The organism is Flavobacterium amnicola, assembly GCF_004122165.1.
Taxonomy (GTDB): Bacteria; Bacteroidota; Bacteroidia; order Flavobacteriales; family Flavobacteriaceae; genus Flavobacterium; species Flavobacterium amnicola.
In genome coordinates this window covers 461,372-519,042 of record NZ_SBKO01000002.1, presented here as the reverse complement: position 1 = coordinate 519,042, position 57,671 = coordinate 461,372, and the positions used below count along the sequence as shown (strand labels likewise).

The window sequence follows — 57,671 nt, the reverse complement described above, 5'->3', positions numbered from 1 at the left end:
GTGCGGAAGGGAAACAGCATTTGAATGGCTTTGATTTTAATTCGAGAGCTCCTTTTAAAAGTGTGTTGTTTGCTCCATATGATTTGGATACTACAACCGGTACTTTGAGTATTCCTGATTTTAAACCGGCAGAGCATTTGGCTTTTCCAGCAGGGGCAACACATGTGAGCATCCAAAATGCGGTGATGGTGCTTGATTTTGAAACCGAGGCCACGGAAATTACCTACAGTCCTGTGGTGAATTTACCTTTGAATTTGGTTACCAGCCAAGTGAGTGTGGCACCTGCTTCGCTACCGACAGGTACTGGGCAAACCTTTTATGTAGCGATGTTGTCGTTTTACCAAGAAATTAATGGGATGCAGTATTCGCTTAAAAACGAAGAGTTTAATGTATTGACGATCCTTGAGATTTTGTAATTCTTTACACCAGCTTGTTATTTGCCCCTCTTTTGGAGGGGCATTTTTTTTGTGTCTCACTAATTTTAGTGATTGTGAGAGTGGTTTTTTATGGTTAAGTTTGGGAAAATTACCTTATTAAATTTCCATGAGTAAAACTACTGTAAAAGCCGATATTAATTTTGAACAAGAACTGTGGAAAGCCGCTAACGAATTACGTGGCGCAGTAGCTGAAAATCAATACAAAGACTATGTGTTGCCGATGATATTCTTAAAGCACATGTCCGAGCGATATGAAATGCGTAAAGAAGAATTAACGGCTTTAGTACACAATAAAAACTCCAATTATTTTACGACTGATGAAGCGGAAATCAACTATGTGTTGGAAGATGCGGATGAATATTTATCTAAAAATGTCTATATCATTCCTAAGGAAGCCACTTGGGAATACTTAAAAGCTAATGCTGAGCAAGACAACATCAAAGTCATTGTAGATGATGCTTTTGATGTGTTAGATGCTACTTTAGCAAAATTTAGACCCGATTTAAAAGGGATTTTACCTCGTATTTTTGTAAAAAGTCAATTAACAGCTCGCCAAGTGGGTGGACTAATTAATTTACTTTCTAATCCTAAGCTATCGCAAAAGGAAAATCCTGAAAGTGATGTACTAGGGCGTGTGTATGAATACTACATTGGCAAGTTTGCTTTGGCAGAAGGTTCTGGTGCAGGGCAGTTTTTTACGCCGGGCAGTATTGTGCGTTTGATGGTTGAAATGATTGAGCCGTATGAAGGTAAAATCTTTGATGCCGCTTGTGGTAGTGGCGGTATGTTTGTACAATCCTTGAAGTTTTTAGAAAGCCATGGGGGCGACAAACGTAACATTGCTATTTACGGACAAGAGCGCTATGATGGCACGCTACGTTTGTGTAAAATGAACTTGGCGTTACGCGATTTATCCTTTGATGTACGCTTGGGCGACTCTTTATTGAACGACCAGTTCCCAGATTTAAAAGCTGATTACATTATTGTTAACCCGCCTTTTAACGTGAGCCAATGGCACCCAGAAGACTTACCTGAAAACGACCCACGCTTGTTTGGACCCAAAGAAGAGTTTACCACCGATGGTAATGCCAACTTTATGTGGATGCAAACCTTTTGGAGCCATTTGAGTAACAAAGGAACCGCGAGTGTGGTTATGGCAAATGGAGCGATGACTTCCAATAACAAAGGCGAGAAAAACGTACGTGAGTTTATGGTAAACAACAGTATGATTGATTGTATTGTACGTTTACCCGATAAATTGTTTTTAACGACAGGCATACCTGCTTGTATTTTTATATTAAGTAAAAACCGAGACGGCAATGACGGCCAACACCGCGAACGTAAAAACGAAATCCTCTTTATAGACACCAGCAAAATGGGAACTATGGAAAGCCGAAAACTACGTGTGTTTACCGATGCCGATATTGACAAAGTAGCCCAAACTTACCATGCTTGGCGTAATAATCCAAGCGAATTGTCAGATCGAGCGGAGTCGAGAACATACGAAAACATAGACGGCTACTGCTACGCTGCCACTTTAGAAGAAGTACAAAAACAAGACTACAAACTAACTCCTGGTATTTATGTAGGCACCGAAGAAGTAGCAGATGATGGTATTTTGTTTGAAGATAAAATGGCCAATTTACAAGCTACTTTACAAGAGCAGTTTGCTAAGGGGAATGAATTGCAACAAAAGATTTTGGAGAATTTTGAGAAATTATAGAGAAAATAGAAAAATAAAAAAGCTCGGTATAACCGAGCTTATTTCTTCAGGGAGAATTGGACTGATAACTCCTAACGGATATTGTTCCCAGACGCTATCTCCCGTCTTTTATTTTTATTTCAAATAAGAAAATACATATTTATTCCACAAAACTACATAATATATTTATAATAGATGAACATTTTAACAAAATATTTTTTCAATCGCTGTTTTGAATTACTTCACAAAAAAGCATTTGATACTTATAGAGTAAGTCTACATAATCCTTATACAATCTTTAGAGAGCTAGATATAAGCATAGAAAAATTTAATAAAAAACGTATCAAACATTATGATCCAACAGTTACATCAATAGCTGAGGAAGCAAAATTATTAATTGATGTTGACTATATTGATGAGATTTTAGTTTTTAATACTTTTTCAAAAAAACATATTAATGAGATACTAAATGAAAAATGTATAAAATGTAAAATAGAATATAACAAGACAATTTCATTGATGTGTAAATCTATATTAGCAGAAAATAACAGATTTACAAAACGATTATTTACTAGAATTAGTGAACTTTTGGAAGAAAACTTAATTAATAATTCATATAAAATTGATAAGTATGCTTCTTGGTTAATAACTCAACTTCATTACAGAGGATATTCTAGAAAATTCATCAATAACAGGTTTAGAAAATGTCATGAATTAATTCTAAAAGGAACTGATATTGATAAAGCATTTGAAAAATTATGTCATAATTTTTCTATTGATGTTGAGCAATACAAAACAATTTTTAAACTTAAATCAGAATCAATTGATAATTTTAAATTTGCTTCACAACTAATTGAAAAGATTGATAAACTTCCAGAAGAGTTTTCTGAAGATCATAGAATTAATGCTCGTTTTAAAGAAATTGACGAAAATGAATTATATGCAGAGATAGAAGTGTCAGCATATGATTTTTGGTCAGCTTTAAAATTCGCATATGAGATTATTAGTGAATCAATTGAAATTAATATATTACACAAAACTGAGAATAGAATAATTCTAGAGAATCAAGCTCTAATTTATCATGTTAATTCAAAATCTTTTAGAATGGAATCTCTTGAGAATCCATTAGATGGACACTATGAATATAATGAAGAGGAGTTTAATAGATTTATTGAAAATTATAAAAATATTCAATCGAGTGTTGCTAAAGAAAAAATAAGATCCGCAATTCGTTTCTATAAATTAGGGAATGACTCATTGGAGATTGAACATAAAATTTTAAATTATTGGATAGGTTTTGAACAATTATTTGCATCCGTCGATAGTAGTGATGATTCTATTAACAGAATGAAGAATTTTTTTGTTCATTTAAGTTGTTGTTACTACATACAAAGAAGAACAAATTATCTTTTAATGCTTGCTGAATTAAAAAAATACAGAAATATAGAAGATACAATAACAGTTAAAGACTTAAAAAAGGAGTTAATAACAAATCTGTCTTTTGAGGATGAGGATCCTTTATTAGAAAAAAGAATAAAAAAATATATAAATGATTTTAATACAAATCATGGTATAAAAGATAATATTAAATTACATAAGAAAAGACTTGAATTACATTTAACAAGGATTTATAAAGTAAGAAATGAATTAATTCATGAGGGTAAAGTTAGTGGAGATTTAAAATTATTAGCAAGTCATCTAAAACATTATTTGTTGTTTTCTATTGAGCAAATAACAAATGAGTTGAATGAAAATTCATTTTTAGAACACATGGATGATGTATTTATTTATTATGAAAACCTATACTTAAGAATTATTGAATGTAAAAATCTAGATGAAATTTACGCAATAAAAGAGTTCAAAGGTTATATGGAATAGTCAAACTTAAAAATATAAAGATTTAAATAATTTTAAATAAATGCCAAACAACTGGAAAACATATAAACTCTCAGATTTCATTGATATAAATCCTTTAGTAAAATTAAAGGCTAATCAATCTTATTCTTTTGTTGAAATGAAAGATTTAGATGCGAATTTGAAAACGGTTAGACCTTCAGATTTTAAAACACTGAAAGGTGGAGCTAAGTTTCAAAATAATGATACATTATTTGCAAGGATTACTCCATGCTTAGAGAATGGGAAGATTTGTCAAGTTAGAGATTTAGAAAATAATGTTGGTTTTGGTTCAACTGAATTTTTAGTTTTTAGAGGGAAAGAGAACATTTCAGATTCAGATTTTGTTTATTATTTATCAAGAGAACCTTTTGTAAGACAATTTGCAGAATCAAATATGATTGGAACTTCAGGTAGACAGCGTGTAGCTAAAGAAGCTTTTCAAAATATTGAATTAGAACTTCCACCAATCCAAGAACAAAAATCCATTGCCTCAATCCTTTCCGCCATCGACGACAAAATCGAAAACAACCTAGCCATCAACAAAACCTTAGAAGAAATGGCAATGGCGTTATACAAACACTGGTTTGTAGATTTTGGTCCGTTTCAAGACGGTGAATTTGTAGAAAGCGAGTTTGGGAGAATTCCTAAGGGGTGGGAGGTGAAGAGTGTTTATGATATTGCGAATTATATCAATGGAGCTGCTTTTAAACCAAGTGAGCTTGTAGATGAAGGAAAATATGTAATAAAGATTTCAGAATTAAATGGTGGAATAACAAAAAACACTGGTAAGTCTAATAAAGAAGTTAAACCTGAACAAGTAATAAATAATGGTTCAGTATTATTTTCATGGTCAGCGACACTTGATATTTTTCTTTGGGATAAAGGAGAAGCATTATTAAATCAACATATTTTTAATGTATTACCTAATGGTAGTTTATCAATTGAAATTCTTTATTTTTTATTGAAAAATATTATTGCTCATTTCAAATCTATTGCCGCTGATAGAGCAACAACAATGGGACATATAAAAATTAGTCATTTAAAAGAAACTTTTTTAGCTATACCAAATAAAAATCATAAACAAGAATTTCAAAAAATAATTGAGCCAATTTTTAATCAAATTTTAGAAAATCTAACCGAAAACCAAACCTTAACCCAATTGCGCGATACTTTATTGCCTAAGTTAATTAGTGGTGCCGTTCGGTTGAAGGAGTTTAGAGAGTAATATGAGATTGCTTTGCTTCACTGCGTAGCACTCGCAATGACGAAATTAATACAAAACAATAAGATTGCCACGCTTCACTGCGTTGCACTCGCAATGACTATGACAACAGAAGCCAAAATAGAACAAGCTACCATCGATTGGTTAACCGATTTAGGGTATAGCCACATACACGGCACTACGTTTACGTTTCCAGAAAACGAAGTGGTGGATAAAGCTACGTTGTTAGCATTTATTCAACAACAGCATCCACATTTGCCTGCGGAGTTGTATCCACTGATTGTGGCGGAGTTTGTGAACAATAAAGGCGCTGATTTGCTGTACCGCAACCGCGATTTTCATTTGAAACTTACCAAAGGCTTAGATTACGAATACCAAGACGCAAACGGAAACGAAAAAGCTGTTCACGTCTATCCAATAGATTTTCAAAATCCTGAAAACAATACGTTTTGGGTAGTGAATCAATTGAGTATTAAAGGCAAAAACAAACGCCGTCCCGATGTGATTGTATATGTCAATGGTTTGCCTTTAATTGTTTTTGAATTGAAAAACTGGTTTGATGAAAATACCAATTTGCAAGAAGCATTCAATCAAATCCAACACTACACCAAAGATATTCCACTCTTATTTGAATACAACGTAGCTACCATAGTAAGCGACGGTAACGAAGCCCAACACGGTATGTTCAACGCTGCTAACGAATGGTATGCGGCTTGGAAAAGTATTAACGGCACTACCATAGTAGAAGACGATTTTCAGATGCATACGTTGTTATTCGGTTTGTTTCCAAAAGATCGTTTACTGAATTACATTAAAAACTTTGTCTTCTTTGAAGACCATAACGGCACGTTGATTAAAAAAGGGGCAAAATACCATCAATTCTTTGGGGTAAACTTTGCAGTAGAAGCTGCTAAAAAAGCCATTCGTCCTTATGGCGATGGGCGCATTGGGGTCATTTGGCATACGCAAGGAAGCGGGAAAAGTATTTCGATGGCAATTTACGCAGGTATTTTACGAAGCTTACCCGAATTGAAAAATCCAACCATCGTAGTTCAAGTAGATAGAAGTGATTTGGATTTTCAATTGTATGAAAATTTTGTGTTAGCCAAAGACTTAGTTGGCGATGTACAACATGCCGATTCTACCGATGATTTAAGACGATTATTATCTGCAGGAAGTGGAGGCGTTATTTTTACCACAATTGAAAAATTCCGTTTGAAATCTGGCAACGAGAATACTTTAGGAGAAATTGAACATCCTATTTTATCGGAAAGAGAAAACATCATTGTAATGGCTGATGAAGCCCACCGAACGCAATATGGTTTGTTAGATGGTTTTGCCTCTAATTTACGAAAAGCCTTACCTAATGCTTCGTTTATAGGTTTTACTGGAACGCCAGTAGATAGTAAAGATGCCGATACGCAAGAAGTATTTGGAGAAACCATTCACGTGTACGACATCAAACAAGCGGTAGATGATAAAGCAACGGTTCCAATTTATTATGAACCGCGTTTAGCAAAATTGCATTTAGCGAATGAAAATTTGGATTCTGAGGTTGATTTATTAACAATGGAACAAGAAGATAGTTCTAATTTAAAATGGGCAGCTTTGGAAGATGCCGCTGGTTCTCAAGAACGAGTTGAAAAGATTGCCAAAGATATTTTAAAGCATTATACCAATCGCACCGAAACCCTACCAGGAAAAGCAATGATTGTGTGTATGAGCCGAAGAAATAGTGTTAAGATGTATGATGCTTTATCACAGTTAGAAGGCTGTCCTGAAATTGCAGTAGTGATGACAGGAAATATTTCTAAAGATCCAATAGAATGGAATCCTCACATTAGAACACAAGAGGCAACTGAAGGTTTAAAGAAGCGTTTTAGAAATCCGAAAGACCCATTGCAAATTGTAATTGTACGTGATATGTGGTTAACAGGATTTGATGCGCCTTGTGTGCATACCATGTATGTAGATAAGATTATGAAAGGACATAATTTGATGCAAGCTATTACTAGAACCAATCGTGTATTTAAAGATAAACCTTCGGGAGTTATTGTAGATTACATAGGTATTGGCGACCAATTGCGAAAAGCAACCGATAAATATACGGGTGGTGGCGGAAAAGGACAACCAACCATAGATATGGTACAAGCTTTAAATATGTTTTTTGGACAAATTGAAACCTGTAAAGCTATGTTGTCTGAAGAAATAGATTACAGTCAATGGAAAGCATTACGTGAAAGTGATAAAATGTTATTGGTTAAAAAAGCTTTAAGTAGTGTGATAAAATATGATGAAATAGCTAATCAATTCATGTTAGAAGAAAAGAAATTGACTGGTTTATTATCGATTGTTAAATCGCAACCCGAAATACAAGACTTTGCTATTGATATTTTGTTTATACAGCATGTTTCTAAAGCAGTAAGAAATGCAAAAACACCAAAAGGAAATGGTAGAGCCACACAAAACGAAATCAAGGAATTGATTAGTAGAAGTATTGAATCGGATGATATTATTGATGTATTTGCCATGGCAGGTATTGAAAAAGCCGATATTTCTATTTTAGATGAGCAATTCTTGTTAGGCGTTAAAAAAGATAAAGACAGCATTGCGATTAAGATTGAACTTTTAAAGAATATTTTGAAAGACGAAATTAGAATGCGTTTGCCTCAGAATATTAAGAAATACACATCGTTAAAAGAAGAATTAGAAAAAGTAATTGACCGTTACCATTCCAATGCAATTGATTCATACACCACAATAGCTGAATTAGTAGAACGTGCCAAAGAAATACAAGACGAAGACAAACGTAAATCGGAATTAGGATTAACAGATGAAGAGCTTGCATTTTATGATATTTTATCTGCTAAAAAAGATATTATTAATGAAGCTGGTCCTATACAAGATATAGTTCATAATGTAGTGAAAGCTGTAAAAAACAACCTTCAAATTGACTGGACTAATAAAGAAGATGCTAAAGCTGCAATTAGACTAGCTGTTAAAAAAGAGTTACGAGGTAAAGTAAGTATTTTAGAATTGAATGCTATCCTTCAAGAAATCATGGAACAAGCTGAAGGACAGTTTAAAGAATGGAGGGCGTAGTTAATTATTATGTTTGAAAGTAGAAAAATAATTGAGTTTCAAAATTTCTTGAAACAAGATACTTTTAATCGATATGAATCTTGGAAACATTGTTACCAAGCATTTGAAGATGTTTCAAATGACAATGATTATTTAGCATTGCATCTTGGCTTTTATTTGGCAAGTTGGGGCATGTATCGAGGTTCAACGGGTTTACTTCAAAAGGATTATAAAATCCATGTTGGTGCAATTGAAATCATCAAAACGTATCATAAAGACTTACGATGTAAAGTTGATTTTGAAGTTTCAAAAGATAGTATAGATAAAATAATTAAACTTAAAAATGATTTGTTTCATCATTACAATCAGTTTAATTATCAAACTAAAAGAAACACTTTTGAAAAAAAACCGCCCACAGATACTTTGTTGTCTAAAATAATATTGGGAACTTTAGGATGTAGTCCTGCTTTTGATCGATATTTTAATGATGGTGTAAAATTAAAAAATATTAGTGCAACAAAATTTGAATACAGGTCATTAGAATTTTTATTTGATTTTATTCAAACTAATGAATCGAAAATTAAAGAATTACAAAGTTATTATTTAAAAGAAATGGATATATATTATCCAACTTTTAAAATAGTAGATATGTTTTTTTGGAATGAGGGATTTAAAAAATAAAAAATATAATACGCGTTACGTTTTAGCTTTTTTCTTCCCGTGGTTGTCGTAGTGTTCGTTGCGGTGGCAGGTGTTGGGTTGCTTCATGAGATTGCTTCGTCGTTCCTCCTCGCAATGACGTTGGCTTCGAGAGCCTCAGCCATCATCGAGGGCAATTCGGACTTCGGCTTCGAGGGCCTCAGCCATCATCGAGGGCAATTCGGCTTCGAGAACCTCACTGACCAGCCTCAGTCTCCGTGCTCAGTGTGACACTTTAGTCACCAGTCATAAGTATGCTTGGTGAGATTGCTTCGCTTCGCTCGCAATGACGTTGGCTTCAGACTTCGGACTTCGGGAGCCTCAGCCACCGACCTCAGTCTCCGTGCTCCCTGTGAGTGCTCAGGCAACAACTAACCGGTGGCTGAGGCTCTCGAAGCCACCGTAACATAGGAAAACTTTCACCTACCGTCATTGCGAGGTACGAAGCAATCTTATCCTAAGATTATTTATCGTCAGTTTGGTGAGATTGCTTCGTCGTTCCTCTTCGCAATGACGTTGGCTTCGGACTTCGGACTTCGAGTGCCTCAGTCCTCGTGCTAAGTGTGACACCTCAGGCAACAACTAACCGGTGGCTGAGGTTCTCGAAGCCACCGTAACAAAGCAAAACTTTCACTTACCGTCATTGCGAGGTACGAAGCAATCTCATCCTAAGATTATTTATCGTCAGTTTGTTGAGATTGTTTCGTCGTACCTCCTCGCAATGACAGAATGAATGGAGCCTGCAATGACGGGTGTAGGGATTAACTTCGTTGATCCCAGAGGGAGTGAACCTGCAAAAGAAACCCTACGGCTTAGACTTCGAGAACCTCAGTCACCAGTCTCTGTGGTGGTGGTGCTTGTTCTTCGGTGGCTGAGGTTCTCGAAGCCACCAGTCTGAAAACAAAAAACCCGAAACTTTCGTTTCGGGTTTCTTTTGCATTTGAGATTAAGAGGAGGAAGCCCAGTGGGCTTCAGGTATTTTTTTGAGGGATTAACTACGTTGATCCCAGAAGGGGTGAACCTGCAAAAGAAACCCTGCGGCTTAGACTTCGAGAACCTCAGTCACCAGTCTCTGTGGTGGTGCTTGTTCTTCGGTGGCTGAGGCTCTCGAAGCCACCAGTCTGAAAACAAAAAACCCGAAACTTTCGTTTCGGGTTTCTTTTGCGGAGAAAGAGGGATTCGAACCCCCGGACCTGTTACAGTCAACAGTTTTCAAGACTGCCGCATTCGACCACTCTGCCATTTCTCCAGTGAGTGATGCTATCATTTCTGATTGCGAGTGCAAATATAGCACTGTTTTTCGTTTCTGCAAATGTTTTGAAAAGAAATAATAGAAATATTTTTTAACTATTTCATTTCGTTGAATTTACAAAGCGTATTTTTTATTAGTAGTTGACGTATTCTACTATTTCTAGGCCGTAACCTATCATTCCCACACGTTTTCCGACTTCCGTATTCGATACCAAACGGATCTTAGAAATGTCTAAATCGTGTAAGATTTGCGCGCCAATACCGTAGTCTTTGCTATCAATCACAATTTTTGGGGCTTTCATTTCGCCTTGTTGCTGTAATTCTTTCAATTCGGATATACGATTCAACAAACTCACCGATTGCATGTCTTGGTTCACGAAAATCACCGCGCCTTGCCCTTGTTCGTTAATCACTTTGAACATATCGTCCAACTGTTTGTCGGCATTGTTGGTTAAGGTGCCTAAAAGGTCGTTGTTTACTTGAGAAGAATTGATTCGGGTTAAAACCGGTTCTCCCGAGTTCCAAGTTCCTTTGGTTAAGGCAATATGGATTTGTTTGTTCGTTGTTTGCTCGTACGCACGCATACGGAAGGTACCAAAACGGGTTTCGATGTCGAAATCCTCCTTTTTGACAATCAAACTGTCGTGTTGCATACGGTAGGCAACCAATGCTTCAATAGAAACCAATTTCAAGTCGAACTTTTTAGCCACTTCCGCCAATTGCGGTAAGCGCGCCATGGTGCCATCTTCGTTCATGATTTCCACAATCACTCCAGCCGATTTAAAGCCTGCTAAACGAGCAAAATCAATTGCAGCTTCGGTATGACCCGTACGGCGTAAAACACCGCCTTGTTTGGCTATTAAAGGGAAAATATGTCCCGGACGTGCTAAATCGAAGGGTTTGGTATCAGGATTGACTAAGGCTTGAATGGTCTTGGCTCTATCGGAAGCAGAAATCCCGGTTGTTACGCCGTGACCTTTCAAATCGACTGAAACGGTAAAAGCCGTTTCCATATGGTCGGTATTGTTGGAAACCATGGCACGTAAGCTCAATTCTTTACAGCGACTTTCGGTCAGTGGGGTACAAATTAAACCTCTTCCGTGAGTAGCCATAAAATTGACCATCTCTGGTGTTATCTTTTCGGCAGCCGCTAGGAAATCGCCTTCGTTTTCTCGGTCTTCATCATCCACCACGATGATGACTTTGCCTTGACGAATGTCCTCAATGGCTTCTTCTATGGTGTTTAAAGTAATGGTGTCAGTTGACATTTTGTTGTGTTTTGTTGCGTTGTATAAATTCTAGTATTTTTCGGAATGGTTCCGTAATAAAGTCAAAGTTCACATCTCCATTATCATTGATCGCTTTTTTCGTCAAGTAAATTGCTAAAGGCGTTAGTATAATGGAAGATAATAAGGCTCCTATAAGTGGGGTTACTCCCGATTCTTGCGCGAATTTCTTACCAAAGGTATTCACAAAATGGAAAAAAATAAAGATAAGCATGGCAAAAACAATCGGTAATCCCAAACCTCCTTTTCTAATAATGGCTCCCAAAGGGGCGCCTATAAAAAACATGAGTAAACAACCGTAAGCAATTACGAACTTTTCATAAATGGAATACTCAAAACTATTGAGCTCTTTTTGTCGCGCTTGAAATCCGACCTCACTAATGTCAAAGTTTTGCTTGATACTCGTGGCGTCACTTAGTGCTACCTCTAATACTCTTTGCTGACTATCTAAGGATAAAATGCTTATTAAATCGGGTGCTTTGGGTTTCTTAATTTTTGTAGTATCTACATTGTAGTCACTTGTCAAACCGTATCTGTTGTAGGTATAATCAGAAAAGTATTTGACGTCTTTTTTATAGGTTTTGGATAAGGAGTCTAACGAATAACGCAAGTCGCTAATCTTTAACATGGTATTGGTATTCTTGATTTCATCATCTAAACCATCATTCATGTTTAGTTTAGACAAATCGATATTGATGTTGTACTTTTTAAAGAATACTTTAGCAAACGGTAACTTTTGACGCGCTCTGTAATCTTTCGGGGAAATGTCTTCGTAGTAGTAGCCATCGATTAAAACCAATTGCAATAAATTAGAATCTTCCGAACTGATTAATTCTCCTCTTTTGGATTTGATGACCGTTTTGGCTCCTTCACCCAGATTTGATTTTTTATGAATGGTGACACCGGTTAAATGTTCTCCATTTTCACCCGATTTTTTATCTACTTTAATGTTGATATTTCCGATATCGCTAAACTGCCCTTCGGCGATGGCCATAGCAGGCTTCACTTGGGCTAAATTTTTACGGAAGTTGATGAATTTATATTCGGCAAAAGGAATTACGTTATTGGCAAAGAAAAAAGTACAAATACTCAATCCGAAGATAAAGATGATTAGCATTTTTAGTGTTCGTTGAAAGGAAACACCTGCCGATTTCATGGCTGCAAACTCATAATTTTCGGCCAAATCACCGAAAGTCATAATAGAAGAGAGTAGCACGGTTAACGGAAGTACCATCGGCACTAATTTTGGTGAAGCAAAGGCTAAGAACTTAAAAATCATAAAGATATCCAGGTCTTTTCCGGCCAATTCCGAAATAAATAACCAAACGGTTTGTAATATGAATATAAAAAACAAGATTACAAATACCGAGGTAAATGTAATCAAGTACGTTTTTAATAAATATCTATCGAGGATTTTCATTTGCTGGTTAATCCAGGTTGTTTATATAGTAATTAGGGTATTTTGATTTGACAAAAGTAAAGTGATTTTTTGGTAATGCCGCATTTGTTTTCAAAGAATTAACAGTCAAAGTCACTCTTGTTCCGTTTTTATTCACCGTAATCGTGTTGTGAATCATGTTGGTAGCGGTATTGATTCCTACCAGAATTTGTTTTCTATCGTCTTTAGAACTAATCGGGGTTAGCTTTACGTATTGAATCTTTTTTCCGGCTACGTTTTGCGTAATATCCCAAGCATATTTAAATCCTTTGTTGAAGAAGGTTAGCATTTTGGCAGGAGTGTCGGCATCGTCTTCCCCTCCAATTTTAGCAATTGAGATTTCCTCGTCTTCTTTGGAAATGGTATATACTTTAGCGCCGTCGCACATTTTCGTTACACCTAAGAAATTTAAAATGTATTGATTTCCGTTTAGGGTAACATTTCCTTTATTGGTCTGATTGATGTTTTCTTTCGTGTTTTGCAACGCGTATTTAAAATCAATTTGGATGTTTTTATAGCTTTTTACTTTGGCCGTTACTTTATCTAATAAGCCTTTCGCTTTTTCGGCATTTTGGGCTTGGGTTGACATGGTCAACACAACCAACATTAAACTTATAATCTTCTTCATTTTAACTGTTGTTTTTTTCGTTCATAAAAAATTGTTCCAAAGAGACTAAGTCGGGAATATTTACCGAACGTGCTTTACTTCCTTCAAAAGGGCCCACAATTCCTGCGGCTTCCAATTGATCAATTAATCTACCAGCTCTGTTGTATCCCAATTTCAATTTACGTTGAATTAAGGAGGCAGAACCTTGTTGTGCCGTAACAATTACTTCGGCTGCTTCTCTAAACAAAGTATCTCTTTCGGAGATGTCTATATCAAGACTTATGCCACTATCTTCTCCAATGAACTCAGGAAGTAAATAGGCAGTAGGGTAGGCCTTCTGTGAGCCAATAAAATCGGTGATTTTTTCTACTTCTGGCGTATCGACAAAAGCACATTGTACACGAACCAAATCATTTCCGTTTGAAAATAGCATGTCACCACGTCCAATCAACTGATCGGCACCTCCTGAATCTAAAATGGTTCTTGAATCTATTTTGGAAGTTACTCTGAAGGCAATACGTGCTGGGAAATTGGCTTTAATCATCCCTGTAATAACGTTTACCGAAGGTCGTTGCGTGGCAATGATCAAGTGAATTCCAATGGCACGAGCCAGCTGCGCTAAACGGGCAATAGGGGTTTCCACTTCTTTACCAGCGGTCATAATTAAATCGGCGAACTCATCGACTACCAAAACGATATACGGTAAAAAACGGTGTCCGTTTTCCGGATTTAGTTTGCGTTGTTTGAATTTTTCGTTGTATTCTTTGATGTTACGCACCATCGCATCTTTCAGTAAAGAATAACGATTGTCCATTTCCACACAAAGGGAATTCAATGTGGTAATTACTTTTGAATTATCGGTTATAATGGCATCTTCCGTATCGGGAAGTTTCGCCAAATAATGTCTTTCTATTTTGTTGAAAAGTGTTAGCTCTACTTTCTTAGGATCGACCAATACAAATTTGACTTCGGCTGGGTGTTTTTTGTACAGTAATGATGTCAAAACGGCATTTAATCCCACCGATTTTCCTTGTCCCGTGGCACCTGCCATCAATAAGTGTGGCATTTTGGCCAAATCGACTACGAATGTTTCGTTGGAAATTGTTTTTCCTAAAGCAATCGGCAATTCCATTTCCGCTTCTTGGAATTTTGCGGAAGCAATAACCCCTTTCATCGGCACCATGGTTGGGTTCTTGTTCGGAACTTCAATACCAATGGTTCCTTTACCTGGCATTGGTGCAATGATACGAATTCCTAATGCCGAAAGTGATAAAGCAATATCGTCTTCCAAACTTTTAATTTTGGAAATACGCACACCCGCTTCCGGAACGATTTCGTATAGTGTTACCGAAGGTCCAACCGTAGCTTTAATTTGAGCAATGTCGATTTTATAGTTGCGAAGGGTTTCTACAATTCGGTTTTTATTTTCTTCTAATTCCGCTTGATTGATAGTAATTCCGCCAGAACCATAATCTTTTAATAAATCGATGGTTGGGAATTTATAGTTGGATAATTCTAACGTAGGGTCAAACTCTCCGAAATGCGATACCAATTTGGCAGCAAGATTTTCTTCAATAATATCTTCTTCTTCTACTTTTTCAATGACCAATTCATCCGAAGCATGAGGCACTTCTTCAACGGGTTTGGTGACGTTTAACGATAATTCGGAAGCTGTTCCAATTGTAGGTTTTAACGCTTCTTTATTGATTTCGAACTGAGAAGGAGTTGTTTTTAAGGTCATTTCTCCTAATTCTACTTCGTTTTCTTCAAAATCGTTGCGATTTGGAGTAGTGAGTAAAGAATCAGGATTTTCTTCAACGATGTCGGTATCATCATTTACGGCAAATTCTTCCAAATTGTAAGCCGTTGCAGTGGTTATAGGTGTTTTTAAATCGTCGTTAATTTCTTTTTTGGTCGATTCAAAAGCACTTTTAATCTTATCAGGAGATACCTTGATCTTGAAAATAAGATAAATGACTACTCCGAAAATCAAGGCTAATAAAGTCCCTGTTTTTCCGATATAATCTTGGGAAAATAAATTCATTTCATAACCGATAATCCCGCCGAGTTCAGGAAGTGACTGACTGAAAAAACCGAATAAGATTGAAAGAATGATAATGGCAAAGATGTCCCAAAACCAAGTTTTCTTCAGTTTTGAAACCGCCATGTCTAACACTAGATAGGCTCCTGTTAAGAAAAGCAAGCGCACAAATAGGAAAGAAGCGACTCCGAAACCTTTGTAAATAAAGAAATCGGATAGAAAGGCACCAAATTTTCCTAACCAGTTTTGTACTTCCGAATTTCGATTGGTAAAATCGTTGATTTCACTTTGATCTACTTTTCCGTTAACAAAATACGAGGCAAAGGAAACGGCCAATGCTATAGCTAGCAAAACCAATAATATTCCTAAGGTAATTTTATGTTGGCGACTAGGCGTAAAACGGTTTAAAACACTTGTTTCCTCTGGTTCTAAAGCACTAGTTTCTTTCTTTTTCGATTTGGCCATTACTGCTTGATACTTTTTAAACAAAAATAGGGATTCTAATGAATTAAACTAATCTTGGAATGTAAATTATGGCTCCGATAATCATGGCGGTAAGTGCTGCGAATAAAACGGCACCTGCGGCGATATCTTTTATAAAACCGATGCGGTGGTGAAAATCAGGATGAACAAAATCGGCTATTTTTTCTACAGCCGTATTCAATCCTTCTATGCTAAGCACCAAACCGAAGGCCAATACTTGAAACATCCATTCTTCTCTGGAGATGTTAAAATAAAATCCGGCAAAGGTCATGATGACAACCAAAGAGGATTGTACCATTACGCTGTGTTCGGTAGTGATTAGTTTTAAAGCCCCTTTTACTGCAAATCCAATACTTTTTAATCGTCCAGTAAAAAGGGTTTCGTCTTTTTGAAATTTCATTTATAAAGCAGCTAAAGCAGATTCGTAATTGGGTTCGTTGGCTATTTCAGGAACTTGTTCTGTATATTTTACAATACCATTTTCGTCTAAAACAATGACAACTCTTGAGTGTAATCCTGCTAAAACAGAATCGGTCATTTCTAAACCATAGTTTTTACCGAAACTTCCGTCTTTAAAATCAGATAAGTTTTCTACATTTTCTAAGCCTTCTGCGCCACAAAAACGTTTTTGAGCAAAAGGTAAATCACGTGAAATACACAATACTTTAGTGTTGGCTAATGTACTTGCGGTTTCGTTAAATTTTCGAACAGAAGTCGCGCATGTACCGGTATCGATACTAGGGAAAATATTTAAAACCAACTTGGTTCCTTTGTAATCTTCTAAAGAAGTAGAAGATAAGTCGGTTTTGATAAGTTGGAAGTTGGGAGCTTGTGAGCCTACTTTAGGTAATTCTCCTGATGTATTTACTGCGTTTCCGCCTAATGTGATTGTTGCCATTTGATTTGATTTTTATGAAGCTCAAAAGTAATTAAATTTTGTCACTTTCAAAAGTTGAAAATTTAACATTGTTTTTACGTCTAGTATATTATTATATCGTAATATTGCAATATATAAATATAACAATAATGGGAGCTTCAAAATCAGATTTTTTTACCGAGCAACAAAATGAGTTGGCCATCCTTTTTAAAGCGCTGTCTAATCCAGCACGAGTAGCCATCATTGAATATTTGCTTAAAGTAGATACTTGTATTTGTGGGGATATTGTAAAAGAATTGCCTTTGGCGCAGCCTACCATTTCGCAGCATTTAAAGGAATTAAAAAATGCAGGAATTATAAAAGGGAATGTTGATGGAACAACTATTTGTTATTGTATTAATCCGGAAGCTTTACAAAAGTTTGAAGACTATTTCTTTCAAATGCGAAAACAACTGCAGAATAAATGTTGTTAAAATAAAATTAATTTAAAGAGTATGAGATTGCTTCACAGGCTCGCAATAATCATGAAATCACAATATAAAATTAAAACATATGAAACTATCAGAATTTAAAAGACAGTTAGCGCTAGTTAGTGAGTTTGCCATTCAATTGCCAACTGGCGAATTTGTGCCCAACCATTTTCATATTACTGAAATGGGAATTATCAATAAAAAATACACCGATTGTGGGAACACTTTCAGAGAAGAGAATTATTTTACCTTTCAGTTGTGGTATTCTCAAGATACTTGGCACAGACTCACTTCAGAAAAAGTGTTGAAAATCATAGCAGGAATTGAGAAAAACACCAATGTGGACGATTTTGATATTCTAGTGGAGTATCAAGACGAAAACACCATCGGGAAGTTTGGATTGGAATTTACGGGTGAGCATTTCCGATTAACTTCGACCAAAACAACTTGTTTGGCTCAGGATAATTGTGGAATTCCGACGGAAAAAATTAAGAAAAACATTCAAGAATTAGCCTCTTGTTGTACGCCAAATTCCGGTTGTTGTTAATATGGAAAATGCTAAAAAAGAACATTGGGAAACGGTATTTACGACCAAACAAGAAACAGAAGTAAGTTGGTATCAAAAGCAGCCCAAAACGTCCATCGATTTAATTCAGGCGTGTAAAGTTTCTAAAGATGCTAAAATTATCGATATCGGAGGTGGCGATAGCTATTTGATTGATAGTTTACTTGATTTGGGTTATACCAATTTGTATCTATTGGATATTTCAGAAGCAGCCATTACAAGAGCTAAACAGCGATTGGGCGAAAAAGCGAAATTAGTAACTTTTATAGTTTCGGATAGTTTGCGTTTTCAATCGGATGTAAAATTTGACATTTGGCATGATCGGGCATCTTTTCATTTTTTTACGGAAGCCGGAGATATTCAGCAATATAAATCAAATGTGATTGCCAATACCCATCCAGAGGCACATCTTATTATGGGGGCCTTTTCAGAAGAAGGTCCGCAGAAATGTAGTGGTTTACCTATTACACAATATTCGGTTGAAAAAATGGAAGCGGTTTTTGCTTCTGATTTCGAATTACAAAATTGTTTTACAGAAGATCATGTGACACCTTTTGAGACCGTTCAGAATTTTATTTTTTGCACTTATAAAAGAAAATAATAATGATAAATATTTTAGTCCTTTGTACAGGAAACAGTTGCCGTAGTCAAATAGCACACGGTTATTTAGAGCATTTTACTGAGGGAAGAAAAGTAAAGGTTTATTCGGCTGGAGTTGAAACCCATGGAGTGAATCCGAAGGCGATTGCTACTATGCAAGAAGACGGAATTGATATTTCGCATCACACTTCCAATAATGTAGACGAATATGCTGCTATTCCGTTTGATTATATTCTTACGGTTTGTGATAATGCCAAAGAAAGGTGTCCGTTTTTTCCCTCTTCGGCAAAACGTTTGCATTACAATTTTCCTGATCCTGCCAAGTTTGTGGGGGATGAAGAAGCCACCCATTTAGAATTTAAAAGGGTGAGAGAATTAATTAAAAAGTATTGTCAATCGTTCGTAGAAGAAATTAGATAGGTTTTAAAATTTGTAGGAATTATTTTCGTAACTTTAATATATCAATCTAAAAATCAATGTCTATGAAATTAGCAACTACAATTATTAGGGTTTTGTTGGGTGCACTTTTACTATTTGCATCCTTGATGTTCTTTTTGAAATTGGCTCCAGAGCCAGAAGTGACCGGAGATTTTAAAGCGTTTAATGTTGGTCTTGTTGCTTCCAAATACATCATTCCTTTGGCAAAGGGAGTTGAATTATTGTGCGGGATTTCTTTTATTACAAATAAATTTGTGGCGTTAGCGAATTTGGTGATTTTACCGGTGTCGTTAAACATCTTTTTGATCAATTTCTTTTTGTCACCAGAAAGTTTACCAATTGCCATTTTTATCTGTTTTGCGAATCTGTTTTTAATTTATAGATATTGGGATCATTACAAAGGACTAATTGAGCCTTAAATATAAAAATCCCGTTCTGATTTATTGGAACGGGATTTTTTTGATTATTCTTTAATGATTTTGATAGTTTTGGTTTGGTTTTCTTTTTTCAATGTGATTAAATAAATTCCCTTTGAAAAGTTGGTCATATCTATTGTTTGATGGTTTTGAATGCCATCAGACTTTAGTTCTGCTATTTTTTGACCTACGATATTCGATATCGTTGCTTTTTCAAAAGCGATGTTTTCAATGTTTAAAGTTGAAGTTACAGGGTTAGGATAAAAACGGATGTCCTCCAATTGATTCTCTGGATTCGACAAGGTAGCATTTACGATAAAAGTATAAGGAGTTAGATAACTTGAAGCGGATGGAGCTGTTGTCGTTAACCTTAAAAAATATGTTCCTGCCGCTAATGCTCTTGTGAAATTAATACTACCGCCACTACTATTTTGAGCTGTCCCAATAATTGTTCCAGCACTGTTTAGGATAGCGACAGAGCCTGATCCAAAACCTGATACCACAACGTTTGCATTCATGTTATCGGTAATTGAGATCTTGTAAAAATCTGTATCATCTGCCGATGTGCTTTCTTGAACGGTATCAAAGCCAGTATATTGCGTATTAATAGCAATTTGATAGGCTAGTTCTTTAAAATTCGGTTCATCTAAACCTTGCATGATTAAATTATAATAGCCTGGAAGTTCGGTATGGTTTTCTATTAAATCATATCCTGAATTGAAATAAAACATTTTGGCAGGATAAGTCAAGCTCGGATAATAATTATTCAATTTAGACGAAGGTTCCGGAACAATTCCATCGGTGGTAATGTTGCTTCCCCAAAAATCGGTTATCCTTCCTGCTATATTAGAAAAGTCGATTAAATTATCGAGAGGTCTTTGATTTAGTCCAGTGATATTTGTGGTCGATTCAATAATTCCATTACAATTGATGTCTACATTATAAAAATCTGGGCTTGAAGAATTATCATTCATACTAGTGCTGGTGATGACTTCTTTTCCGCCAAACAGATAATGGCTTCCTTCCCCGCTATAATAATAGGTCATTTTAAGGTCGCGAATAGCTTCCGATCGCACATCTACCGGCGTAAATATTCCGATGGGATTATCACTCGAATTACTGCCTCCGTTTGGTGTGCCTGCAGTTAGAAATTTAGCGACATGATGACTTCCATCGGCTTGCCAATTGGCAGGGTTCTGAATGTATTCTCTAGAGCACAATCCACCCATGCTATGTCCGACTAATATTACTTTGTCTTTACCTGTGATTTGTAAAACGCGTTCCACTGCTTTTTTTAGCGCTGCTCCTTGTTTGGCAACGGCAGCTTGATTGCTCAGTACATCTGTTCCGAAAGCACCATTCACTTTTACATTAAAATTGACATAATAGTAATCGCCATTTCCTATAGAAGGTTCAAAAGCGGCAATATCGGCATTTGGGGTAGGGTAGAAATTTTTATTAGCTAAAGTATGGTTGTTATCGGCATTGAGACAAAAATCGAAGCGACCTCCAAAAGTAAAACCAAATTGTGTGTCAAAAAAATTAGTAGAGGTATTCCAAGTTTCAGAATCAGACATCAGTCCGTGGATAAAAATAATAGGGTAGGGTATTTTACTTTGAAAAACCAATCTGGATTCAGGATCAGTCGCTTTAGGAGTTTTCAGAGGTATTATCGAATCTCCTTTATGGTAAACAAATTCAAATTCTTTGGGCCGTGGTTTGTATTCAAACTTTTCTTCTTGGGCAAAGGTAATAGCAATAAAAAACACACTAAAAAATAGTGTATAAAGTGTAATTTTATTCATAAGCTAGTTAAATTGTTTGTACTGCAATTTAATCTTTTTTACAAATAAATAGTGTTTTTCTTACTTTTTTAACAAAAATATCATTAAAATGATAAATGCATACCATAAAAAATCCCTCGATGAAGAGGGATTTGTATTATTTATCAATAGAACCGAGGACTCGTTTCATAAAGTCATTGAGGGCCGTTTTTTTGTCTTTGCCTTCTTTTATTTGTTTTTGAACTTCTAAAGCGCCATACATATTGGAAATTAATTCTCCTATGACATCCAATTCTTCGTCTTTCAAAGATTCTAATTCGGTTAAATGTTCTAAAACGGCAATGGTTTCGACGATATAATCTTGATCATTTTCCTCGATGAATTGCGTCAAATGTTTAATAACAGGTAGTTTCATTTTTTAGATTTTTAGATTTTTAGACTTCTTAGATACTTAGATTTTTTCAAAATTAGATATTTAGAATATTATTCGTCTGAAATTCAAAAGGTCTAACCTTCTAAGAAGTCTAAGTTGTCAAACGATCTGTTTAAAGGATTTCGCTAACCAAATCTGTTAACACTTCAGCCTTATTCGTTTGTGTTTCATTCACTAACTTTCCGCCAACAAAAGTTGCAAACGTTGGTAAGTTTGAAACATTAGCTAATTTTCTCGATTCTGGAGCATTTTCAGCATCTACAATAACGAAGGTAATAGTTTCATTTTCAGTAGCCAGTTTTTTGAATTTAGGCTTCATGATTCGGCAGTTACCACACCAAGAAGCTGAAAATTGTACTACTACTTTTTCGTTGCTGTTTACTACGTTTTGTAGGGTATCGTCGTTTAGTTCTACTAACATATTTGATTTTTTAAATTATAATGGCAATAACAATTGTCAATTTCAATAAAGAAATTTTATAATCGCTATTGCCATTTGTATTGAAATTCTATTTCTTAGTTCTGAGCTAAATATGCTGCTGTACTTAATCGATCAGCGTTCATTGCTTCTTTACCTTCTTCCCAGTTAGCAGGACAAACCTCACCTTTAGTCTGAACGTGAGTGTAAGCGTCAATTAAACGTAAATATTCGTTTACATTTCTACCTAATGGCATATCGTTAACACTTTCGTGGAAAATTTTACCTGTTTCGTCAATCAAGTAGGTTGCACGGAACGTTACGTTAGATCCTTCAAATAAAATATCATTTGAAGCTTCGTCGTATACTTCTTCTACATCTAAAATATCTAAAGCTCTAGATAAATTACGAGTCGTATCCGCTAATAAAGGATATGTCACACCTTCAATACCACCATTATTTTTTGGCGTATTTAACCAAGCGAAGTGTACCTCGTTAGTATCGCAAGAAGCACCAATAACGATAGTGTTTCTTTGTTCGAATTCAGGAAGTGCTGTTTGAAAAGCGTGTAATTCAGTAGGACAAACAAAAGTAAAATCTTTTGGATACCAGAATAAAACTACTTTTTTGTTGTTTTTGGTTGCTTCTTCAAGAATGTTGATTCTTAAATTGTCTCCCATTTCTGAAATGGCGTCTACGGTAATGTTTGGGAATTTTTTTCCAACTAATGACATAATCTATAGGGTTAAAATGTTATTTTTTTGATGCTGCAAAAATAGTATCAAAAGTGTCTTAATAAAAAGCTTTTAATTATAATTTTCTATAGGATTATAGAAATTATCTCTTGTGACGATTAAGCCTTAAAATCATTGAAAAAAGACAATTGTATAATAGTTAATATCTATTTTAAAACTAAAATTCATAGAGAATATTGAGTAAATTAGTATTTCAATTGAAAGAATATTAAAATCAATCAAATATGGAAAACTACGGAAACGAAAACAACATGAATGAAAGTAAATGTCCTTTTCATAACGGACAAATGAAACAAACCGCCGGAGCTGGTACTTCGAACAAAGATTGGTGGCCCAATCGATTGAACTTGGGGATTTTACGTCAACACTCTTCTTTATCCGATCCCATGGATAAAGGGTTTAATTATGCTTCAGCATTCAAAAAATTAGATTTAAGTGCTATTAAAAAAGACATTTTTGAAGTGATGACGACTTCGCAAGATTGGTGGCCAGCCGATTATGGACATTACGGACCTTTATTTATTCGTATGGCTTGGCACAGTGCGGGAACCTATCGAATATCTGATGGTCGTGGTGGTGCTAGTACAGGAAATCAACGGTTTGCTCCAGTAAATAGTTGGCCGGATAATGGAAATTTAGACAAAGCCCGTTTTTTACTTTGGCCCATCAAACAAAAATATGGAAATAAAATTTCATGGGCCGATTTAATGATTTTAGCAGGAAATTGTGCCTTAGAATCTATGGGATTCAAAACATTCGGATTTGCAGGTGGTCGTGAAGATATTTGGGAGCCAGAGCAAGATATCAACTGGGGAAATGAGACGGAATGGTTGGGCGATAAACGTTATAAAGGCGAACGTGAATTAGATAAACCATTGGCAGCGGTACAAATGGGATTAATTTATGTCAATCCGCAAGGACCTAATGGGAATCCTGATCCGCTAGCTTCCGCTAAAGACATCAGAGAGACTTTTGCTCGTATGGCGATGAATGATGAAGAAACTGTTGCTTTGGTTGCAGGTGGACATACGTTTGGAAAAGCGCATGGTGCTGGTGATGATGCTTTAGTGGGTGTAGAACCAGAAGGCTCAAGTATTGAAGAAATGGGGATGGGTTGGAAAAGCAGTTTTGGTAGCGGAAAAGCAGGTGATGCGATTACCAGTGGAATTGAAGGTGCTTGGAAACCGAATCCGACGACTTGGGACAACGGTTATTTTGAAACCTTGTTCAAATACGATTGGAAATTATCTAAAAGTCCAGCAGGGGCACATCAATGGATTCCGACAGATGAAGCTGCAGCTACTTTGGTAGAAGATGCTCACGATGCCACAAAACGACATGCTCCGATGATGACTACAGCCGATTTGGCTTTAAGAATGGACCCAATTTACGAACCGATTTCAAGAGATTTTTTCCAAAATTTTGACAAATTTGCCGATGCATTTGCGCGTGCTTGGTACAAATTAACCCATCGTGATATGGGACCAATTGCCCGCTATTTAGGGGCTGAAGTGCCAAGTGAAGTATTGATTTGGCAAGATCCAGTTCCAGCAGGCAATAAAAATTTAAGCGATACAGATATTGAAACGTTAAAAGCTAAAATTTTAGATTCGGGTTTATCAATTTCCGAATTGGTAAGTACAGCTTGGGCTTCGGCTTCCACTTTTAGAGGTTCTGATAAGCGTGGTGGCGCCAATGGAGCTCGTATTCGTTTGGAACCTCAAATTAACTGGGAAGCCAATAATCCAACCCAATTGAAAAAGGTGTTAACTGTGCTTGAAAATATTCAAAAGGAATTCGATAAATTAGTTTCGATTGCTGATTTGATTGTGTTGGGTGGTAATGCAGCGATTGAAAAAGCAGCCAGCAACGCGGGACAGAATCTGAAAGTTCCTTTTACTCCAGGTAGAGGTGATGCTACTTTAGCGCAAACCGATGTAGCTTCTTTCGCCGTGTTAGAGCCAATGGCGGACGGATTTAGAAATTATAGAAATTCAAATGCGAAAGCCATAACGGAAGAAATGTTAGTAGACAAAGCGCAATTATTAACTTTAACTGCTCCTGAAATGACTGTTCTAGTAGGGGGATTGAGAGTGTTGAATGCTAATTACGATGGTTCTAAACATGGTGTGCTTACAAAAAATGTAGCAACTTTGACCAATGATTTCTTTGTTAATCTATTGGATTTAGGAACCGTTTGGAAAGCCACGAACGATGCTGGGGAAGTATTTGTTGGCTCGAATCGTGCTACAGGAGAACCAAAATGGACGGCCACTCGTGCCGATTTGATTTTTGGTTCTAATTCCGAATTGCGTGCTATCGCCGAAATTTATGCTTCGAGTGATTCTAGTGAAAAATTTGTAAACGATTTTGTGAACGCTTGGACTAAAGTGATGAATTTGGATCGTTTTGATACGGTGTAAATATCCAAAAACAATAATACCCTTAAAGGTAGTCTGGTAATAGGCTACCTTTTTAGTTTAGAAGAATTAAGTAAAAGCCAATAAAAAAACTATTTATTTGCCAAGTTTTATATATTTGTTGGCTTTAACTAACAATAACCAAACAAATTATATGTCATTTTTAAGTTTATTTAGAAAAAAACCGTTAGGAACAATATTGCAGCAAGGTGGGGACGGAGAACATTCAGGTCTTAATAAGGTGTTGAATGTAAAGGATTTAACGTTTTTTGGGATAGCTGCAATTATCGGAGGAGGAACTTTTTCGGCAATTGGTAATGCTTGTTTTTCAGGTGGACCTGGGGTTATTTTACTCTATGTAATGTGTGCCATTGCTTGTGGTTTTACCGCCATGTGTTATGCTGAATTTGCTTCTCGTGTCCCAGTTTCAGGAAGTGCTTACACTTATGCCTATGTTTCTTTTGGAGAGATTTTCGCTTGGATTATTGGCTGGGCTTTATTAATGGAATATTCAATCGGGAATATCTATATCGCTTTTTCATGGAGTGGTTATTTTACCAATTTATTAGAGACTTTTGGAATTCATTTACCGGAATGGCTAACCATTAATTACAAATCGGCTCATGCGGCATTTATCGAAAGTAAAGCAGGAGAAGGGATGTTGGCGTGGCAAAATGCTCCTGTTGTGGGCGGACTTAGAATTATTTTTGATGCTCCAGCTGTGTTGATCAATGTGCTAATCACTTATTTGATTTATAGAGGAACTAAAGAATCCAAGAACATAAGTAATATAATGGTTTACATTAAGTTGATTATTATTGTATTAGTTATTGTTGTGGGGGCTTTTTATATCGATATTGATAATTGGACTCCATTTATGCCAAATGGTTTCGGAGGAGTAATGGCGGGTGTTTCGGCAGTGTTTTTTGCTTATATCGGTTTTGATGCCGTATCTACTTTGGCAGAAGAAAGCGAGAACCCCCAACGTGATTTACCACGTGGGATGATTTACTCTCTTATAATTTGTACCATAGTCTATATCATCTTAGCGATGGTGCTAACAGGAATGGTGAAGTATGATTTATTAGGCGTTAGCGATCCATTGGCTGAAATTTTTGCGATAAAAGGAATCAAATGGATGTTATTTATAGTTTCTATCGCAGCGGTGGTAGCCATGACAAGTGTGATGTTGGTTTTCCAAATGGGACAACCTCGTATTTGGATGACCATGAGCCGTGACGGTTTAATGCCTAAGAAATTTGCTGAAATCCATCCTAAGTATAAAACACCTGGTTTTGCTAGTATTGTAACAGGTTTAGTAGTAGGAATTCCTATTTTCTTTACCGATGAGAATTTTGTATTGGATTTTACTTCAATCGGTACCTTGTTTGCCTTTGTTTTGGTTTGTGGTGGTGTATTAATGCTTTCTCCTCAAAGTGAAGCAGAACTAGCCGAAAGAGCTACTAAAGGCAAATTCAGAATACCTTATGTAAATTCAAAATTCATATTTCCTTTAATTGTAATCAGCACTGCAGTATTGGTGAATTTTTATGTTCCTGATTTTTTTGGTAATGTATTTGATTTATCTGCTGAAAATTTAGCGGCCAATTTACCAATGTTAGCGTTCTTCATTTTAACCATTGTAATGTCTGTTTTAGCATTTACTAAAAATCTATCGTTGATTCCGTTATTAGGATTGGTTTCGTGCTGTTATTTGTTAACAGGAATGGCCGTTTCTAATTGGAAATGGTTTGGAATTTGGTTATTAGTTGGTTTAGTAGTGTATTTCACCTACGGATTTAGAAACAGTAAATTGATTAAAAAATAATCAAACACTTTATAAAATAAAAAAAGCCCACCAAACGGTGGGCTTTTTTTATTTTATATTGAATTAAAAAATCTCGGTATCAATTCTAATCTTCTTCTGCTATTTTCTGTAATTTATCCAAGTTAATTGGCTTGCTCAAAAAATCTCTGACACATTCATATTTTTGAGCTTTTAATTTGTCTTCCAAGGCAATAGAAGAGCTGGCAATATAAACGGTACTTTGTTTGTCTATTTTTTTCTTCAGTTTGCAAAATTCGTCTAAAAATTCCCAACCATCCATTTCGGGCATTTCTAAGTCAAGCAGTAGAATGTCGGGTAAATCAGTGGTCGCTTCAAAATACGTAATCGCTTCATTACCATTGTTGAATTCTTTTGGCTCACTAAAAAGGTTGGTTTTACCAATTAGCTTTTGCGTTACTAATTTGTAAATTGGATCATCGTCAATGATGTAAATTTTCTTTAGCGGCATTGTTAAAATATATTTTGAATGTTGTCCCTTCGTTTAATGTACTTTCGACTTCAATTTTTCCTTTCATGGTATCCACTTGATTTTTAGTGATAAAGAGACCAATACCTCGTGATTCAATGTTTTTGGTAAATGTTTTATATAAACCAAATAATTTTTTCCCGTTCTTTTTCAAATCAATGCCAATACCATTATCTGAAATTTCAAGCACAATATAATTGTTTTCGGAATAGGAACGCAATTTAATTTCAGGTTTTTTATCAGGATGGCGATATCGAATAGAGTTTGAAAGAAAATTTAACAATATACTTTCTAGATAAGCCGGATTGAAATAAATGGTTGTAGTATCGGAAACGGAATTGTCTATTTTGACTTCATTTTTTATGATTTGATTGTGCAGTACTTCTATCGTTTTGGTGATGTATTTATTCAAATTTAGTTGTTCAACAACAGGATTGATATTGGTTTGAATAGAAACGACTTCATTTAAGTTGTTCATCGTTTGACTCAATGTTTCCGAAACCGATTTTAATAAACTGAGCATTTCATTTCTTTCGTTTTCGTCTTCGCTAATTTCAATTAAGTTGATTAACGATTCAATATTACTGGTGTGGGAACGTAAATTATGAGAAACGATGTGTGAAAAATTCAACAATCGTTTATTTTGTTCGGTGACTAATTTTAAGGAATTATTCAAATCAATTTCGAATTGTTTCGATTTGGTAATATCAATCAAAATCCCTCTAAATCGAGTCGAATTTTGTTCAGTACGATAAACACTCACAATATCGCGCACCCAAACAACATTTCCGTTTTTATGAATCATTCGGTATTCAAAGTCGAAAGGAGTTTGATTGTGGGCACATTTATCACTGTATTCCACTACCCAGTCTCGATCATCGGGATGAATCATTTTTCTCCAAAACATTTTATCAGCAATCCATTCTTCGGGCGTATAGCCTAAAATAGCTTCGGCTTTTTTACTCACAAAGTTCACTCCAGGCTCTTTCGAACCACCTTCCCAAACTATACCATCAATACTATCAATAATGTCATTGACTTTTTGCTTGGATTCTAAAATTTCTTTTTCGGTTTCTTTTCTTTTTGAAATGTCTTCAATAATGGCAATATGGCTATTGGAACTATCATTTGCTTTCCACAAAGGCGAAATGGTAATTCGGGCCCAAATTATATTTCCATTTTTGTGAAAATAACGTTTTTCCATCGAAAATTGGTCAATTTCTCCTTTACGAAGTTTTTTCATGTTTTCCAGATCTTCCCCTAAATCGTCTGGATGGGTAATCATCATGAAATTCATCTCCTTAATTTCCTCTTGACTGTATCCGATTAATTCACAAAATTTATCATTGGTCTCAATAAAGGTTCCGTCATTAGAATTGGTGTGAATAATTCCTAATCCGGCGTGTTCAAAAATGGATTTGAACAAAAATTCACTTTCAGCAATTTTCCGGGTCTGCTTTTCGACTAATTGCTGTAATTCGGAAGGTCTTCTAAGAAGGGTAGTGGTAAAAATTCCGCAAAGCGAACTTAATAAAAAGGCAATACCTATAAGAGGGGAAAAGCTCAGTAAATGATTGGTTTCTTTTGGAATGATGTACAATGTCCAATCGCCTTCAGGAATTTCTACTTTTTTAAAGTTTTTCTCTTTTAAATCGGATTTGTTTTCAAGAAAAAACTCTTCCTTGTTTGTAAGTGGGTTTATTTTTGATAATTGAAAGTAGAATTTTCCTTTTTTAAAAGAGGGTATTCCTGTAGATTTTATAAGTGTTTTGAATTTTACAATTACTGCAGAAAAGCCCCAAAATTTATCTTTTTTAAAGATGGGCAAACGACCAACAACACCGAAACCTCCTTGTTTTAATTGAACTGGACCTGAGAAATAAATAGATTTTGTTTTAATAGCTTTTAAGGCAGCTTGGCGATGCAATGGACTATGAAGAATGTCAAAATTCATAGCTGCTTCATTACCTTTTGTTGGATACGTATATTTTATGACACCATTAGGAACTAATTGTACGGCATCTATATAATTGTTATTCGATAAAATTTGTTGCGCAATTTGTTCAAAATTTTTAGGATTTCCATTATCATCAATACTGAGGGCTAAAGTGATAGTGGCGGTATAATTATTTTTTAAATTTTGCTCAATATTTCTTTTAACAACACCCAGGATACTTTCCATTTCGTGTTGTTCATTTTGTCGTAAAGACTGGTATTTGAAGAATAGTATTGTACTGAAGAATGTAAATAGAGAAATAAAAACAATAAACCCTGAAGCTTTTGGACGTGACAAAAACCAACTGATTAAAGCTGTTATTTTCTTTTCAATGCTCACAAAAAAATGTTTAAGAATGTAAATATAGCTAAAAATCAGATATATAGATGAATGATTGAAAGAGCTATAAATAAAAAAAAGCCCACCATTTGGTGGGCTTTTTGTGACCTCGACTGGATTCAAACCAGTAACCTTCTGAGCCGTAATCAGATGCGCTATTCAGTTGCGCCACGAGGCCATTTTGTTTGTAATCGGAAGAAAATATCTTGCTGATTGCGGGTGCAAATATAGGCATATTTGATTAATATGCAAATAAGAATTTAAAAATTAATGATTAAATTTTTAACTCAAAATTAATTGCCTAACGCCTTGGTAGTTACGAAATATCTCCACCCAATTATTGCCATTTGCCATTTCTTTGCTTTGGCTAAATCCAATCGTTGTTTCGAAAAACTAGGCAAGATCAGTTTGTTTAGTTTAGCTAATATCTTGTACATACATCTTTTATTTTTGTAAATATAAAAAAAGACTGCGATTTGCAGTCTTTACTTTTAGGCTTTTCTCATTTTAAGCTCCGATTTTGCTTTTTGCATTTCTTGTCTTGACTTTTCAAGTTCTTCTCGTGCTTTTTGCATTTCTTCTTTCGCTTTCAGCATTTCCTCTTTTGCTTTTTTGTAATCGGGATCGGTAGTGTCAGTATCGTTTTCTTTCCACATAAATTCCGTAGCTCCCGGTTTCAATCTTTCCATTTGAATTTTCATTTGCTCTTGCATTTTGTTTAAATCATCAGAATTGAAATTAAACTGAAAAGAATTGTTTTCCCCTAATCCAAATTTTTGGTCTTTTTTAATTTTATTGATTTCTTCTTCCGAATATCCTTCTGCTCCTTTAATAACTTCTCCATCTTCAATTATTAAAGGATCTTTTCCGTCTTTTTTTATAATAATTTTTGACTTTTGGGAGCCACCTTGTTTAAATCCAAAGGCATTTTCTTTGTCAAAATTCCAATCAAAATCTTGAAAAGCGATACGGTTATTAGTAGTGTTCTGACCAAATCCTGTTTGATTTCCATCTTTAAATAAATAGATATCGGCGATAGGAGAGGTTCCATTATATTCTTGAGAACCCGTATTTCCTTCTTCATCTTTATATTCTATTTTTAAAGAAGTGATTTGACCTTCTTTATTTCTTTTCAGATTAGAATATTTCACCGTAACACCAGCTTCTTTTAAGGCTTTGATGTCATCATTCATTTCTTGCTCAGGAGTATTTTTGTCCCAACGCATTGTAATGGTATTCGCGTTTTTTGTTTCTTTTTTTGCTATTTTGTTTTGTGCCCCCACAGCAGTAAAAACTATAAAAGATACAAATACAAAAATGGATGTTTTTAGATTTGTTTTCATGATTTGTAATTTTTTAATTAATGAAATCAAATTTATATTTTTTCTAAATTTAAAAATATTAGCAATTTGTTAATTAACTTTTTTTTAAGGGAGCAATACTTGGTTTTTGGCAGTGTTTATCAATAATTGCATGGCTGATTTTTGGAACGCTACTTATAGTAATTCGTTTGATAAGAAACCAAAAGGATTTCTGTAAAAAATAATAAAAAAGACTACCATTTTTTGTGATAGTCTTTTTGATTGATGATTTTAGGGTATAACTATTCTCTGTTTTTTCTTTCTTTAATTGCGTCTTTTCTGGCAGCTTCGGCATCTTTAAGTGCCTCTTCACGTGCTTTCATCGCTTCTTTTCTGGCTTGTTGTGCTTCTCTTCTGGCATATGCGGCTTCTTGTTGTGCTTCACGTTGCGCATCTCTAATAGCTTCTCTTTTTTCAATTTCGATTTCACGGCGATTCTGAAATTGCTCTTGATAACGTTCTTGGTATTTTTCCATCGCTTCTTCAAACTTCTCCATTTCCTTTTCGAAGTTTTTCATCTTTGGATCATTTTCATTCATTTCTTTTTCGAAAATTTCCATTTTAGCTTCAAATTCTTTTTCCGCTAGTTTCATTTTTTTCTCAAATACAGCCATTTCTTTTTCAAAGGCAGCCATCGATTTTTCATCGTGTACATCCGATGGAAATCGTGGAGCATTCGGAACTCTTGGGAAAGTAGGAGCATTCGGTGCGTCCATTAAATTATTATAAGGATAAACAGGTGGTACTGGTGGCTCAGGAATTTCAAGATCGGCTAAAGGAGCAATTGGCGCAAGTTCATCTTCATCTGAAAATGAAAAACTGTACTCTTCTTCCTCATGTTTTCCATCCTTTTTGTTGATGGAGACGATTCTCGCTTTACTTGAAGTGGCAAACCCTATGTAATCATTCGTTTTTCTTAAGTAGATTGGTTTAATAGGCTCATCGCTCATCACATAATTCACTCCAGCCTTTCCATTTTTGTCTTTGAATTCGACTTTTATCGCTGTGATTTCTCCCTTGCTGTTTCTTTTTAGTTTAGAATAAGAAACATTTACACCTTCTTTTTTCATGGATTCGATGTCTCTTTTTAGTTCTTCATCAGAACTATTTTTTGTCCACACCATTTCTGTGACATTTTGTGTAGGAGAAGAAACTTTCACTTTATCGACAGTTGAATTTTGTTTTTCTTGTGCGATAATTTTAATCTGAAAAGCAATAAAAAATGCTACTAATACCGGAAGTACAATGGTGTATTTCCATGAATTCTTTTTGTGTGATTGATTTTTGTTTAACATAACAATTCGTTTTTTGATTAATGATTGATAAAATTGATTAGTAATTGATAAGCAGTTTTGATGAGTAACCGCTTTTAAGAGCGCTTTTTGGTAAACCTTTCGGTCGTCTATTTGTATGCAGGCTTTTTGATCTGCGATATATTCTAGATTTTGGATCATGGCTTTTTTGTACAACCAAACGAATGGATTGAACCAAAACACAATGCAAAATAATTTGGCAATCATAACATCTATAGAATGTTTTTCTTGACTGTGTATTTTTTCATGCAACAAAATACTTCTCAATTCATCGTTTGTGTAATAATTAGAATTATAAACAATGTAATTGAAGAATGAAAATGGGGCTATATCTTCGTTTAAATCGACCAATGAAAACCGGTCATGTTTTTCCACCTCTTTGTTATTTAGTAATTTGAAAAGTGAAAAAAGACTAATTGCAATTTTGATGATTAAAAATAGTACCACAATAGCATAGCAAGCAATCAAGATTTGACTCCAATCGATACTGAAGGTTTCTGGTGTGGGGATGGCGGCACCTGATTCTGAATATTGAACCATTTCATTGAAGGTTGGCTCTTTCCTTTCAATCCAAATCACTTTTTTGATAAAGAAAAGCGGCATTAAAACAGAAGTCAGTAATCCTGCCAATAAAAACCATCTGTTGGTAGTAAAGAAGGTTTCTTTTCTTAATAATAAATAATACGCTAAAAAATAGACACCGATAAGTGTGCTGGCTTTAAGGAAAAATAGAAAGATAGCTTCCATGCTAGTGTTTTTTCTCGATTATCTCTAAAATTTCTCGTAGTTCTTCTGCCGATATTTTATCTTCTTCTGCGAAAAAAGAAACTAAATTTTTGTACGAACTATTGAAATAATTTTCAATGGCTGTATTCATGAATTTCTCGCGATACTCTTCTATTTGTACTACAGGAAAATATTGATGGGTATTGCCATAAGCATTGTGAGACACAAAGCCTTTTTCTTCAAGATTTCTAATTATAGTAGAAAGCGTATTGTAATGAGGTTGGTCGTCTTTTATTTCGGCCATAACATCTTTTACGAAAGCTTTTTTTAACTTCCATATAATTTGCATGATCTCTTCTTCCTTATTTGTTAACTTTTGCATGATTGATAATTTGATATACCAAACTTATAACTATTTTTTTAGTTTGCAAACTATTTTTATAGTTATTTAACTAAATTTTAAGTTATTTAAAGAAATAAGAAAGTTAAATTATTGATTTTTAACGGTTTGTTTTTCTTTTTGAACTAGATTGTAAACCCAGTAACCTAATAGAGCGGCGGTAATACCTAGCGAGCCCATAAAAATCCAATTGGTTTGATAACCGTATTTTTCAACGATAGTGAAACCAATTTTCGGACTTAAAATTTGTGCAAAACTGTAGGTCATAGTGAAAATAGCGATGTACCTACCTTGTTGGTGTTTGGGAGCTCTACTCATGGCAAATCCATTCGAAAAAGGAAACGAAAACATTTCCGCAAAGGTCATGAATAACATCATAATGAGTAAAATGCCAGCCCAAGTATTGAACAATAATAAGTATAAACTAATTGCCATTAGAAAGGCACCCAGTGTAATTACTTTTACTTTATTGATTTGCTTTCGTTCAATGTAGTTAACCAGAGGCATTTCAATGAAAAATACTAAAACACCGTTAAAAGTTAAGAGCAATCCGGTTTGGAATTCTGTCAGTCCAAATTGATGTTTATGATAAATTTGAATAGTATTGAACAGTTGAAAAAACATGATTCCCACTAATAAGGTAGAAAGCAGAAAAATCCAATAGATTTTATCTTTAAAAACAGAACCTGTTAACACATCTCCTGGATTTTCTTTATCGGCATAGGTTGATTTTTTCTTTTCTTTTACTTTCAACCAAAAGATCAAAATAGCGATAATACAGGTAAATCCGTCAATCCAAAACAACGCTTTATAGCCAATAAGCATGATTACGAGTCCGCCCAACGCTGGGCCAGCCGCAAAACCGAGATTAATCGCAAGACGTACAAGTGTTAAGGCTTTTGTTCTGTTTTCAGGTTTGGAATAGGCACCAATAGAGACAAACATTGCAGGTCTAAACATATCGGAAATAACCATAATGACAAACATCCCAATACATAATCCGATAAAGCTGGTCATGAATTGTAATAGTATAAACAGTATACCACTTGAAAATAAACTAAAAATCATGATTTTATAAAACCCAATGGTATCGGAAAGTTTGCCTCCTAACCAAGAGCCAACCATCGATCCTGCGCCGAAAAAAACCATTATAGTTCCCACTTGGGATAGCGAAAAATGCAAATCTTCATGTAAATATTTAGACAAGAATGGCAACACCATTGTGCCAGCTCTATTGATGAAAGTGATGAACGTAAGGATCCAAATTTCTCTTGAAAATCCTCGGAAGTTATTTATGTAGCGGTTGAAGGCGTTCTGAAGCATTTGAGTAGGATAAACCTCAAATTTACGAAAATTACATGTTGTCACTTCATTAGTTTTAAACTAATTTTGGAAAAAAAATCAAATGAAAAACTTTCTTTTTGTAATTGTTTGCCTGTTTGTTCTTTGTGTTTCTGCTCAAGAAAAAAAGCTACTAACGTCAAAGGAATACCAAGATAACTTGAACAAGGAATTTGCCGATAGTATTTCTAGTCCGTTGGAAAAGGAAGATTTGAAGCATTTTGAAAAATTAGATTTTTATCCCATTAGCGATAAATTTATAGTTGAAGCTACTTTTGTAAAAATAAAAAAAGGAAAGGTTTTTGAAATGAGAACTACGACTTCTAGAAAACCAAAGTATAAAGTATATGGTTTGTTGCGTTTCCAAATAGACGGAAAAGATTTCGAATTGTTTGTATACCAAAGTCAAGATTTAATGAAGAAAAAGGAGTACGAAGATTACCTCTTTTTACCTTTTACCGATTATACTAATGGCGTAGAAAGTTATGGAGCAGGACGTTATATTGACTTTACTATCCCAAAAACGAGCAAAGTAATCATTGATTTTAATAAAGCCTATAATCCGTATTGCGCTTATAATAAGAAGTATTCTTGTCCGATTGTTCCGGAAGAAAACGATTTAAAGATTGAAATAAAAGCAGGCGTAAAAAAATACCACGATTAATGAAGTTTAACATTCATACACACAAAAGTTCGGGTACTGAAAATGTTTTGGAAATTGTCAATCAATATCCGAATGAATTTGATTCTGCTGCACATTATTTTTCAATTGGAATTCATCCGTGGTATATTAATCTAGATAGAGTAGAAGCCGATTTAGCTATAATTGAAGCCAAGTTGCAAGATCCTAATTGTTTGGCTTTAGGCGAATGTGGTCTAGACAAACGAATTGAAACATCATTAGAAATCCAAACCCAAATTTTTGAAAAACAAGTAATCCTTGCAAAAAAATATAAAAAACCTGTAATTTTGCACTGCGTTTCGGCATATCAAGAAGTGATTGAAATAAGAAAACGAATGAATATCGAGGTTCCGATGATTATTCATGGATTCTCAAAAAATATTCAAGTAGCACAATCGCTGTTAGATCATGGGTTTTGTTTGTCATTCGGTAAATATTTACTTCGAAATCCAGAATTGGCTTCGGTTTTTGAAAAGGTACCCAATGATAAATTCTTCTTAGAGACAGATACAATAGAGGAAACCATTTTTGAAGTGTATGCTAAAGCATCAGAAATAAAAAATATAAATATTGAAATTCAAGTGGAAGAAAACTTTTTAAAGGTATTTGACTTGAAGCGTTAAAAGAAATTAAGATGGCAATTTGGCAAGAAAGAGCAGAATTATTATTCAAACCGGAAGGCTTGGAAAAGCTTAAAAAAGCAAATGTATTAATCGTAGGAATGGGCGGAGTAGGATCTTTTGCAGCCGAATTTGTTGCCAGAGCCGGAGTAGGAAAAATGACAATCGTAGATGGTGATGTGGTTGATATTACAAATATTAACAGACAGTTGCCTGCTTTGCACACCACCGTTGGTTTGCCGAAAGTACAATTAATGGCCGAACGTATTAAAGATATTAATCCTGAAATCGAATTGACTATAGTGCAAGAATTTCTTTCTCCGGAAAGAGCAACAGAAATCGTTACCAATGATTACGATTATGTAATGGATTGTATTGATAGTGTTACTCCTAAGCTGAATTTGATTATTGCAGCCAAACGCAAAAAAGTGAAAATTATCAGTAATATGGGAGCTGGTGGAAAATTTGAAGCCAGTAAAGTATGTGTAAAAGATATCAGTAAAACCGATTATTGTCCTTTAGCTAAAAACGTTCGAAAGCGCTTAAAAGCAGAAGGTATTTCCAGAGGTGTTAAGGTAGTTTATTCCTACGAACGTCCTGATTATAGTAGCATCAAAAAGACAGATGGTTCTAACTTTAAAAAATCATTTTACGGTACCAATAGCTGGATGCCTGCATTGTTTGGATTGCATGCTGCCGAAAAAGTAATTACCGATTTATTAAAGAATAAAGACTAGACTACTTTTTCTATTTTCCTAAAACATCTTTGATGATTGCTTTAGTAATGGAGTCGGAATTGATTGGTTTCGCCACAACTGGTTTAGTAACGGCTTTTGGACGCACAGGCAGATAAATTTCTGTCACCCATTTGGAAGCCAATTTATCAGTGGCACTGCTTTTTAATAAAACTTCAATTTCTTTGAATTTATCACTAATTTCAAGCTTGTTTTTCACCATATACGCTTTTAGTTGTTCGTAAACTTGCGGCTTATGATGGTAATTTCCAGTTAATGTCGCTTTTATAGTGCTTGAAGGATTTATTTGTCCGGTTAAAATATCACTGTCTGCCGTAGTGTAAATTTTAGATTTTACAGGAATGGCTAAGGAATAAGTGTACTTATTATTTAAAGTGTCTTTGGAATGATACACAATAAACGGATTACCATTTGAAGGCGTTCCTGTGCTTGATAAAATGTGTTGTAATTGCGGTAAGTTGGTTTTTATTTTATTCGGAATTTCTTCTAATTTAGAAACGATAGGTCTTTGAATATAATAAATAGTATCGCGTTTCACGAAGCCATTAACTTCAACAGAAAAAGTATTAATTTCTCTTGTAAGAGTATTGTTTATAGCGGTTAGAGCTTCTTCAAATCGGTCTTCAAAATCATTTTTAGTACCACGACCGATGACACTTAAAAGTTTGTCTTTAAAAGATTGTTTTCCTTTGGTAGACCAAATGGCAACAGTTTTTTTGTTTAAGGTGTCTCGTACTTCTAATTTTAATTCGTTTTCAACTTCATTTAAAAGTACCGTATACGTAATAGTTTCGGTGTCTGTGTTTTCTCGATTTATAATTTTGAATGAATCACTTTTCCAAGGGTTTATCGAATCCCAGTTCGATTTATCGGCAACATATTTATACACTAAATCCTTTGAAACATCAATAATTTTACGCTTCTGAATAAAATAACTTCCGTCTTTGGTCGCGATAAAAACCGAAATCGTTCCGCTAATGAGAAGGAGTAATAGAAAGATATATTTAGCAATCTTCATGTTAAAATCGAAATGAGGTTGCGTAAAGTTAAAAAAAAATGTTAAAAAAAGTCTTTTTTTTATTAATCTTTAAGTAAAGTTTTTACTACAAACAATCCTGCAATAAAAAGTAAAAAGAAAAAAAGGATCCAAATACTGCCTTTGTAATATTGTTGGTGAAGTTTTAAATCTTTTCTGTAGGAAAAAATCATAACGATGATAAATGTAATGGCAAAGAAAACCGCAAATTGTATCTGACCGAGACTGAACATATTTTTTTGTGTAAAAATAGGAAATTGTTTGATTGAAATTGTATTTTGCGCTTCAAATAAATTATCGAAAATGCAAAAACAAATACAAGCTGTTCACGAGTTTCACAGCGCATTCGGACTGGGGATTAACAACGAGCCAACTGGTGATTTGGGTGAGAATAAAAACCTACTTCGCTTTAATTTAATGAAAGAAGAGAACGAAGAGTACTTGGAAGCGGTTCAAAACAATGATATCGTAGAAATTGCTGATGCACTAGGGGATATGTTATATATTCTTTGTGGTACTATCATAGAACACGGACTACAACACAAAATTGAAGCTGTTTTCGACGAAATTCAGCGTAGTAATATGAGTAAATTAGGCGAAGATGGAAATCCTATTTATCGTGAAGATGGAAAAGTATTAAAAGGACCGAATTATTTTAAACCCAATTTTGATGTTATTCTGAATGAAAAGTAAAAAGGCATAAGTACAAGAAGATGAATTAAAATTAAAAAGCAGAAATAAGTTGTACACTCATTTCTGCTTTTTTCTTATCCCTTTTAAATTTTGGCTAAATTTAAACTTCAACCGTCCAGCCAAAAGTATCTTCCGCTAGCTTGTATTGAATATTAGTCAGTTTTTCTTTTAAATCTAAAGCAAATGAGTTTTCCATTTTTGGCAATTCATAATAGACATCTTTGTATTGGAAACCAACAATCGGATTCACTACAGCTGCCGTTCCAGCTCCAAAAATTTCTTTTAAACTTCCGTCTTTGGCTGCATCAACTAATTCTGAAACCAAAACAGAACGGATTTCTACATTTATACCTTCACGTCTTGCTAAGTCAATCAAACTTTTTCGAGTAACTCCATCAAGAATTCGTTCGCTAGTTGGAGCGGTATATAAGGTATCATTAATTCTGAAGAAAACATTCATGGTTCCAGCCTCTTCTAATTTGGTATGCGTGGCATCATCAGTCCAAATAACTTGTTGAAAACCTGCATTATGAGCCAATTGAGTTGGATAAAACTGTCCAGAATAGTTTCCAGCCGCTTTAGCAGCACCAATTCCACCATTCGCTGCACGCGAATAATGCTCGGCCACTAATACTTTTACCTCACCAGAGTAGTAGGCTTTGGCAGGCGAAAGGATTATCATAAAACGGTATTGTGTAGAAGGCTGTGCTATGACACCACTTCCAATAGCAATCATAAACGGACGGATATATAAGGTGTTTCCTTTTCCTTTTTTAATCCAATCTTTTTCTAATTGAAGTATTTGTTTTAATCCATCAATAAAAACGTGTTCAGGTACTTCTGGCATACACATTCTTACCGCCGATTTATTAAAACGCTCATAATTTTCTTCGGGTCTAAAAAGCCAAATCGAATCGTCTTCAATTTTATACGCTTTCATTCCTTCAAAAATAGCCTGACCATAGTGAAAAACTTTGGCTGAAGGATCTAATAAAAAGGGTTCGTAAGGTTTAATAATCGGTTTTTCCCAAGCACCATTTCTGAAATCACAAACCAACATGTGGTCAGTAAAAACACTCCCAAAGGAAAGGGTTTCGAAATCTACTTGGTCAATTTTTGAAGTAGCTACTTTGATAATTTCAATTTCGCTAGTTGTGTCTAAGCTCATTACCTAAATTATTTTTTGCTAATTTAATAAAAAACAGACTTTGTCCTTAAATATTGATGATTAATTAAGAGTTGAGCTGTTATTTTTTTTAATGAAGTAAGGAATGTATCGTATAGTTGTCTTATTTTGATATAATTAAGATTTCTGTTGTAATAAATTTAGAAACTGTAAGATTTCTTATTATTTTTGTAAAACACATGTAAAAGTAAAACAATCATGAAAAAAATTAGTTTATTACTCCTTGTGCTTTTAGCAGTATCAACAGGAATGAATGCTCAAAACAACAAGAAATCATCACTTATTCAATTAAACGATTACACACTTTTTGGAGAAAAGTTTGCTGTTAACAATTTGCAAACACCAAAAAAAATGTTGTCGAAGTATAAAAATCTTAAAAAAGGGGACACGATAAACGTTCAATTTATAGCAAACATTAAAGATGTATGTAAGAAAAAAGGATGTTGGATGAATTTGGAATTGGCGAACAATGAAAATTCATTTGTGAAATTTAAAGATTACAGTTTTTTTGTTCCTTTAAATGCCGATGGAAGTAGTGCAATTGTAAATGGTAAAGCGTTTGTAGATATCGTTTCTGTGGAAGAATTAAAGCATTATGCAAAAGATGGAAAGAAATCGCAAAAAGAAATTGATGCTATAAAGAAACCAAAAGTGACCTATGCTTTTGTTGCTGATGGTGTTTTAATTAAAAAATCATAATGAGGCTATTAGTTTTAGTTGTTGCTTCATTTCTTATTGTTTCTTGTACTGACAAAAAGGAAAATGCTACGCTACCTAAAAAAGAAGGAAAGTTTGAGATGTATCAAATGTCGGAAATGGCAATGCTCATGGAGCAAATGTATGCCGATAATGAGCGTTTAAAACAGCGTATTATTGCCGGAGATACTATTGGGAAATTTCCACAACATTTCTTGAAAATTCACAAAGCGGTGATGACCGATAAGCAAGAAAACGACAATTTTTTTAAGTTGCACGCCAATATGTTTATTACATCCCAAGAATTGATTTATAGTGATCCCAACAATGCTAAGGAACATTTTAATGCCAGTATTGATGCTTGTGTGAAATGTCATGAAGTAAAATGTGGCGGACCAATTGTTCGGATTAAAAAGTTATACATTAAATAATTGGAACGAAAAATTATAACAACACTTGATGGTTCCACCACCATACAAATAGTAGATTGGGAGGAATGTTATCATTCCAAAAATGGCGCCATTCAAGAAGCCTATCACGTATTTATTAAAAACGGACTTCACTTAATGCAAGGGAAGTCCGTTTCTATTTTGGAAATTGGTTTCGGTACCGGTTTAAATGCTTTGGTGACGCTATTAGAAGCCCAAAAAAGTAATTTAACCATCGACTATATAGGAGTAGAGGCTTATCCCGTTTCGTTAGAAGAGGCAATGGCAATGAATTATTCCAATCAATTGCAGATGGATACTACTGCTTTTGAAAAATTACATACTTCACCTTGGGAAGAAACAATTCCAATTTCACCAACATTTAAATTAACCAAGAGAAAACAATTTTTTGATCAAATAGATGATTTTGATCAATTTGATTTGATTTACTTCGATGCTTTCGGGTACCAGTTTCAGCCAGAATTATGGAGCACCGGTATTTTTCAACTGATGTTTAACGCCTTAAAAGAAAACGGTGTTTTGGTTACCTACGCCGCTAGAGGTGTGGTGAAGCGATCCATGAAAGAAGTGGGCTTTACAGTTACAAAAGTCGAAGGACCACCTGGAAAAAGAGAGATGATGATTGCTTACAAAAAAAAGAAATAATTTTAAGACAACTATAACAATAGAGTTAAATTATTTTCTTAAATTTGAGTATTACCACTAAATAATAATTTTATGTCAAAATCAATGATTGATTATACTAAGTCGATTTTAGAGCGAGTTAGTTTTGACCCTGTCTTGTTTTGTAAGGAATTAGAAAAAGCTGTGAAAGCACTTTTGCCCTACGAACTTGAAGAACTTACAGAATGGTTTTTGAACTTTACAAAAGAAAAACCAGAACTTAGGAAATGTGTAATTTATTTAAATAACTAATCAAAAGGAGCTTAATTTAAGCTCCTTTTTTTATGTAAAATGAATTGAAATTGTAAGTGGAATTTTCAAAATAAATATCAAAAATGCATTTCATCGATTTTATTTGTATTTAATCGATGTTTTTAATTACTTTTATAAGGAGTTCTTAATCAAGTGTTTCATTATTTAAACGTAATTAGTTATGCCGAGAATGATTTATGATTACACCAAAAATGTACTTGAAAAAGTGAGCTTTGATGCTAAACTTTTTACCAAAGAGTTGAAAAAAGCTGTTAGAAATTTATTTCCTTATGAACTAGAGCATTTAAGAAATTGGCTGCTGTATTTCACAAGTGAAAGACCAGAATTACGACAATACATTAGTATTGTTGATGCCTAACTCAAATCGGAATGAACTTAACTTAACTTAATTGGAGCTTTTAGCTCCTTTTTTTATTTCTTCTGTAACGGACTAATAATTTCTACATTTTGAAACGCTATGGCTCCTCGTAAAACTCCCGAAATAGTAGTTCGTAACGCTTCAATAATGTGAATTTTTAATTCGTTTTTTGGAAAGATCAAACTCACTTCTCTTGAAGGTTTCGGATCGGCAAAATGCTTTAATTTTGTTTTTTCTTTTTCTGGTAAATCTACCGTGTGCAAGTAGGGAAGTAAGGTAATTCCCAATCCTTCGTTGGCTAATTTTATTAAGGTTTCAAAACTACCGCTTTCAATTGTGAATTTATTTTCTGCGGTGCTTGAATTGTTTTTACATAAATTTAAAATCCCATCTCTAAAGCAATGGCCGTCTTGTAATAGTAAAATTTCATCCACATTCAAATCATCTATAGTAAGTTCGCTTTGCACAAATTTCGGATGGCTTTCAGGTACATACACCATAAACGGTTCGTAATACAATACGACTTCTTTTATCTTTTCTTCTTCTAATGGAGTAGCAGCTATGGCGGCATCTAGATGTCCGTTTTTAAGCTTTGTAATAATTTCAGAAGTATTTAATTCTTCAATAATCAACTTTACTTTTGGATATCTTTTAATAAAAGTATTTAAAAACATTGGAAGTAGCGTAGGCATTACGGTTGGAATGATACCCAATCGGAATTCACCACCAATGTATCCTTTTTGCAAGTCTACTATGTCTTGCATTCTATCGGCTTCATTGACAATATTTTTCGCTTGTGCTACGATTTTTTGACCGACATCGGTTAACTGAATCGGTTTTTTACTTCGATCAAAGATGGTAATGCCTAATTCTTCCTCTACTTTTTGAATTTGCATACTCAAAGTAGGTTGTGTGACAAAGCATTTTTCAGCGGCTAGGGTAAAATTTTTGTGTTCGGCTACTGCCAAAACATATTGAAGTTGCGTAATAGTCATTTTTATAATTAAAATTTATACAAAAATAAAAATTATAAGAATTACTTATTACTTTTCTTTGTTTAAATTTTCGTTAAATGCTGAAGGTAATAATTGCGGGATAAATTTTATCAGAATAGGTAATAGTAAACTCCCACCAGGCACCAAAAATATGGTTAATGACGGAATCGTTTTGCAAATATCTAAGAGTTGGGTTTTGACTTTTTTCTTTTCTTCTGAATTCAATTCTCGAACGGTTGATTGCGTTAAAAGGAGCATCAGTTCTTTACTTTGCGAAATTTCAGTATACAATCTTCCTTTGTTTCGAGTAATCAGTGTTTGTACGTTATGAGTGGTTTGATCATAAAAATGCTTCACCGGATTGGAGTAATTAAAATACGGAATTTCTTTTTTATTGTTGGATAAAAAAGCATCCATATCTTCAACACTTTTATTGACCAAATCTCTGGAAACATTTAATTTTTCAGCTAAAAAATACAAAAAATCTTTTTCGGTATTTTCAATTTTAGCATCATTCCACATGGCCATACCGGCAATATCAATGAGATAAAATTTCTCAAAGTCGTCTTTGATATAAGAAAAATTGAGTTCTTCTAGTGAGTTAGTTTTTCCGGAATTGCTAAATTTTGAATAACGTACAGAGGTTTCAAATAATTTTTGCAGTAAATCGTCGTATTTGGTTTTAATTTCTTTCGTTTTTAAGGCCAAAGTGACTACGTTGACAATAATTTCTTCTGCTTTTTTGAAATACTTGGTGGAAATGTCTTCGGTTTCCAAATATTTTTTAAAGGCTAATACATCAATAAATAAGAGCGCATTGGTTAAAATATGAGAAAAGTTTTTACTTATAATGTTATTGTTGGTTTGAATCCGAGAACTGATGATTTTCTCTAATTTGTTAGCGGGCGAATCGGTTGGTAAAATGACTTCTAATAAACCGGTCTTTTTTGGGTGCAATTCTTTATAAAAATCCACACATTTTGCAATAAATAGTTCTTGATTTCTATTCTTTTCAGACAATTGATAAATACCAAAAAGAGTGTTGAGTAAGGCGATTTTAGAGAATTCGGAAGTCGTCCAACCATTTGAATCAATTGGAATTTCAGTCACAAAATGAGTAGTATATCCAAATAGAAAACCTGTTTCACGAGTGCTCTCATAGAATGATTTGGCATCATCTATGACCCCATTTTTTTTTGAATTTTGCTCAAAGAAAAATTTTTCTACCCAGCCATGTGCTGAAGGATTTATCATACTTCAATTTTGAATTGCAAAAATAAACTTTAGTTTGAATAAAAACGCAAGTTTTGCAAAGTAGCTGACATTTATTGAATTGGAACTGAAATAAATTTGATAAAAATTTAAACCAAACGTCCTAGAATTTCGTAGATAATAAAGTAAACAAAAATATTCTGATTATAATTAAAGTAAACGATATGAAAAAGCTATTTTTTTTAATAGGTATGACTTTCTTTTTTTCTTCTTGTGAAAAAGAAGGTGTTTTAACAAAAGGAAGCAATCCAATTCCAACCATAAACAATACGGCAGTCCTAAAATACTCTGGAACCTTCGTGCCCACTTCTGGAATTACAGTTCAAGGGAATGTGAATATTTATGCTCAAGGAAATAAGTATCAATTGCAGATTGAAAATATTACGATAACGGATGGACCCGATTTAAAAGTGTATTTATCCAAATCAGACACGCCTTCTTCTTTTGTGAATTTAGGCAATTTTAAAGGAAACGGAACTTCTGTATATGATATTCCGGCACAAGTTGATGTTTCAGAATATCCTTATGTTTTGATTCATTGCCAACAATACAATCATTTATTCGCCATTGCTGAATTAATTTCTAAACAATCAAATTAAACAAAATGAAAAACAAATTAAAAAAAGCCCTTTTATTTTCGACACTATTTATTTTAGGCTATACGGCTAATGCACAAGGTTGCAGTGATGCTGGATTTTGCTCCGTCGGAAATACTTTTAAAGATGCACAAAGTGAAATCAAGAATAGTATTGAAATAGGTGGGGTATATGGAGTAGGTGAAGAAGATGTTACTGTTTTTTCTCCCTATGCGATTTATACTAGAATTTTCACCAACCGTTTTGCAATGAGTGCTAAACTTACCGCTACAACTGCAAATGGTAGTTTTGGTACAATATCCAATCTAGGGGATGTTTTTGTGACTGGAAATTATAAATTTAATACGGGGGACTATGATAAATCGAAATGGTCAGGGATTCTTGGGGTTAAAATTCCGTTGACGGCAAGTAATGATAAAATTAATAATTTCTCTTTACCTATGCCGTATCAGTCAAGTTTGGGGACCTTTGATGTCATTACTGGGCTGGATCTAGCGATTAAAAAATGGGAATTTAGCACCGCTGTCCAAATTCCGTTAAACCAAAATAAAAATTCCTATTTGAGTCAATTGGCTCCTACCGATAAGTTTGATTCTACTAATTTATTGGAACGCAAGTCGGATGTTTTATTTAGAGCAACTTACAAGATTAAAACGGAAAACCAAAAGTTCATCTTTAGACCCAATGTTTTATTCATATATCATTTAGGAAAAGATAGTTTTGAGAATGTTTTTGGACAAAGACAAACCATTCAAAATTCGGAAGGCTTAACCATTAATGGTAATTTAATTACATCTTATAGATTAAGCGAAAAGAACTATATAGAAGCTTCTATCGCAACTCCATTTGTAGTAAGAGAGGTAAGACCAGATGGACTAACCAGAGCCTTTACGATTGGATTGAGTTATAAACGCAATTTTTAAAAACATGATTAAAAACTATTATTTTATAATTCTTTTATTGGCATCGTTTTCGAATTTTGCCCAAAAAGTAATAGCAGAAGTAAACTTCTCTAAAGAAAAAGTACCACTAGAATTTGTGTATTTACCCAATTTGGATCATTTGGTTGTACAAAGCGGACAAAAAACGAAGAAGGTGTATGGAAACATTATAAAAGATGTAAGTAGTTATGATACGGCTGGTTTTGTTGAAAAAATAATTTCTAACGATACATTAGTGAATTGTGTTTTTTCGCCCATTGAAAGCGCTTTTTTAATCGCTAAAAAACCTGTTGGAAATAATTTTCCTGAAGAATACAAATTAGTGCTAGACGGCCAGTCTACTAAATATTTCAAGTTAAAATCCGGGTTTCGATATTTTAACGATATCTATGGTTTTAATATTAGCAATCAAAAAAATGAATACAAAATTGATTTGCAAAATGACGATCTTAATTTGGAAGTGCTTGATATTTTTTCCAATAGAACTCAAAAATACAAATTGGAAAAACCCAACCTATCGCGTTTGGAAAACAAAGTAACTACAACCTATAAGGAAGGATTGAATTTTGATGTCAGAATTAATGAAGACAATATTGGCATTATTACCAAATCCATCAATAAAAATTACAAATCAGCAACACTCTATAGAACCATTTATGATTTATCGGGTGTTCGAATAAACGATTTGTCTTATATCGTAAGTGTTCCAAGTCATTATTTGATTTATTCTAATAACGGAGGTGGCGTTATTACCCAAAATGGGGAGGAATCCAGAATTAGTGATTTGGCTATCAATAATTTTGTAATTGATAAAGAAACGGGCGATTTGTTCGTGTATGGATTGTATGGGAATGAAGGGAAATCGGCCAATTATTTGAAAAATATTCCACTTGGCGTATATGTCTTTAAGTTTGACAAGAGAGGAAAACAGGTTTGGGAATCTACTCAAGAAATAGCCGATATCACTGGGTTTAATCAGCTGCAAGAAATACAAAATATTCAATTGAGTTTAAAAATAAGAAAAAATGATGTACTGGTTTCTGTCAGTTCGGTAGCTAATGAAGGGTATTTGGATTTTATCATTCTCGATTTGATCAATGGAGAAAAAGTAAATAATGGCAAGTTGAAAGTTGTCAGAAGTGATAAAAAAGCAGAAGAGAACATTATCAAAACTGCTGAATTAGAATTCAGTGAAATTCAAAATAAAAACCTTGATAAAGAAACTATTATTGCCTCACAAATCAACAATGAAATAATGCTTTACCTGAAAAGCGCGAGTAGTAATAAAAGATTGTTCTTCAAAACATTTATCAGTAAAAAAGGGTTTTGGTTGGTGGAAACAGATAGTTTGGGTTATTATAAAATAATGTTTTTTAGTTAAGTTTTGTTTTGTTTTTTGAGAAGAGCCATCCGCATTTTGGATGGCTTTTCGAATTCTTAAACAGCTTTAATTTTTTATGAAATGTAAGATATGATACATTCTACGAGTTTGAATTTAATTGCATTAGGTATATGAACAATAATTTAAAAAATGAAATCATGGTTATACAATTTAAAAAATCGCTACTATTTAGTATAGTCTTTTTGCTTGGACTTACAGCATGCGGACAGATAAAAGAAAAGGAGAGTATTGTTGATGTTTCCAACATTGAAAAGCATCACAAATACTATTCAAATACTGATAAAACTAAATTAAATTTAAGCGATGTTGAATGGAAAAAAATTCTTCCTGAAGATCTATATTTAGTATCAAGAAAAGCCAATACAGAAGCTTCTTTTACAGGTAAGTATTGGGATTATACCGGTAAAGGGACTTATTATTGTGCTGCTTGCGGAAATAAATTGTTCCGCTCCGATGCAAAATTTGCTAGTCAATGTGGTTGGCCTAGCTTTTTTGAACAAGTTGATAAAAGTAGTATTGTTTTTAAAGATGATAACTCCTATAGAATGAATAGGATAGAGGCTTTGTGTGGAAGATGTAGTGGGCATTTAGGTCATTTGTTTGATGATGGTCCAGAGCCAACAGGTAAGCGTTATTGCATGAACTCGATTGCACTTGATTTTGAACCAGATCAAAAAAAGTGAAGTAAAAGGAAGTCGGCTTTTTAGCTGACTTTCTTTTTTACCATAATCATTGATGCTAATTGAAACAAAGCTAATACTAGAAAAATAATCCAAATGTACTGAGTAAGCGGAAAATGATAATTCGAATAATTTATGGCCTTCGAGAGACTTATAACTAAGGTGAGCATGCCCGAAAAAGTTCCAATAATTGCTCCTACTAAATAAAAAGTAGTTTGTGGCTTGGAGGATATGGAGATGTATGATTCATTAAGCAAATACAAATTCCAACTAAACCAGAAGGGAATTTGCGCAAAATTAAGAAGACTTAAAAGAAGTCCAGTCAGTAAAGGATACAACAATAAGCCGTCTTTATTCAATATTGAGGAAGTGCTAGTGATTTCCGACTCATTATTCGAATAAAAACTGAAAGCTAGGAATAACAAAAAGACAATAGTGAATATCGAAATTCGTTGTTTCCATTTACTATTTAAGCTTAGTTTTTTGGCAAGTTTTAGGGTTAAATAGATGACAACACCTTCAACAGCCACCACGCCTAAAAGGTAGTATAGTACCGACGAGATATTTTTTTCAGAATAAAATTCAAGACCTATTACATTCAAATAGCCAAGTGGTACTGAGCCTACAAAGCTCACCACCAAACCAACCATAGTATTTTTTAAACAATTCAATTTAAAAATTGGTTATAATATTAAAATGATTTTGATGGATTCTATATTCCATCATTCCGTCTTTGTGATTTAGATATGGAATTCCTTTTTGATGGTTTAACTGCGATATTTCAAACATATACTTGATGTGTCTTGCTAATTCTTTCCAGGCAAAAAATATCGAATGCTTCGGATCGTAAATATGGGTGGGTTCACTTGCGGCACCATTTAATTCTACTACAGAAAAATTAATGCCTTTTTCAAGGTCTTCCCAGGAATGATACATCAAATCCATTCGGCCAAAATAAAAACCGTTAATTTGCTGACACATGTCGTCGATAACTGTCGTAAGTTCTGGAGTGATGCAATGACTCAAGTCGATAAATTTTGCACCGCGACAATGATTTCCATAGGGAACAAGATTGCGTTTTTCATTGGGAAGCAACACATCGTTTAGTTGGTCTTGGTATTCTTTTTTAAGATTATCCAACTGGAGTTCGTGTCGTGGATTTTGTTTGATTAGTGCTTCCATGGTACTTTTCCCATCACCCGTAACGATAAGATGTTCTTTTCCAACAATACCTGTAATTCTTCCTTTTGTTTCATTAGGATAGCGGACATAGAAAATGCCAATCTCATTTTCATACGGAATTAAATCTTGCAGCAAATAATCAAAATTGGCTTTAGAATGGTATTCAAATAAATCGTCTATAGTATCTATTTTTTTTACTGCAGAACCCCTTAAACCAATATCAGGTTTTGCGATAAGTGGCAACTGAATTTTTGACTGGTCAAGTAGGCTTTTGACTTTTTCTAAGGCTATTTTTTGATGGACAAATTCTGTTTTGGGGTAAAATTGTTGCGGAATTAAACCATAGATTTCTCTTTTACTATCATTGATGAATCCGCCGTTTTTCATCGTTGGATTGCAAGCATTAAAAAAGAAAATAGTTCTGGCTTTCATGGCATAATACAGCCAAAGAAAGTATATAGGGATGTATACAATCTTAAAAGGCCAATATTCCCAATGGGTGAGTTTGTGTATAAATAGTTTCATCTTACAGTACTAAAAAAGTGTTTTCGAATTTCGTTTGGTCAATTAAATCCAAATAAGTAAACGAAAGTTTGTTTTGATTGATTAGCGTTTGGCTGATACTTTGGGTCATCATATTTTGATTTCGATTAATCACCAATCCGTTTTCTTTGTCTTCTGTTTCGGTATATTGATGAAAATGGAGCATTTCTTCCGGAGAAACAGTTTCTTTTGTAGCTAAAAATTCAGAAAACCACTCTTCTCTGATGGTTCTAATTTCTTTTGGATATAAAGTAACCGAAGACCAAATGTAATTTTTGGAACTGTCCAATTTGATAGTTTCCTTTTTGATTTCGTCCCAGCGCAATTGGTACAATTCGTTATTCGAATAATACACAAGCGTGAAAGGTTCAATGTTTTCTAAATCAATAGTGTTCCAATGTTCCAGACAGTTTTCCGCACCGATTATATCCAAGACAATTAATCCTCTGCTTCTGCGGTAGGCTGATTTTGGAATATGTTTTTCTGAAGCGCCATTTAACAATACTAACACATCTCCAATTTCATCTACAGCATACCAAGTACCTCCTGCTTTTGGGTCTTTGGAAAAGAAAATTTTTTTGGATTGAATTAAATAGGTTTTGGGAATAATTGATTTTGGCCGCACAATTTTTTCATCACGATTGGATGTAATGATGTGTTTACCATGGCTGTTTACAAAAGTTACTGTGCACATTGTTTTCTATACTCGATGGTTGAAGGCGCTACGCCAAAATATTCATTAATTTCGATATAATTGATTTGTAAAACAGCGACTTTTATTAAGGCTTGGTGGTGAATGCAATGTTCTAGATTGTAGAGCATTTCCCTAAAGTAATTGGTTTCTATTACAATGCTATTTCCTGAAACCGTATGTTCTAATTCTAATTTTTTATTAGGATTTTCAATGGATGCAATCACTTTTTCAATCATCGAAATGGCCAATTCGTTATTCGTTTGAATAAGTTTGTTTCGTTCCCGATGATCGTAATTCAGATGCCCCGTTTCATAGGCGTTTATAACACTTTGAAATAATTCTATGATGTGACGAGAATGTTCACCAATTGTGGCTCCACTTAAGGAATCTATTGGCTTTGTATAATCTTCGTTGGTAAGTTGTTCAATTACCTTTTTTAATTCGTGAAGTGTGTTTTTAATTCCAATAAAATCCATTAATTTTTTTTTTAAATTAGTTTAAGTTTAAAATCATTTTTGTACTGAAATACTAAAATACTGCTACAAAAAAGCACTATTAGCGACAGCATAAATAAAGTGCCTCCGTCATTCATAACTTCAATTCCCAAAATTGTTAGATGAGAAATTGCAGCCACCAGCATTGTCCCAAAGGCCATAATAGCGGCATATAGTTTTGTTTTATTGACAAACAATAATATTGAAATAATCAATTCTATAATTCCTGAACCAATTCTGCCATAGGGTTCTGCCCCTAATTTAGTAAAGATATACACAGATTCGTCACTTCCTGAAAATTTAAATAGTAAAGTCTGCAATAATATTACCGCCACAACAATTTTTAATATCAAATTAATATACGATGTTTTCATGATTTTGGTTTTAATTGTATATTTTTTTCCAATTAGCATTGGCCTTTGCTTTTAGGTTTGTTTCATCTTTATTCCAAGTTTTTAAGGTATTATTAAAGTAAGCATTATAGTACAAATACAATTTTCCATCAATAATCTTGAAAGTTTCGGGGTTAATACTTACTTTGTCTCCATATGCGCCCATAGCATAAGCACACCAACCTCCGTATTGAGGTTCGAATGCCGCAGCGTTTTTTAAGAATGCCTCTTTGTTTTCTTTTGTGGAAAAATAATAAGTAATACCCTCATGAGTCGCTGCCCATTCTTTTTTTCCTTTTATGGCTTTGTTTTGTTTAAAGTAGGAAACAGGATCATAGCCTTGTAAAGCCAATTTGTTCTCTACATTAAAAGCGGTAATTTTTTTAGATTGATTTTGTGCGTTCCCCACTATTGAAAGTGTAAAAACGACTAGAAGAATTAATTTTTTCATAGCTTATTTATTTATTTATGATGTAAAGGTATAGCAATGAAAAAGGTACAAATGTCAGGTATTTTACATTACGTGAGATTTTATAGCAACTTTTGGAAAAGCGTATAATTAGGGACTATTATTTCTTTTCTACCATATTGAATAATACCGCTTTCTTCAAATTCATTGAGTAGGCTAGTGGCTGTTTGTCTTGAAGTACAAATAATTTGTGCGATATCATTTTGGGTGAGGTAATTTTCAAGTACTACTTTTTCGCCTTCTTTTTTTCCTTCTCTCTCCATCCAATCGTTTAAAAAAGTAAGCAGCCTCGATTTGGCATCTTTAGAGACTAAATTGGCATAATTGTTTTTGATGCGCTTCATTTTTAAGCCCACAAATTTGGTGTATCCTAAGGCAAGACTGGGGTTTCGCATCATTAAATCTTCAAAATCAGACAACAAAAAACTACAAATGGAAACTTCATCGGTGAGTGCTTTGGCATATTCGTTCGAGTTTGTATCACTTTCCAAAGTCAATTCTCCAAATAAATCACCTTTAAGAATAATGTCTTTTATCGTTTCATTTCCTTCTTCGTCAACTGCCACTATTTTTATACTTCCTCTTTTCAGTAAAAAGATTCTAGGGACTTCTGAATTAGAAAAATAAATAATTTCCCCTTTTAATGCTTTTTTGAAACCCACAATAATGCACAACTGCTTAATTTGAGCGAAACTCAGCGTTCTGAAAAGTTTATGATCTCTTAAATACCAATATTTTAATTCTTCATACATAGGCTAAAATTATTACCTGCTTTTTTTATTGGATAAGCAAAGTGCTACAATTTCTTCAATTCTTTTTTTTCTTGTTTCTTCACGCTTGGCCTGATTTAACCAATACAAATAGCTTTTGCGATAGGAGGTACTGAAGTTTTGGTAATTTTCTAAGGCTTTGGGATTTTGTTTAAAAGCGAATTCTAAATCCTCGGGAACTTCATGATTTTCAACGGCATCAAGTGATGTCCAAGAGCCGTTTTGTTTTGCAATTTCAATTTTTTGAAAACCACTTTCGTGCATGAGTCCTGCTTCCGTTAATTTTTCGATATAGTTTTTGTTGACTTTGCTCCAGACACTTTTATCTTTTCTGGGTCCGAAGGCTTGCTTTCGCCTTTCTTCATCTAATTTTCTGACTGTCGAATCAATCCAACCATAGCACAAAGCAACTTGAACCGCTTCTTCCCAACGCATACTTTCAAATGGACTGTCAACACGATAAAAAATGAGTTCTACCCCTAAACAAGTAGTGTGATTTTCATGTAGCCATTCGCGCCATTCCTGAGCGTTTTTAAAGTAGAGGAGGGGTTTTGACATAATTATTTAATAATCGCAGTACACGCCACTCTGCCACCAGCGTTACCGGTAGGTTGTGTTGTAAAATCATCGGCACCTTTGTGTACAATTATGCTTTTGCCAATAATATTTTTAGTTTCATCCTCGCAGCCAATACACCATTCATTGGTAGAAAATTGAATAGTTCCATTACCATTGGCATCGGCGGTGAAATTGCCAATATCTCCTTTATGATGTTCTTCTGCGCCCCATTTCCCATGTTTTTTAAAAGTTGGATTCCAGTGTCCACCTGCAGAGGAGGCATCTGGAGCAGAGCAATCTGATTTTTCATGGATATGAATGGCGTGTTCCCCGGGAGTTAATCCTTTTATATTGGCGACAAAAGTCACTACACCATTTTTTTCAGTAAAAGTGGCAGAACCAGACACTTGCGTATCACTTTTAGGTTGTAACATTAAAACCAATTCTTTTTGGTTGCCCGAAGCGGTTTTACAGGCAAAAACAAATAAAACTAGAACAGTAGTTACAAAGAGGAACTTTTTCATGAGGTAAAATTTAATAGGTTAAAGTTACATAAAATACTTATAAAGAAAAAAGCCACAGCAGAATTAACTGCTGTGACCTTTTCCACCAAACTAATTAAAATTTATTTTTAGAAGCAGTAGCTGTTTTCTTCTACTAATTTAGAAGCGATTGTTTCTCTTAATGCTACTACGTTAGGCATGTTTACGTATTTTGTAAAACGACGTAAGCCCATTAACATCATGCGTTGTTCGTCACCTTCGGCGAAAGAAGCAATACCTTCTTTTCCTTTTTGCGTGATGATATCTACGGCATTGTATAAGTATAATTGTGCCATAGCGATTTGTTCTTTTACGTTTTCAGCACCTTTTGATTTTGCTAATTTTTCGGTACGTAAAATTCCAGATTCTGCCATATAGATTTCAATCAACATATCAGAAGCCGCCATTAATAATTGTTGGTGTGCTTCTAAATCCGGTCCGTATTTTTGAACCGCTGCACCAGCCACCATTAAGAATGATTTTTTCAATTTGCCGATTAATTCTTTTTCTTCCGCGAATAATTCAGAATAATCAGGTGTATCGAAATCTGGAATACCCATTAATTCTTCCGCCACTTTCATAGCAGGTCCTAATAAATCGACATGCCCTTTCATTGCTTTTTTCACAAGCATACCTACAGAAAGCATACGGTTGATTTCGTTCGTTCCTTCGTAGATACGAGCGATACGAGCATCTCTCCAAGCCGATTCCATTGGAGTGTCTTCAGAGAATCCCATTCCACCAAAGATTTGAATTCCTTCGTCAGCACAGTTTTGGATATCTTCTGAAACCGCCACTTTCAAAATAGAACATTCGATCGCGAATTCTTCCACCCCTTTTAATTCTGCTTCTTGATGACTTGCACCTTCTGCTTCACGAGCGATGATTCGGTCTTCAATGCTTTTTGCAGCGCGGTAAGATGCCGATTCTCCTACATAAGCATTGGTAGCCATAGTTGCTAATTTAGAACGAATAGCACCAAAACTAGAAATTGGAACATTAAATTGTAGTCTTTCATTAGCATATTTTACTGAAGCAGTAATGGTACGACGTTGTGCATCTAAACAAGCAGCTGCCAATTTGATACGACCAACATTTAAAGCATTCATCGCAATTTTGAAACCTTCGCCTTGTCCTGCTAGCATGTTTTCTAATGGAACTTTAGTATCAGCAAAGAATACCTGACGGGTAGAAGACGCACGAATTCCTAATTTGTGTTCTTCTTCGTTCATCGTAATTCCGTTGCTTGGATCATTTTCTACGATGAAACCTGTAATATTTTTATCATCACCAATTCTAGCAAAAACGATGAAAACAGAACAGAATCCTGCATTAGAAATCCACATTTTTTGCCCAGTAATTTTATAGTGTGTACCATCTTCTGAAAGAACGGCTTTAGTTTTTCCTGAATTGGCATCCGATCCTGCGCCAGGTTCTGTTAAACAGTATGCACCAAACCATTCGCCAGAAGCTAATTTAGGAACGTATTTTTTCTTTTGTTCTTCTGTACCATACAAAGTTATTGGCATCGTTCCAATTCCGGTGTGTGCTCCGAAAGCAGTGGAAAACGATCCAGTTGCTCCCGAGATATAATCACAAACCAACATTGTAGAAACGAATCCCATTCCTAATCCGCCGTAAGCTTCAGGAACCGCAACACCTAAAAGTCCTAATTCACCTGTTTTGCGCATGCATTCTTCGGTAAATTTGTAATCTTTTTTCTCAAAACGATCTTTGTTGGGCCAAATTTCTTTGTCAACAAATTCCTTTACGGTATCACGCATCATGATTTGTTCTTCCGAAAAATCTTCAGGAGTAAAAACATTTTCACATTTTGTTTCTTTAACAAGGAATTGACCTCCTCTTGTAATATCTTCCATAACTCTTGATTGTATTTTTAGTTTTTTGTTGATTTTTATAATAATTCGAAAATACCAGCAGTTCCCTGACCTGTACCTACACACATGGTTACCATTCCGTATTTGTTACCACGACGTTTCATTTCGTCAAATAACTGAACCGATAATTTTGCTCCTGTACATCCTAGCGGGTGACCTAAAGCAATCGCACCACCGTTTACGTTGATGATTTCTGGATTTAAGTCCAATTCACGGATTACGGCTAATGATTGTGCAGCAAAGGCTTCGTTTAACTCGAATAATTCGATATCAGAGATTTTTAAACCCGCTTGTTGTACCGCTTTTGGAATGGCTTTTACTGGACCAATACCCATAATTCTTGGTTCAACACCAGCCGAAGCAAAGTTTACCAAACGTGCGATTGGTTCAAGGTTTAATTCTTTAACCATTTCTTCACTCATGATTAAAACGAAAGCGGCTCCATCACTCATTTGAGAAGAGTTTCCTGCCGTAACCGAACCATCAGCAGCAAAAACAGGTTTTAAACTCGCTAATGCTTCCACAGAAGTTCCTAATCTTGGTCCTTCATCTTTAGTAACAGTATATGATTTTGTTTCTTTTTTACCTGCTTCATTTAAGAACGTTTGTTCAACAGTTATTGGAGCAATTTGAGCATCAAATTTACCTTCAGCTTGAGCTTTTAATGCTTTCATGTGTGATTGGTAGGCAAATTCATCTTGATCAGCACGAGAAACATTGAATTGTTTAGCAACCGCTTCGGCCGTTAAACCCATTCCCCAGTAATAATCTTCGTGACCTGCAGCTGCAGCTTTATAATCTGGAGTTGGTTTGTAACCACCCATTGGAATATAACTCATACTTTCTGCTCCACCAGCAATGATACATTGTGCCATTCCCGATTGGATTTTGGCAGTTGCCATTCCTATAGTTTCTAGGCCAGATGCACAGTAACGGTTTACGGTTACTCCAGGCACATCGTCTACTTTTAATCCCATTAATGAAATTAAACGACCCACGTTTAATCCTTGTTCTGCTTCCGGCATGGCATTTCCAACCATCACGTCGTCAATTCTTGTCTTGTCAAAACCTGGTAATTGTGCCATCAAATATTCGATAGTTTCGGCAGCCAATTCATCAGGTCTTTTAAAACGGAACAATCCTTTTGGAGCTTTACCAACGGCTGTTCTATATCCTTTTACTATATATGCTGTTTTCATTTTCTAGTTTCTTAGAGGTTTTCCTTTAGTTAACATAAATTGGATACGCTCCAATGTTTTTCTTTCCGTACAAAGTGATAAGAAAGCTTCTCTTTCTATATCCAATAAGTATTGTTCTGTTACCAATGTTGGTTCTGATAAATCGCCACCCGCCATTACATAGGCTAATTTGTTAGCTATTTTCTGATCGTGTTCTGAAATATATTGTCCAGCTACCATTTGATCGGTTCCTACTAAGAACATCCCTAAAGCTTGTTTTCCTAATACTTTGATATCCTTGCGACGTGCAGGTTGTGTATAACCCGCTTCTGCCATTAATAAAGCGTGTTTTTTAGCTTCTGCAATCTGACGGTCTTTGTTTATCACTACCACATCTTTTCCTTTTTGTAAGATTCCTAAATCGAAGGCTTCATAAGCAGAAGTGGCTACTTTTGCCATACCGATAGTTAGGAAGTATTCTTGAAGAACGTTTAATTCAACATCGTTTTTACGGAAAGTATCAGCAGCACGTAACGCCATTTCT

Annotated in this window: 59 protein-coding genes and 2 tRNA genes (2 of these 61 running past the window's edge); 25 read left to right on the top strand and 36 right to left on the bottom strand. The window is 34.6% G+C overall.

The features are described 5' to 3' along the window. The 6 genes from EQG63_RS07890 to EQG63_RS07865 form a co-directional block, all read left to right on the top strand. On the top strand, positions 1–416 hold the 3' portion of the coding sequence (locus EQG63_RS07890; RefSeq protein ID WP_129435810.1) for a hypothetical protein. It extends 334 nt beyond the left edge of the window; 416 of the gene's 750 nt are visible here — the last part of the coding sequence; its start codon lies off the left edge, out of view; it ends in the stop codon at positions 414–416. A gap of 127 nt (positions 417–543) precedes the next feature. After that, positions 544–2,160 carry a type I restriction-modification system subunit M gene (locus EQG63_RS07885; RefSeq protein WP_129435809.1) on the top strand — a complete coding sequence of 539 codons (1,617 nt, stop codon included), beginning with the start codon at positions 544–546 and terminating at the stop codon, positions 2,158–2,160. A 174-nt stretch (positions 2,161–2,334) separates the two neighbouring features. Then, the gene (locus tag EQG63_RS07880; protein WP_129435808.1) at positions 2,335–4,017 is read left to right on the top strand and encodes a hypothetical protein; all 1,683 of its coding nucleotides are present in this window, start codon (positions 2,335–2,337) and stop codon (positions 4,015–4,017) included. Positions 4,018–4,057: 40 nt separating this feature from the next. Then, positions 4,058–5,260, top strand: coding sequence for a restriction endonuclease subunit S (locus tag EQG63_RS07875; RefSeq protein WP_129435807.1), 1,203 nt, complete (start codon positions 4,058–4,060; stop codon positions 5,258–5,260). Between the two features lie 99 nt (positions 5,261–5,359). Continuing rightward, positions 5,360–8,359: a type I restriction endonuclease subunit R gene (locus EQG63_RS07870; RefSeq protein WP_129435806.1), complete on the top strand. Its 3,000-nt coding sequence runs from the start codon at positions 5,360–5,362 to the stop codon at positions 8,357–8,359. Between the two features lie 48 nt (positions 8,360–8,407). Further along, entirely contained in the window at positions 8,408–9,019 is a 612-nt protein-coding gene (locus EQG63_RS07865; protein ID WP_129435805.1) for a hypothetical protein, read from the top strand. A gap of 1,182 nt (positions 9,020–10,201) precedes the next feature. Here EQG63_RS07865 and EQG63_RS07860 read toward each other — a convergent pair. The 7 genes from EQG63_RS07860 to tpx all read right to left on the bottom strand — a co-directional run bounded on the left by EQG63_RS07860 (position 10,202) and on the right by tpx (position 17,041). Continuing rightward, positions 10,202–10,286: transfer RNA gene (locus EQG63_RS07860), tRNA-Ser, on the bottom strand. A gap of 136 nt (positions 10,287–10,422) precedes the next feature. Then, entirely contained in the window at positions 10,423–11,556 is a 1,134-nt protein-coding gene (gene ribB, locus EQG63_RS07855) for a 3,4-dihydroxy-2-butanone-4-phosphate synthase (protein WP_129435804.1), read from the bottom strand. Continuing rightward, a complete protein-coding gene (locus tag EQG63_RS07850; protein ID WP_129435803.1) occupies positions 11,546–12,994 on the bottom strand; it encodes an LptF/LptG family permease in 1,449 nt (482 codons plus the stop codon). The genes ribB and EQG63_RS07850 overlap by 11 nt, the downstream gene beginning before the upstream one ends. A 7-nt stretch (positions 12,995–13,001) precedes the next feature. After that, positions 13,002–13,640, bottom strand: a complete 639-nt coding sequence (locus EQG63_RS07845; RefSeq protein ID WP_129435802.1) for a LolA family protein — start codon at positions 13,638–13,640, stop codon at positions 13,002–13,004. Position 13,641: 1 nt separating this feature from the next. Continuing rightward, complete coding sequence (locus tag EQG63_RS07840; protein ID WP_129435801.1) at positions 13,642–16,125, bottom strand: DNA translocase FtsK; 2,484 nt, start codon at positions 16,123–16,125, stop codon at positions 13,642–13,644. Positions 16,126–16,168: 43 nt separating this feature from the next. Further along, positions 16,169–16,543, bottom strand: coding sequence for a diacylglycerol kinase family protein (locus EQG63_RS07835; RefSeq protein WP_129435800.1), 375 nt, complete (start codon positions 16,541–16,543; stop codon positions 16,169–16,171). Further along, entirely contained in the window at positions 16,544–17,041 is a 498-nt protein-coding gene (tpx, locus tag EQG63_RS07830) for a thiol peroxidase (RefSeq protein ID WP_129435799.1), read from the bottom strand. It abuts the gene before it with no gap. A 128-nt stretch (positions 17,042–17,169) separates the two neighbouring features. Here tpx and EQG63_RS07825 point away from each other — a divergent pair, with 128 nt between their 5' ends. The 4 genes from EQG63_RS07825 (at position 17,170) to EQG63_RS07810 (ending at position 19,075) form a co-directional block, all read left to right on the top strand. After that, on the top strand, positions 17,170–17,493 hold the full coding sequence (locus EQG63_RS07825) for an ArsR/SmtB family transcription factor (RefSeq protein ID WP_129435798.1): 324 nt from the start codon (positions 17,170–17,172) through the stop codon (positions 17,491–17,493). Between the two features lie 79 nt (positions 17,494–17,572). Next, positions 17,573–18,037: a DUF6428 family protein gene (locus EQG63_RS07820; RefSeq protein ID WP_129435797.1), complete on the top strand. Its 465-nt coding sequence runs from the start codon at positions 17,573–17,575 to the stop codon at positions 18,035–18,037. A gap of 1 nt (position 18,038) precedes the next feature. Further along, positions 18,039–18,656, top strand: coding sequence for a class I SAM-dependent methyltransferase (locus tag EQG63_RS07815; protein WP_129435796.1), 618 nt, complete (start codon positions 18,039–18,041; stop codon positions 18,654–18,656). A 2-nt stretch (positions 18,657–18,658) separates the two neighbouring features. Beyond that, a complete protein-coding gene (locus tag EQG63_RS07810; RefSeq protein WP_129435795.1) occupies positions 18,659–19,075 on the top strand; it encodes an arsenate reductase ArsC in 417 nt (138 codons plus the stop codon). 46 nt (positions 19,076–19,121) lie between these two features. On the opposite strand, the gene EQG63_RS12245 is transcribed toward EQG63_RS07810, so the two are convergent. The 5 genes from EQG63_RS12245 to EQG63_RS07785 all read right to left on the bottom strand — a co-directional run bounded on the left by EQG63_RS12245 (position 19,122) and on the right by EQG63_RS07785 (position 22,878). Further along, complete coding sequence (locus EQG63_RS12245) at positions 19,122–19,439, bottom strand: hypothetical protein (RefSeq protein ID WP_164974481.1); 318 nt, start codon at positions 19,437–19,439, stop codon at positions 19,122–19,124. A gap of 117 nt (positions 19,440–19,556) precedes the next feature. After that, positions 19,557–21,314, bottom strand: a complete 1,758-nt coding sequence (locus EQG63_RS07800) for an alpha/beta fold hydrolase (protein WP_129435793.1) — start codon at positions 21,312–21,314, stop codon at positions 19,557–19,559. 136 nt (positions 21,315–21,450) lie between these two features. Further along, the gene (locus EQG63_RS07795) at positions 21,451–21,708 is read right to left on the bottom strand and encodes a DUF6952 family protein (RefSeq protein WP_129435792.1); all 258 of its coding nucleotides are present in this window, start codon (positions 21,706–21,708) and stop codon (positions 21,451–21,453) included. A 130-nt stretch (positions 21,709–21,838) separates the two neighbouring features. Then, positions 21,839–22,147: a thioredoxin family protein gene (locus tag EQG63_RS07790; protein ID WP_129435791.1), complete on the bottom strand. Its 309-nt coding sequence runs from the start codon at positions 22,145–22,147 to the stop codon at positions 21,839–21,841. A gap of 95 nt (positions 22,148–22,242) precedes the next feature. After that, positions 22,243–22,878 carry a peroxiredoxin gene (locus tag EQG63_RS07785; protein ID WP_129435790.1) on the bottom strand — a complete coding sequence of 212 codons (636 nt, stop codon included), beginning with the start codon at positions 22,876–22,878 and terminating at the stop codon, positions 22,243–22,245. 245 nt (positions 22,879–23,123) lie between these two features. Between EQG63_RS07785 and katG the strand changes: the two genes are divergently transcribed. Next, positions 23,124–25,322, top strand: coding sequence for a catalase/peroxidase HPI (gene katG / locus EQG63_RS07780; protein WP_206733261.1), 2,199 nt, complete (start codon positions 23,124–23,126; stop codon positions 25,320–25,322). A 151-nt stretch (positions 25,323–25,473) separates the two neighbouring features. After that, positions 25,474–27,147, top strand: a complete 1,674-nt coding sequence (locus tag EQG63_RS07775) for an amino acid permease (RefSeq protein ID WP_129435789.1) — start codon at positions 25,474–25,476, stop codon at positions 27,145–27,147. Positions 27,148–27,232: 85 nt separating this feature from the next. Here the strand turns inward: EQG63_RS07775 and EQG63_RS07770 are convergent, their stop codons facing one another. From EQG63_RS07770 to EQG63_RS07735, 8 genes are all read right to left on the bottom strand, one after another. Then, entirely contained in the window at positions 27,233–27,616 is a 384-nt protein-coding gene (locus EQG63_RS07770) for a response regulator (RefSeq protein WP_129435788.1), read from the bottom strand. Continuing rightward, positions 27,588–29,816, bottom strand: coding sequence for a sensor histidine kinase (locus tag EQG63_RS07765; protein ID WP_129435787.1), 2,229 nt, complete (start codon positions 29,814–29,816; stop codon positions 27,588–27,590). The genes EQG63_RS07770 and EQG63_RS07765 overlap by 29 nt, the downstream gene beginning before the upstream one ends. A gap of 257 nt (positions 29,817–30,073) precedes the next feature. Beyond that, a tRNA-Arg gene (locus EQG63_RS07760) sits at positions 30,074–30,147 on the bottom strand. Between the two features lie 115 nt (positions 30,148–30,262). Beyond that, a complete protein-coding gene (locus EQG63_RS07755; RefSeq protein WP_129435786.1) occupies positions 30,263–30,406 on the bottom strand; it encodes an SsrA-binding protein in 144 nt (47 codons plus the stop codon). 54 nt (positions 30,407–30,460) lie between these two features. Then, a complete protein-coding gene (locus EQG63_RS07750) occupies positions 30,461–31,312 on the bottom strand; it encodes a hypothetical protein (RefSeq protein WP_129435785.1) in 852 nt (283 codons plus the stop codon). A gap of 260 nt (positions 31,313–31,572) precedes the next feature. After that, complete coding sequence (locus EQG63_RS07745; RefSeq protein ID WP_129435784.1) at positions 31,573–33,390, bottom strand: M56 family metallopeptidase; 1,818 nt, start codon at positions 33,388–33,390, stop codon at positions 31,573–31,575. A gap of 1 nt (position 33,391) precedes the next feature. Then, a complete protein-coding gene (locus EQG63_RS07740; protein WP_129435783.1) occupies positions 33,392–33,751 on the bottom strand; it encodes a BlaI/MecI/CopY family transcriptional regulator in 360 nt (119 codons plus the stop codon). Positions 33,752–33,859: 108 nt separating this feature from the next. Next, positions 33,860–35,092 (bottom strand): MDR family MFS transporter, encoded by a 1,233-nt coding sequence (locus tag EQG63_RS07735; protein WP_129435901.1) that lies wholly within the window; start codon positions 35,090–35,092, stop codon positions 33,860–33,862. Positions 35,093–35,174: 82 nt separating this feature from the next. On the opposite strand from EQG63_RS07735, the gene EQG63_RS07730 reads away from it, so the two are divergent. Genes EQG63_RS07730 through EQG63_RS07720 form a run of 3 tightly spaced genes read left to right on the top strand, consistent with a single transcriptional unit; the run spans position 35,175 to position 37,149 of the window. Beyond that, on the top strand, positions 35,175–35,774 hold the full coding sequence (locus EQG63_RS07730) for a DUF1684 domain-containing protein (RefSeq protein WP_129435782.1): 600 nt from the start codon (positions 35,175–35,177) through the stop codon (positions 35,772–35,774). After that, complete coding sequence (locus tag EQG63_RS07725) at positions 35,774–36,415, top strand: TatD family hydrolase (protein WP_129435781.1); 642 nt, start codon at positions 35,774–35,776, stop codon at positions 36,413–36,415. The genes EQG63_RS07730 and EQG63_RS07725 overlap by 1 nt, the downstream gene beginning before the upstream one ends. Positions 36,416–36,426: 11 nt before the next feature. Further along, on the top strand, positions 36,427–37,149 hold the full coding sequence (locus tag EQG63_RS07720; protein ID WP_129435780.1) for a tRNA threonylcarbamoyladenosine dehydratase: 723 nt from the start codon (positions 36,427–36,429) through the stop codon (positions 37,147–37,149). A gap of 10 nt (positions 37,150–37,159) precedes the next feature. Here EQG63_RS07720 and EQG63_RS07715 read toward each other — a convergent pair whose 3' ends face one another. Continuing rightward, positions 37,160–38,185: a GyrI-like domain-containing protein gene (locus EQG63_RS07715; RefSeq protein ID WP_129435779.1), complete on the bottom strand. Its 1,026-nt coding sequence runs from the start codon at positions 38,183–38,185 to the stop codon at positions 37,160–37,162. Between the two features lie 321 nt (positions 38,186–38,506). Between EQG63_RS07715 and EQG63_RS07705 the strand changes: the two genes are divergently transcribed. After that, a complete protein-coding gene (locus EQG63_RS07705) occupies positions 38,507–38,896 on the top strand; it encodes a pyrophosphohydrolase domain-containing protein (RefSeq protein ID WP_129435777.1) in 390 nt (129 codons plus the stop codon). 100 nt (positions 38,897–38,996) lie between these two features. Here EQG63_RS07705 and EQG63_RS07700 read toward each other — a convergent pair whose 3' ends face one another. Beyond that, positions 38,997–40,064 (bottom strand): branched-chain amino acid aminotransferase, encoded by a 1,068-nt coding sequence (locus EQG63_RS07700; RefSeq protein ID WP_129435776.1) that lies wholly within the window; start codon positions 40,062–40,064, stop codon positions 38,997–38,999. A 216-nt stretch (positions 40,065–40,280) separates the two neighbouring features. On the opposite strand from EQG63_RS07700, the gene EQG63_RS07695 reads away from it, so the two are divergent. From EQG63_RS07695 to EQG63_RS07675, 5 genes are all read left to right on the top strand, one after another. Next, the gene (locus tag EQG63_RS07695) at positions 40,281–40,781 is read left to right on the top strand and encodes a DUF4920 domain-containing protein (protein WP_129435775.1); all 501 of its coding nucleotides are present in this window, start codon (positions 40,281–40,283) and stop codon (positions 40,779–40,781) included. Continuing rightward, on the top strand, positions 40,781–41,209 hold the full coding sequence (locus EQG63_RS07690) for a hypothetical protein (protein WP_235827820.1): 429 nt from the start codon (positions 40,781–40,783) through the stop codon (positions 41,207–41,209). The genes EQG63_RS07695 and EQG63_RS07690 overlap by 1 nt, the downstream gene beginning before the upstream one ends. Next, a complete protein-coding gene (gene mnmD / locus EQG63_RS07685) occupies positions 41,210–41,872 on the top strand; it encodes a tRNA (5-methylaminomethyl-2-thiouridine)(34)-methyltransferase MnmD (RefSeq protein WP_129435773.1) in 663 nt (220 codons plus the stop codon). Positions 41,873–41,944: 72 nt separating this feature from the next. Beyond that, complete coding sequence (locus EQG63_RS07680; RefSeq protein ID WP_129435772.1) at positions 41,945–42,142, top strand: hypothetical protein; 198 nt, start codon at positions 41,945–41,947, stop codon at positions 42,140–42,142. A gap of 181 nt (positions 42,143–42,323) precedes the next feature. Continuing rightward, positions 42,324–42,521, top strand: a complete 198-nt coding sequence (locus tag EQG63_RS07675; protein ID WP_129435771.1) for a hypothetical protein — start codon at positions 42,324–42,326, stop codon at positions 42,519–42,521. Positions 42,522–42,574: 53 nt separating this feature from the next. Here the strand turns inward: EQG63_RS07675 and EQG63_RS07670 are convergent, their stop codons facing one another. Together EQG63_RS07670 and EQG63_RS07665 are read right to left on the bottom strand one after the other, a co-directional pair. Beyond that, positions 42,575–43,516, bottom strand: coding sequence for a LysR substrate-binding domain-containing protein (locus EQG63_RS07670; protein WP_129435770.1), 942 nt, complete (start codon positions 43,514–43,516; stop codon positions 42,575–42,577). A 48-nt stretch (positions 43,517–43,564) separates the two neighbouring features. Next, positions 43,565–44,770 (bottom strand): LETM1-related biofilm-associated protein, encoded by a 1,206-nt coding sequence (locus tag EQG63_RS07665; RefSeq protein ID WP_129435769.1) that lies wholly within the window; start codon positions 44,768–44,770, stop codon positions 43,565–43,567. A gap of 182 nt (positions 44,771–44,952) precedes the next feature. On the opposite strand from EQG63_RS07665, the gene EQG63_RS07660 reads away from it, so the two are divergent. From EQG63_RS07660 to msrB, 4 genes are all read left to right on the top strand, one after another. Further along, positions 44,953–45,387 (top strand): DM13 domain-containing protein, encoded by a 435-nt coding sequence (locus EQG63_RS07660; protein WP_129435768.1) that lies wholly within the window; start codon positions 44,953–44,955, stop codon positions 45,385–45,387. Between the two features lie 5 nt (positions 45,388–45,392). Continuing rightward, positions 45,393–46,307, top strand: a complete 915-nt coding sequence (locus EQG63_RS07655; protein WP_129435767.1) for a hypothetical protein — start codon at positions 45,393–45,395, stop codon at positions 46,305–46,307. A 4-nt stretch (positions 46,308–46,311) separates the two neighbouring features. Further along, positions 46,312–47,706: a hypothetical protein gene (locus tag EQG63_RS07650; protein WP_129435766.1), complete on the top strand. Its 1,395-nt coding sequence runs from the start codon at positions 46,312–46,314 to the stop codon at positions 47,704–47,706. A 131-nt stretch (positions 47,707–47,837) separates the two neighbouring features. Beyond that, the gene (gene msrB, locus EQG63_RS07645) at positions 47,838–48,410 is read left to right on the top strand and encodes a peptide-methionine (R)-S-oxide reductase MsrB (RefSeq protein ID WP_235827819.1); all 573 of its coding nucleotides are present in this window, start codon (positions 47,838–47,840) and stop codon (positions 48,408–48,410) included. Between the two features lie 20 nt (positions 48,411–48,430). Here msrB and EQG63_RS07640 read toward each other — a convergent pair whose 3' ends face one another. From EQG63_RS07640 to EQG63_RS07585, 12 genes are all read right to left on the bottom strand, one after another. After that, a complete protein-coding gene (locus EQG63_RS07640; RefSeq protein WP_129435765.1) occupies positions 48,431–49,078 on the bottom strand; it encodes a hypothetical protein in 648 nt (215 codons plus the stop codon). A 1-nt stretch (position 49,079) separates the two neighbouring features. Further along, the gene (locus EQG63_RS07635; protein WP_129435764.1) at positions 49,080–50,114 is read right to left on the bottom strand and encodes a D-alanine--D-alanine ligase; all 1,035 of its coding nucleotides are present in this window, start codon (positions 50,112–50,114) and stop codon (positions 49,080–49,082) included. A 1-nt stretch (position 50,115) separates the two neighbouring features. Beyond that, positions 50,116–50,826 carry an NRDE family protein gene (locus tag EQG63_RS07630; RefSeq protein ID WP_129435763.1) on the bottom strand — a complete coding sequence of 237 codons (711 nt, stop codon included), beginning with the start codon at positions 50,824–50,826 and terminating at the stop codon, positions 50,116–50,118. After that, positions 50,814–51,302: a DinB family protein gene (locus EQG63_RS07625; RefSeq protein WP_129435762.1), complete on the bottom strand. Its 489-nt coding sequence runs from the start codon at positions 51,300–51,302 to the stop codon at positions 50,814–50,816. Before EQG63_RS07625 ends, EQG63_RS07630 begins: the two co-directional genes overlap by 13 nt. A gap of 11 nt (positions 51,303–51,313) precedes the next feature. Then, positions 51,314–51,694: a DoxX family membrane protein gene (locus EQG63_RS07620; protein WP_129435761.1), complete on the bottom strand. Its 381-nt coding sequence runs from the start codon at positions 51,692–51,694 to the stop codon at positions 51,314–51,316. Between the two features lie 10 nt (positions 51,695–51,704). Then, entirely contained in the window at positions 51,705–52,163 is a 459-nt protein-coding gene (locus EQG63_RS07615; RefSeq protein WP_129435760.1) for a YHS domain-containing (seleno)protein, read from the bottom strand. Positions 52,164–52,243: 80 nt separating this feature from the next. Continuing rightward, entirely contained in the window at positions 52,244–52,933 is a 690-nt protein-coding gene (locus tag EQG63_RS07610; protein ID WP_129435759.1) for a Crp/Fnr family transcriptional regulator, read from the bottom strand. Between the two features lie 12 nt (positions 52,934–52,945). Further along, positions 52,946–53,509, bottom strand: a complete 564-nt coding sequence (locus tag EQG63_RS07605) for a YdeI/OmpD-associated family protein (protein WP_129435758.1) — start codon at positions 53,507–53,509, stop codon at positions 52,946–52,948. A gap of 2 nt (positions 53,510–53,511) precedes the next feature. After that, positions 53,512–54,033: a superoxide dismutase family protein gene (locus tag EQG63_RS07600; RefSeq protein WP_129435757.1), complete on the bottom strand. Its 522-nt coding sequence runs from the start codon at positions 54,031–54,033 to the stop codon at positions 53,512–53,514. 107 nt (positions 54,034–54,140) lie between these two features. After that, positions 54,141–55,931 carry an acyl-CoA dehydrogenase family protein gene (locus tag EQG63_RS07595; protein WP_129435756.1) on the bottom strand — a complete coding sequence of 597 codons (1,791 nt, stop codon included), beginning with the start codon at positions 55,929–55,931 and terminating at the stop codon, positions 54,141–54,143. A gap of 35 nt (positions 55,932–55,966) precedes the next feature. Next, positions 55,967–57,148: an acetyl-CoA C-acyltransferase gene (locus EQG63_RS07590; RefSeq protein WP_129435755.1), complete on the bottom strand. Its 1,182-nt coding sequence runs from the start codon at positions 57,146–57,148 to the stop codon at positions 55,967–55,969. Between the two features lie 3 nt (positions 57,149–57,151). Beyond that, positions 57,152–57,671: the 3' end of a 3-hydroxyacyl-CoA dehydrogenase/enoyl-CoA hydratase family protein gene (locus EQG63_RS07585; RefSeq protein WP_129435754.1), read on the bottom strand. Its footprint extends 1,871 nt past the window's final position; 520 of the gene's 2,391 nt are visible here — the last part of the coding sequence; its start codon lies beyond the right edge, outside the window — the gene reads right to left on this strand; its stop codon occupies positions 57,152–57,154.

Coding starts and splice junctions, on each gene's coding strand:
- EQG63_RS07885 (WP_129435809.1), top strand. CDS start 544: ATGAGTAAAACTACTGTAAAAGCCGATATTAATTTTGAACAAGAACTG.
- EQG63_RS07880 (WP_129435808.1), top strand. CDS start 2,335: ATGAACATTTTAACAAAATATTTTTTCAATCGCTGTTTTGAATTACTT.
- EQG63_RS07875 (WP_129435807.1), top strand. CDS start 4,058: ATGCCAAACAACTGGAAAACATATAAACTCTCAGATTTCATTGATATA.
- EQG63_RS07870 (WP_129435806.1), top strand. CDS start 5,360: ATGACAACAGAAGCCAAAATAGAACAAGCTACCATCGATTGGTTAACC.
- ribB (WP_129435804.1), bottom strand. CDS start 11,556: ATGTCAACTGACACCATTACTTTAAACACCATAGAAGAAGCCATTGAG.
- EQG63_RS07850 (WP_129435803.1), bottom strand. CDS start 12,994: ATGAAAATCCTCGATAGATATTTATTAAAAACGTACTTGATTACATTT.
- EQG63_RS07845 (WP_129435802.1), bottom strand. CDS start 13,640: ATGAAGAAGATTATAAGTTTAATGTTGGTTGTGTTGACCATGTCAACC.
- EQG63_RS07840 (WP_129435801.1), bottom strand. CDS start 16,125: ATGGCCAAATCGAAAAAGAAAGAAACTAGTGCTTTAGAACCAGAGGAA.
- EQG63_RS07835 (WP_129435800.1), bottom strand. CDS start 16,543: ATGAAATTTCAAAAAGACGAAACCCTTTTTACTGGACGATTAAAAAGT.
- tpx (WP_129435799.1), bottom strand. CDS start 17,041: ATGGCAACAATCACATTAGGCGGAAACGCAGTAAATACATCAGGAGAA.
- EQG63_RS07825 (WP_129435798.1), top strand. CDS start 17,170: ATGGGAGCTTCAAAATCAGATTTTTTTACCGAGCAACAAAATGAGTTG.
- EQG63_RS07820 (WP_129435797.1), top strand. CDS start 17,573: ATGAAACTATCAGAATTTAAAAGACAGTTAGCGCTAGTTAGTGAGTTT.
- EQG63_RS07815 (WP_129435796.1), top strand. CDS start 18,039: ATGGAAAATGCTAAAAAAGAACATTGGGAAACGGTATTTACGACCAAA.
- EQG63_RS07810 (WP_129435795.1), top strand. CDS start 18,659: ATGATAAATATTTTAGTCCTTTGTACAGGAAACAGTTGCCGTAGTCAA.
- EQG63_RS12245 (WP_164974481.1), bottom strand. CDS start 19,439: ATGGCAATTGGTAAACTTTCTGGTGACAAAAAGAAATTGATCAAAAAG.
- EQG63_RS07800 (WP_129435793.1), bottom strand. CDS start 21,314: ATGAATAAAATTACACTTTATACACTATTTTTTAGTGTGTTTTTTATT.
- EQG63_RS07795 (WP_129435792.1), bottom strand. CDS start 21,708: ATGAAACTACCTGTTATTAAACATTTGACGCAATTCATCGAGGAAAAT.
- EQG63_RS07790 (WP_129435791.1), bottom strand. CDS start 22,147: ATGTTAGTAGAACTAAACGACGATACCCTACAAAACGTAGTAAACAGC.
- EQG63_RS07785 (WP_129435790.1), bottom strand. CDS start 22,878: ATGTCATTAGTTGGAAAAAAATTCCCAAACATTACCGTAGACGCCATT.
- katG (WP_206733261.1), top strand. CDS start 23,124: ATGGAAAACTACGGAAACGAAAACAACATGAATGAAAGTAAATGTCCT.
- EQG63_RS07775 (WP_129435789.1), top strand. CDS start 25,474: ATGTCATTTTTAAGTTTATTTAGAAAAAAACCGTTAGGAACAATATTG.
- EQG63_RS07770 (WP_129435788.1), bottom strand. CDS start 27,616: ATGCCGCTAAAGAAAATTTACATCATTGACGATGATCCAATTTACAAA.
- EQG63_RS07765 (WP_129435787.1), bottom strand. CDS start 29,816: ATGGAAAGTATCCTGGGTGTTGTTAAAAGAAATATTGAGCAAAATTTA.
- EQG63_RS07755 (WP_129435786.1), bottom strand. CDS start 30,406: ATGTACAAGATATTAGCTAAACTAAACAAACTGATCTTGCCTAGTTTT.
- EQG63_RS07750 (WP_129435785.1), bottom strand. CDS start 31,312: ATGAAAACAAATCTAAAAACATCCATTTTTGTATTTGTATCTTTTATA.
- EQG63_RS07745 (WP_129435784.1), bottom strand. CDS start 33,390: ATGGAAGCTATCTTTCTATTTTTCCTTAAAGCCAGCACACTTATCGGT.
- EQG63_RS07740 (WP_129435783.1), bottom strand. CDS start 33,751: ATGCAAAAGTTAACAAATAAGGAAGAAGAGATCATGCAAATTATATGG.
- EQG63_RS07735 (WP_129435901.1), bottom strand. CDS start 35,092: ATGCTTCAGAACGCCTTCAACCGCTACATAAATAACTTCCGAGGATTT.
- EQG63_RS07730 (WP_129435782.1), top strand. CDS start 35,175: ATGAAAAACTTTCTTTTTGTAATTGTTTGCCTGTTTGTTCTTTGTGTT.
- EQG63_RS07725 (WP_129435781.1), top strand. CDS start 35,774: ATGAAGTTTAACATTCATACACACAAAAGTTCGGGTACTGAAAATGTT.
- EQG63_RS07720 (WP_129435780.1), top strand. CDS start 36,427: ATGGCAATTTGGCAAGAAAGAGCAGAATTATTATTCAAACCGGAAGGC.
- EQG63_RS07715 (WP_129435779.1), bottom strand. CDS start 38,185: ATGAAGATTGCTAAATATATCTTTCTATTACTCCTTCTCATTAGCGGA.
- EQG63_RS07705 (WP_129435777.1), top strand. CDS start 38,507: ATGCAAAAACAAATACAAGCTGTTCACGAGTTTCACAGCGCATTCGGA.
- EQG63_RS07700 (WP_129435776.1), bottom strand. CDS start 40,064: ATGAGCTTAGACACAACTAGCGAAATTGAAATTATCAAAGTAGCTACT.
- EQG63_RS07695 (WP_129435775.1), top strand. CDS start 40,281: ATGAAAAAAATTAGTTTATTACTCCTTGTGCTTTTAGCAGTATCAACA.
- EQG63_RS07690 (WP_235827820.1), top strand. CDS start 40,781: ATGAGGCTATTAGTTTTAGTTGTTGCTTCATTTCTTATTGTTTCTTGT.
- EQG63_RS07680 (WP_129435772.1), top strand. CDS start 41,945: ATGTCAAAATCAATGATTGATTATACTAAGTCGATTTTAGAGCGAGTT.
- EQG63_RS07675 (WP_129435771.1), top strand. CDS start 42,324: ATGCCGAGAATGATTTATGATTACACCAAAAATGTACTTGAAAAAGTG.
- EQG63_RS07670 (WP_129435770.1), bottom strand. CDS start 43,516: ATGACTATTACGCAACTTCAATATGTTTTGGCAGTAGCCGAACACAAA.
- EQG63_RS07665 (WP_129435769.1), bottom strand. CDS start 44,770: ATGATAAATCCTTCAGCACATGGCTGGGTAGAAAAATTTTTCTTTGAG.
- EQG63_RS07660 (WP_129435768.1), top strand. CDS start 44,953: ATGAAAAAGCTATTTTTTTTAATAGGTATGACTTTCTTTTTTTCTTCT.
- EQG63_RS07655 (WP_129435767.1), top strand. CDS start 45,393: ATGAAAAACAAATTAAAAAAAGCCCTTTTATTTTCGACACTATTTATT.
- EQG63_RS07650 (WP_129435766.1), top strand. CDS start 46,312: ATGATTAAAAACTATTATTTTATAATTCTTTTATTGGCATCGTTTTCG.
- msrB (WP_235827819.1), top strand. CDS start 47,838: ATGAACAATAATTTAAAAAATGAAATCATGGTTATACAATTTAAAAAA.
- EQG63_RS07635 (WP_129435764.1), bottom strand. CDS start 50,114: ATGAAACTATTTATACACAAACTCACCCATTGGGAATATTGGCCTTTT.
- EQG63_RS07630 (WP_129435763.1), bottom strand. CDS start 50,826: ATGTGCACAGTAACTTTTGTAAACAGCCATGGTAAACACATCATTACA.
- EQG63_RS07625 (WP_129435762.1), bottom strand. CDS start 51,302: ATGGATTTTATTGGAATTAAAAACACACTTCACGAATTAAAAAAGGTA.
- EQG63_RS07620 (WP_129435761.1), bottom strand. CDS start 51,694: ATGAAAACATCGTATATTAATTTGATATTAAAAATTGTTGTGGCGGTA.
- EQG63_RS07615 (WP_129435760.1), bottom strand. CDS start 52,163: ATGAAAAAATTAATTCTTCTAGTCGTTTTTACACTTTCAATAGTGGGG.
- EQG63_RS07610 (WP_129435759.1), bottom strand. CDS start 52,933: ATGTATGAAGAATTAAAATATTGGTATTTAAGAGATCATAAACTTTTC.
- EQG63_RS07605 (WP_129435758.1), bottom strand. CDS start 53,509: ATGTCAAAACCCCTCCTCTACTTTAAAAACGCTCAGGAATGGCGCGAA.
- EQG63_RS07600 (WP_129435757.1), bottom strand. CDS start 54,033: ATGAAAAAGTTCCTCTTTGTAACTACTGTTCTAGTTTTATTTGTTTTT.
- EQG63_RS07595 (WP_129435756.1), bottom strand. CDS start 55,931: ATGGAAGATATTACAAGAGGAGGTCAATTCCTTGTTAAAGAAACAAAA.
- EQG63_RS07590 (WP_129435755.1), bottom strand. CDS start 57,148: ATGAAAACAGCATATATAGTAAAAGGATATAGAACAGCCGTTGGTAAA.